The sequence below is a fragment of the Micromonospora marincola genome, assembly GCF_056150385.1.
On the sequence record NZ_JAXCFT010000022.1, the window covers coordinates 1 to 57054 of the forward strand.

General features: G+C 72.8%; 54 protein-coding genes and 3 pseudogenes (1 of these 57 only partly in view). 23 read left to right on the top strand and 34 right to left on the bottom strand.

The annotated features are described in order from the left end of the window. Positions 1 to 92, top strand: a pseudogene (locus tag SM450_RS27920) (C39 family peptidase); the annotation flags it as partial. Positions 93 to 175: 83 nt separating this feature from the next. Here the strand turns inward: SM450_RS27920 and SM450_RS27925 are convergent. After that, positions 176 to 829: a DedA family protein gene (locus tag SM450_RS27925; RefSeq protein ID WP_474622766.1), complete on the bottom strand. Its 654-nt coding sequence runs from the start codon at positions 827 to 829 to the stop codon at positions 176 to 178. Positions 830 to 853: 24 nt separating this feature from the next. After that, a complete protein-coding gene (locus tag SM450_RS27930) occupies positions 854 to 1210 on the bottom strand; it encodes a VOC family protein (RefSeq protein ID WP_474622767.1) in 357 nt (118 codons plus the stop codon). Between the two features lie 156 nt (positions 1211 to 1366). Between SM450_RS27930 and SM450_RS27935 the strand changes: the two genes are divergently transcribed. Continuing rightward, positions 1367 to 4252: an aconitate hydratase gene (locus SM450_RS27935; RefSeq protein WP_474622768.1), complete on the top strand. Its 2886-nt coding sequence runs from the start codon at positions 1367 to 1369 to the stop codon at positions 4250 to 4252. A gap of 43 nt (positions 4253 to 4295) precedes the next feature. Here the strand turns inward: SM450_RS27935 and SM450_RS27940 are convergent, their stop codons facing one another. Further along, positions 4296 to 4610: a hypothetical protein gene (locus tag SM450_RS27940; protein WP_474622769.1), complete on the bottom strand. Its 315-nt coding sequence runs from the start codon at positions 4608 to 4610 to the stop codon at positions 4296 to 4298. A gap of 88 nt (positions 4611 to 4698) precedes the next feature. Here SM450_RS27940 and SM450_RS27945 point away from each other — a divergent pair, with 88 nt between their 5' ends. Next, positions 4699 to 5466 carry a DUF5753 domain-containing protein gene (locus SM450_RS27945; RefSeq protein ID WP_474622770.1) on the top strand — a complete coding sequence of 256 codons (768 nt, stop codon included), beginning with the start codon at positions 4699 to 4701 and terminating at the stop codon, positions 5464 to 5466. Further along, entirely contained in the window at positions 5457 to 5642 is a 186-nt protein-coding gene (locus SM450_RS27950; protein WP_474622771.1) for a DUF397 domain-containing protein, read from the top strand. Before SM450_RS27945 ends, SM450_RS27950 begins: the two co-directional genes overlap by 10 nt. A gap of 44 nt (positions 5643 to 5686) precedes the next feature. Here SM450_RS27950 and SM450_RS27955 read toward each other — a convergent pair whose 3' ends face one another. After that, a complete protein-coding gene (locus tag SM450_RS27955) occupies positions 5687 to 6109 on the bottom strand; it encodes an SRPBCC family protein (RefSeq protein WP_474622772.1) in 423 nt (140 codons plus the stop codon). Between the two features lie 86 nt (positions 6110 to 6195). Between SM450_RS27955 and SM450_RS27960 the strand changes: the two genes are divergently transcribed. Next, positions 6196 to 7938: a DUF6461 domain-containing protein gene (locus SM450_RS27960; protein ID WP_474622773.1), complete on the top strand. Its 1743-nt coding sequence runs from the start codon at positions 6196 to 6198 to the stop codon at positions 7936 to 7938. Between the two features lie 92 nt (positions 7939 to 8030). Further along, on the top strand, positions 8031 to 8810 hold the full coding sequence (locus SM450_RS27965; protein WP_474622774.1) for a hypothetical protein: 780 nt from the start codon (positions 8031 to 8033) through the stop codon (positions 8808 to 8810). Between the two features lie 10 nt (positions 8811 to 8820). On the opposite strand, the gene SM450_RS27970 is transcribed toward SM450_RS27965, so the two are convergent. Further along, positions 8821 to 9552, bottom strand: coding sequence for an SDR family oxidoreductase (locus SM450_RS27970; RefSeq protein ID WP_474622775.1), 732 nt, complete (start codon positions 9550 to 9552; stop codon positions 8821 to 8823). Between the two features lie 95 nt (positions 9553 to 9647). Here SM450_RS27970 and SM450_RS27975 point away from each other — a divergent pair, with 95 nt between their 5' ends. After that, on the top strand, positions 9648 to 10496 hold the full coding sequence (locus SM450_RS27975; protein ID WP_474622776.1) for a LysR family transcriptional regulator: 849 nt from the start codon (positions 9648 to 9650) through the stop codon (positions 10494 to 10496). 4 nt (positions 10497 to 10500) lie between these two features. On the opposite strand, the gene SM450_RS27980 is transcribed toward SM450_RS27975, so the two are convergent. The 8 genes from SM450_RS27980 to SM450_RS28015 form a co-directional block, all read right to left on the bottom strand. Further along, positions 10501 to 10983, bottom strand: a complete 483-nt coding sequence (locus SM450_RS27980) for a GNAT family N-acetyltransferase (RefSeq protein ID WP_474622777.1) — start codon at positions 10981 to 10983, stop codon at positions 10501 to 10503. Between the two features lie 91 nt (positions 10984 to 11074). Beyond that, a complete protein-coding gene (locus tag SM450_RS27985; protein ID WP_282283479.1) occupies positions 11075 to 11683 on the bottom strand; it encodes a GTP-binding protein in 609 nt (202 codons plus the stop codon). Next, positions 11664 to 12053, bottom strand: a complete 390-nt coding sequence (locus tag SM450_RS27990) for a DUF742 domain-containing protein (RefSeq protein ID WP_474622778.1) — start codon at positions 12051 to 12053, stop codon at positions 11664 to 11666. Before SM450_RS27990 ends, SM450_RS27985 begins: the two co-directional genes overlap by 20 nt. Beyond that, positions 12050 to 12475, bottom strand: coding sequence for a roadblock/LC7 domain-containing protein (locus SM450_RS27995; protein WP_281587627.1), 426 nt, complete (start codon positions 12473 to 12475; stop codon positions 12050 to 12052). The genes SM450_RS27990 and SM450_RS27995 overlap by 4 nt, the downstream gene beginning before the upstream one ends. A 66-nt stretch (positions 12476 to 12541) precedes the next feature. Continuing rightward, entirely contained in the window at positions 12542 to 14986 is a 2445-nt protein-coding gene (locus SM450_RS28000) for a sensor histidine kinase (RefSeq protein ID WP_474622779.1), read from the bottom strand. An 80-nt stretch (positions 14987 to 15066) separates the two neighbouring features. Next, positions 15067 to 16620 carry a prenyltransferase/squalene oxidase repeat-containing protein gene (locus SM450_RS28005; RefSeq protein ID WP_474622780.1) on the bottom strand — a complete coding sequence of 518 codons (1554 nt, stop codon included), beginning with the start codon at positions 16618 to 16620 and terminating at the stop codon, positions 15067 to 15069. Beyond that, on the bottom strand, positions 16617 to 17492 hold the full coding sequence (locus SM450_RS28010; protein ID WP_474622781.1) for a terpene synthase family protein: 876 nt from the start codon (positions 17490 to 17492) through the stop codon (positions 16617 to 16619). Before SM450_RS28010 ends, SM450_RS28005 begins: the two co-directional genes overlap by 4 nt. Beyond that, entirely contained in the window at positions 17489 to 18826 is a 1338-nt protein-coding gene (locus SM450_RS28015) for a cytochrome P450 (protein WP_474622841.1), read from the bottom strand. The genes SM450_RS28010 and SM450_RS28015 overlap by 4 nt, the downstream gene beginning before the upstream one ends. A 357-nt stretch (positions 18827 to 19183) precedes the next feature. Between SM450_RS28015 and SM450_RS28020 the strand changes: the two genes are divergently transcribed. Further along, on the top strand, positions 19184 to 19432 hold the full coding sequence (locus SM450_RS28020; protein ID WP_281587623.1) for a DUF2630 family protein: 249 nt from the start codon (positions 19184 to 19186) through the stop codon (positions 19430 to 19432). A 75-nt stretch (positions 19433 to 19507) separates the two neighbouring features. On the opposite strand, the gene SM450_RS28025 is transcribed toward SM450_RS28020, so the two are convergent. The 3 genes from SM450_RS28025 to SM450_RS28035 form a co-directional block, all read right to left on the bottom strand. Beyond that, positions 19508 to 20434, bottom strand: a complete 927-nt coding sequence (locus SM450_RS28025; RefSeq protein WP_474622782.1) for a serine protein kinase RIO — start codon at positions 20432 to 20434, stop codon at positions 19508 to 19510. 163 nt (positions 20435 to 20597) lie between these two features. After that, on the bottom strand, positions 20598 to 21242 hold the full coding sequence (locus SM450_RS28030) for an HAD family hydrolase (protein ID WP_474622783.1): 645 nt from the start codon (positions 21240 to 21242) through the stop codon (positions 20598 to 20600). Between the two features lie 59 nt (positions 21243 to 21301). Continuing rightward, positions 21302 to 22141: a carbon-nitrogen hydrolase family protein gene (locus tag SM450_RS28035; protein WP_474622784.1), complete on the bottom strand. Its 840-nt coding sequence runs from the start codon at positions 22139 to 22141 to the stop codon at positions 21302 to 21304. 67 nt (positions 22142 to 22208) lie between these two features. Between SM450_RS28035 and SM450_RS28040 the strand changes: the two genes are divergently transcribed. The 7 genes from SM450_RS28040 (at position 22209) to SM450_RS28070 (ending at position 28651) form a co-directional block, all read left to right on the top strand. After that, positions 22209 to 22781 (top strand): TetR/AcrR family transcriptional regulator, encoded by a 573-nt coding sequence (locus SM450_RS28040; protein ID WP_474622785.1) that lies wholly within the window; start codon positions 22209 to 22211, stop codon positions 22779 to 22781. Between the two features lie 92 nt (positions 22782 to 22873). After that, a complete protein-coding gene (locus tag SM450_RS28045; protein ID WP_474622786.1) occupies positions 22874 to 23806 on the top strand; it encodes a TIGR04222 domain-containing membrane protein in 933 nt (310 codons plus the stop codon). Further along, on the top strand, positions 23803 to 24621 hold the full coding sequence (locus SM450_RS28050; protein ID WP_474622787.1) for an MbnB/TglH/ChrH family RiPP precursor modification enzyme: 819 nt from the start codon (positions 23803 to 23805) through the stop codon (positions 24619 to 24621). Before SM450_RS28045 ends, SM450_RS28050 begins: the two co-directional genes overlap by 4 nt. Beyond that, positions 24618 to 25064: an SCO6045 C-terminal-like domain-containing protein gene (locus SM450_RS28055; protein ID WP_474622788.1), complete on the top strand. Its 447-nt coding sequence runs from the start codon at positions 24618 to 24620 to the stop codon at positions 25062 to 25064. The genes SM450_RS28050 and SM450_RS28055 overlap by 4 nt, the downstream gene beginning before the upstream one ends. A 32-nt stretch (positions 25065 to 25096) precedes the next feature. Beyond that, entirely contained in the window at positions 25097 to 25858 is a 762-nt protein-coding gene (locus SM450_RS28060) for an SDR family oxidoreductase (RefSeq protein WP_474622789.1), read from the top strand. 40 nt (positions 25859 to 25898) lie between these two features. Beyond that, the gene (gene mug, locus SM450_RS28065) at positions 25899 to 26549 is read left to right on the top strand and encodes a G/U mismatch-specific DNA glycosylase (RefSeq protein WP_474622790.1); all 651 of its coding nucleotides are present in this window, start codon (positions 25899 to 25901) and stop codon (positions 26547 to 26549) included. 1859 nt (positions 26550 to 28408) lie between these two features. Continuing rightward, positions 28409 to 28651, top strand: coding sequence for a hypothetical protein (locus tag SM450_RS28070; RefSeq protein WP_474622791.1), 243 nt, complete (start codon positions 28409 to 28411; stop codon positions 28649 to 28651). Here SM450_RS28070 and SM450_RS28075 read toward each other — a convergent pair. The 3 genes from SM450_RS28075 to SM450_RS28085 form a co-directional block, all read right to left on the bottom strand. After that, a complete protein-coding gene (locus SM450_RS28075) occupies positions 28648 to 30630 on the bottom strand; it encodes an ABC transporter ATP-binding protein (protein WP_474622842.1) in 1983 nt (660 codons plus the stop codon). The genes SM450_RS28070 and SM450_RS28075 overlap by 4 nt on opposite strands. A gap of 115 nt (positions 30631 to 30745) precedes the next feature. Next, positions 30746 to 31513 carry an enoyl-CoA hydratase/isomerase family protein gene (locus SM450_RS28080; RefSeq protein ID WP_474622792.1) on the bottom strand — a complete coding sequence of 256 codons (768 nt, stop codon included), beginning with the start codon at positions 31511 to 31513 and terminating at the stop codon, positions 30746 to 30748. A gap of 46 nt (positions 31514 to 31559) precedes the next feature. Beyond that, positions 31560 to 31787 carry a helix-turn-helix domain-containing protein gene (locus SM450_RS28085; protein WP_007072022.1) on the bottom strand — a complete coding sequence of 76 codons (228 nt, stop codon included), beginning with the start codon at positions 31785 to 31787 and terminating at the stop codon, positions 31560 to 31562. Between the two features lie 212 nt (positions 31788 to 31999). Between SM450_RS28085 and SM450_RS28090 the strand changes: the two genes are divergently transcribed. Continuing rightward, positions 32000 to 32602 carry a cadmium resistance transporter gene (locus SM450_RS28090; RefSeq protein WP_474622793.1) on the top strand — a complete coding sequence of 201 codons (603 nt, stop codon included), beginning with the start codon at positions 32000 to 32002 and terminating at the stop codon, positions 32600 to 32602. A 485-nt stretch (positions 32603 to 33087) separates the two neighbouring features. Here SM450_RS28090 and SM450_RS28095 read toward each other — a convergent pair whose 3' ends face one another. Next, complete coding sequence (locus SM450_RS28095; protein ID WP_474622794.1) at positions 33088 to 34695, bottom strand: ABC-F family ATP-binding cassette domain-containing protein; 1608 nt, start codon at positions 34693 to 34695, stop codon at positions 33088 to 33090. 246 nt (positions 34696 to 34941) lie between these two features. Here SM450_RS28095 and ypfJ point away from each other — a divergent pair, with 246 nt between their 5' ends. Beyond that, positions 34942 to 35856 carry a KPN_02809 family neutral zinc metallopeptidase gene (gene ypfJ / locus SM450_RS28100; RefSeq protein WP_474622795.1) on the top strand — a complete coding sequence of 305 codons (915 nt, stop codon included), beginning with the start codon at positions 34942 to 34944 and terminating at the stop codon, positions 35854 to 35856. A gap of 24 nt (positions 35857 to 35880) precedes the next feature. Here ypfJ and SM450_RS28105 read toward each other — a convergent pair. The 11 genes and pseudogenes from SM450_RS28105 to SM450_RS28155 form a co-directional block, all read right to left on the bottom strand. Continuing rightward, a pseudogene (locus tag SM450_RS28105) lies at positions 35881 to 37032 on the bottom strand (RCC1 domain-containing protein); the annotation flags it as partial. Between the two features lie 165 nt (positions 37033 to 37197). Beyond that, positions 37198 to 37836 carry an acVLRF1 family peptidyl-tRNA hydrolase gene (locus SM450_RS28110; RefSeq protein WP_474622796.1) on the bottom strand — a complete coding sequence of 213 codons (639 nt, stop codon included), beginning with the start codon at positions 37834 to 37836 and terminating at the stop codon, positions 37198 to 37200. An 18-nt stretch (positions 37837 to 37854) separates the two neighbouring features. Then, a complete protein-coding gene (locus SM450_RS28115; protein ID WP_474622797.1) occupies positions 37855 to 38487 on the bottom strand; it encodes a LysE/ArgO family amino acid transporter in 633 nt (210 codons plus the stop codon). A 343-nt stretch (positions 38488 to 38830) separates the two neighbouring features. After that, positions 38831 to 39232: a metal-sulfur cluster assembly factor gene (locus SM450_RS28120; protein WP_474622798.1), complete on the bottom strand. Its 402-nt coding sequence runs from the start codon at positions 39230 to 39232 to the stop codon at positions 38831 to 38833. Positions 39233 to 39303: 71 nt separating this feature from the next. Further along, positions 39304 to 39762 (bottom strand): annotated as a pseudogene (gene sufU, locus SM450_RS28125) (Fe-S cluster assembly sulfur transfer protein SufU); the annotation flags it as partial. Then, the gene (locus SM450_RS28130; RefSeq protein WP_474622799.1) at positions 39762 to 41069 is read right to left on the bottom strand and encodes a cysteine desulfurase; all 1308 of its coding nucleotides are present in this window, start codon (positions 41067 to 41069) and stop codon (positions 39762 to 39764) included. The gene SM450_RS28130 and the pseudogene sufU, both read right to left, overlap by 1 nt. 6 nt (positions 41070 to 41075) lie before the next feature. Continuing rightward, complete coding sequence (gene sufC / locus SM450_RS28135; protein ID WP_474622800.1) at positions 41076 to 41849, bottom strand: Fe-S cluster assembly ATPase SufC; 774 nt, start codon at positions 41847 to 41849, stop codon at positions 41076 to 41078. Beyond that, positions 41849 to 42175, bottom strand: a complete 327-nt coding sequence (locus SM450_RS28140; RefSeq protein ID WP_474622801.1) for a non-heme iron oxygenase ferredoxin subunit — start codon at positions 42173 to 42175, stop codon at positions 41849 to 41851. The genes sufC and SM450_RS28140 overlap by 1 nt, the downstream gene beginning before the upstream one ends. After that, entirely contained in the window at positions 42175 to 43320 is a 1146-nt protein-coding gene (gene sufD / locus SM450_RS28145) for a Fe-S cluster assembly protein SufD (RefSeq protein WP_474622802.1), read from the bottom strand. The genes SM450_RS28140 and sufD overlap by 1 nt, the downstream gene beginning before the upstream one ends. 54 nt (positions 43321 to 43374) lie before the next feature. Beyond that, positions 43375 to 44805, bottom strand: a complete 1431-nt coding sequence (gene sufB / locus SM450_RS28150; RefSeq protein WP_474622803.1) for a Fe-S cluster assembly protein SufB — start codon at positions 44803 to 44805, stop codon at positions 43375 to 43377. Next, positions 44802 to 45539, bottom strand: a complete 738-nt coding sequence (locus SM450_RS28155) for a helix-turn-helix transcriptional regulator (RefSeq protein WP_474622804.1) — start codon at positions 45537 to 45539, stop codon at positions 44802 to 44804. The genes sufB and SM450_RS28155 overlap by 4 nt, the downstream gene beginning before the upstream one ends. Positions 45540 to 45637: 98 nt before the next feature. Here SM450_RS28155 and SM450_RS28160 point away from each other — a divergent pair, with 98 nt between their 5' ends. Both SM450_RS28160 and SM450_RS28165 read left to right on the top strand, forming a co-directional pair. Then, on the top strand, positions 45638 to 46600 hold the full coding sequence (locus SM450_RS28160; RefSeq protein ID WP_474622805.1) for a COX15/CtaA family protein: 963 nt from the start codon (positions 45638 to 45640) through the stop codon (positions 46598 to 46600). A 73-nt stretch (positions 46601 to 46673) separates the two neighbouring features. Beyond that, positions 46674 to 48341, top strand: coding sequence for a right-handed parallel beta-helix repeat-containing protein (locus tag SM450_RS28165; RefSeq protein WP_474622806.1), 1668 nt, complete (start codon positions 46674 to 46676; stop codon positions 48339 to 48341). 195 nt (positions 48342 to 48536) lie between these two features. Here SM450_RS28165 and SM450_RS28170 read toward each other — a convergent pair whose 3' ends face one another. The 3 genes from SM450_RS28170 to SM450_RS28180 form a co-directional block, all read right to left on the bottom strand. After that, positions 48537 to 49454, bottom strand: coding sequence for an ATP-grasp domain-containing protein (locus SM450_RS28170; protein ID WP_474622807.1), 918 nt, complete (start codon positions 49452 to 49454; stop codon positions 48537 to 48539). Positions 49455 to 49467: 13 nt separating this feature from the next. Beyond that, positions 49468 to 49800 (bottom strand): hypothetical protein, encoded by a 333-nt coding sequence (locus SM450_RS28175; protein ID WP_474622808.1) that lies wholly within the window; start codon positions 49798 to 49800, stop codon positions 49468 to 49470. Between the two features lie 218 nt (positions 49801 to 50018). Beyond that, positions 50019 to 50978 carry a heme o synthase gene (locus SM450_RS28180; RefSeq protein ID WP_474622809.1) on the bottom strand — a complete coding sequence of 320 codons (960 nt, stop codon included), beginning with the start codon at positions 50976 to 50978 and terminating at the stop codon, positions 50019 to 50021. A gap of 262 nt (positions 50979 to 51240) precedes the next feature. Between SM450_RS28180 and tkt the strand changes: the two genes are divergently transcribed. From tkt to zwf, 4 genes are all read left to right on the top strand, one after another. Then, the gene (gene tkt, locus SM450_RS28185; RefSeq protein WP_474622810.1) at positions 51241 to 53379 is read left to right on the top strand and encodes a transketolase; all 2139 of its coding nucleotides are present in this window, start codon (positions 51241 to 51243) and stop codon (positions 53377 to 53379) included. 16 nt (positions 53380 to 53395) lie between these two features. Next, complete coding sequence (gene tal, locus SM450_RS28190; protein WP_474622811.1) at positions 53396 to 54574, top strand: transaldolase; 1179 nt, start codon at positions 53396 to 53398, stop codon at positions 54572 to 54574. Between the two features lie 69 nt (positions 54575 to 54643). Next, the gene (locus SM450_RS28195; RefSeq protein WP_474622812.1) at positions 54644 to 55888 is read left to right on the top strand and encodes a glucose-6-phosphate isomerase; all 1245 of its coding nucleotides are present in this window, start codon (positions 54644 to 54646) and stop codon (positions 55886 to 55888) included. 50 nt (positions 55889 to 55938) lie between these two features. After that, on the top strand, positions 55939 to 57054 hold the 5' portion of the coding sequence (gene zwf / locus SM450_RS28200; RefSeq protein ID WP_474622813.1) for a glucose-6-phosphate dehydrogenase. Its footprint extends 399 nt past the window's final position; the window shows 1116 of its 1515 coding nt (coding positions 1–1116); its start codon is at positions 55939 to 55941; the stop codon falls past the right edge of the window.

A 57054-nucleotide genomic window follows, 5' to 3' on the forward strand; every position in this document is an offset into this window, starting at 1 on the left:
CCGACAGCGCCAACCCCAACACCGCCTCCTACCACATCACCATCGACAACCTCGCCAACTGGATCGCCACCCGCGGCTACAGCACCACCTGACACCACCGCTGCGGCCGTGGCTGCAGAGCAAGGGAGCAGCAACGGCGAAAGGGCCCGACCCCATCACGGGGTCGGGCCCTTTGTCAGCGCTCGGTGACGCCGACCGGCTCGGCCTTGTCGGGCTCCTCGACCGGGGGCAGCCGCTTCGCCCGGCGGCGCAGCCACCATGTGCTGACCAGGCCGGCGAGCACGGCGAGCACCAGCCCGGCCCAGGAGATGTCCTTGAGCCAGTGCTCGGCGGCCCGCCCGACGTAGAACAGCAGGTAGGTCGTGCCGAACGCCCAGACCAGGCCGCCGGCCGCGTTCGCCACCAGGAACCTGCGGTACGGCACGTGCAGCGCCCCGGCGAGCGGGCCGGCGAGGATACGCAGCAGTGCGACGAACCGCCCGAAGAAGACCGCCCACACGCCGTGGCGGGCGAAGCTCTGTTCGGCGCGGGCGAGGTGCGCCGGGCCGAGGTGCTTGGGGAAGCGTCGGCCCAGCCGTTCCAGCAGCGGCCGGCCGCCCCGGCGGCCCACGGCGTACCCGATGGAGTCGCCGACGATCGCGCCGGTCGCGGCGGCGGCGGCCACCCACTCGGGCTGGACCACCCCGGTGGCGGCGAGCAGTGCGGAGCTGACCAGCACGATCTCGCCGGGCAGCGGAACGCCCATGCTCTCGACGCCGATCACCCCGGCGACGATCAGGTAGATCACTTCCGGGGGTAGCGCGGAGAGCCAGTGCTGCACGTCGACCACGCACCGACCCTACCCGCGCAGAACTCAACGCGCGGGTGCCAGGAACTCCAGCCGGTTGCCGTGCGGGTCGTGCGTGTGGAACCGCCGCATGCCGGGGATCTCGTCGTCGCCCCAGGTGACGGCGTGGCCGGCGGCGTCGAGCCGGGCGGCCAGGTCGTCCAGGTCGGTGCGGAGCAGCGCCGGGTGGGCCTTGCGGGCGGGACGGAAGTCGTCCTCGACGCCGAGGTGCAGCTCGACGTCGTACCCGGTGAACCAGCAACCGCCGCGGGCGGCGAGGGCCGGGGGTTTGGGTTTCTCGGTGAGGCCGAGCAGACCGACGTAGAAGGAGCGGGAGAGGTCCTCGGAGCCGCGCGGGCAGGCGAGCAGGACGTGGTGGATCATGGTGGCACCTCCTCGTCCCGCAGCGTGGCACGAGGTTGCGCGAATAGCAAGACGGACGTACGGTTTTGTAGATGCCGACGCAGGTAAGTGTCGCCTAAGCACGGCGGCGCCCCCGCCGGTGCGACAAACTGCTCAGGACTACTCACGGTCGCTGGTGTGAAGGAGTACGACGTGGCGAGCCTCGACACCTTCGGTGCGAAGACCCAGCTACGCGTCGGAGACGCGAGCTACGAGATTTTCAGGATCGGCAAGGTGGAGGGCCACGAACGGCTGCCCTACAGCCTCAAGGTCCTGCTGGAGAACCTGCTGCGGACGGAGGACGGCGCGAACATCACCGCCGACCACATCTCGCAGCTCGGCGGCTGGGACCCCACCGCCGACCCGAGCGTGGAGATCCAGTTCACCCCCGCCCGGGTGCTGATGCAGGACTTCACCGGCGTGCCCTGCGTCGTCGACCTGGCGACCATGCGCGAGGCCGTGCGCGACCTCGGCGGCGACGCCACCAAGGTCAACCCGCTCGCGCCGGCCGAGCTGGTCATCGACCACTCGGTCATCGCCGACCTGTTCGGCCGCGAGGACGCCTTCGAGCGCAACGTCGAGCTGGAGTACGAGCGCAACAAGGAGCGCTACCAGTTCCTGCGCTGGGGCCAGAGCGCGTTCAACGAGTTCAAGGTCGTCCCGCCGGGCACCGGCATCGTGCACCAGGTCAACATCGAGTACCTGGCCCGTACGATCATGGAGCGCAACGGCCAGGCGTACCCGGACACCGTCGTCGGCACCGACTCGCACACCACCATGGTCAACGGCCTGGGCGTGCTGGGCTGGGGCGTCGGCGGCATCGAGGCCGAGGCCGCGATGCTCGGCCAGCCGGTCAGCATGCTGATCCCCCGGGTCGTCGGCTTCAAGCTCTCCGGTGAGATGCCGGCCGGCACCACCGCCACCGACCTGGTGCTGACCATCACCGAGATGCTGCGCAAGCACGGCGTGGTCGGCAAGTTCGTCGAGTTCTACGGCCCGGGCGTGAGCGCCGTGCCGCTCGCGAACCGTGCCACCATCGGCAACATGTCGCCGGAGTACGGCTCCACCGTGGCGATCTTCCCGATCGACGGTGAAACCATCCGCTACCTGGAGCTGACCGGGCGCGACCCGCAGCAGGTGGCGCTCGTCGAGGCGTACGCCAAGGAGCAGGGCCTCTGGCACGACCCGGACCACGAGCCGGACTACTCCGAGCGCCTGGAGCTGGACCTCGGCACCATCGAACCGTCCCTGGCCGGCCCGAAGCGCCCGCAGGACCGGGTGCCGCTCGGCAGCGCCAAGACGCTGTTCCGCTCCGCGCTCACCGACTACGTGGCCGCCGACGAGACCGGCGGCGACCCGGGCCGCAAGCCGGGCGTGCCGCAGCAGCAGAAGCCGTTCGGCACCGACGGCCCGGCGGACGAGGCGAGCGCCGAGTCCTTCCCGGCCAGCGACGCCCCGGCCAACGGCGTCAACGACCCGGCGGACGCGCCGCGCGACCTGGAGACCGCCGCCGTGGGCGCGGGCGGCCGGGCCAGCAACCCGGTACGCGTGAGCGGCGCCGACGGCGTCGAGTACGAGCTGGACCACGGCGCCGTGGTGATCGCCGCGATCACCTCCTGCACCAACACCTCGAACCCGCAGGTGATGATCGGCGCGGCGCTGCTGGCCCGCAACGCGGTGGAGAAGGGCCTCAACCGCAAGCCGTGGGTGAAGACCACGCTCGCGCCGGGCTCGAAGGTCGTCATGGACTACTACGACCGCGCCGGCCTCACGCCCTACCTGGAGAAGCTCGGCTTCAACCTGGTCGGCTACGGCTGCACCACCTGCATCGGCAACTCCGGCCCGCTGCCGGAGGAGGTCTCCGCCGCCGTCAACGAGGGCGACCTGGCCGTCGTCTCGGTGCTCTCCGGCAACCGCAACTTCGAGGGCCGGATCAACCCGGACGTCAAGATGAACTACCTGGCGTCCCCGCCGCTCGTGGTCGCGTACGCGCTCGCCGGCACCATGGACATCGACCTGGCCAACGAGCCGATCGGCGAGGACGCGCAGGGCAACCCGGTGTTCCTGCGGGAGATCTGGCCGAACACCGCCGAGATCCAGGACGTCATCGCCTCCGCGATCGGCGCCACCGGCTTCAGCGCCGCGTACGCCGACGTGTTCGCCGGCGACGAGCGCTGGCAGTCGCTACCCACCCCGACCGGAGACACGTTCTCCTGGGCCGGCGACTCGACGTACGTGCGCAAGCCCCCGTACTTCGAGGGCATGCAGCAGCAGCCGACCCCGGTGCGGGACATCGCCGACGCGCGGGTCCTGGCCAAGCTCGGCGACTCGGTGACCACCGACCACATCTCCCCGGCCGGCTCGATCAAGGCGGACTCCCCCGCCGGCACCTACCTGGCCGAGCACGGCGTGGCCCGGCACGAGTTCAACTCGTACGGCTCCCGCCGGGGCAACCACGAGGTGATGATCCGGGGCACGTTCGCCAACATCCGGCTGCGCAACCAGCTCGTCCCGGGTGTCGAGGGCGGCTTCACGGTCAACCACCTGACCGGCGAGCAGTCGTCGATCTACGACGCCTCGATGGCGTACCAGGAGGCGGGTGTTCCGCTTGTCATCCTGGCCGGCAAGGAGTACGGCTCGGGTTCGTCGCGGGACTGGGCGGCCAAGGGCACCATGCTGCTGGGCGTGAAGGCCGTCATCGCCGAGTCGTACGAGCGGATCCACCGCTCGAACCTGATCGGCATGGGCGTCCTGCCGCTCCAGTTCCCGGTGGACACCACCGCGGAGTCGCTGGGCCTGACCGGCACCGAGACGTTCTCGATCAGCGGTGTCACCGCGCTCAACGACGGCGACACCCCGCGCACGGTCAAGGTCACCACCGACACCGGCGTGGAGTTCGACGCCGTGGTCCGCATCGACACTCCCGGTGAGGCGGACTACTACCGGCACGGCGGCATCCGCCCGTCCGTCCTGCGCCGGATTCCCGCGAGCGGCGGCTTGGGGGTTCGGTGGGGGCCCTTTTAACCACCCGTGTGTAAACATGGCCCCCCTCCTAACGTGCGGGCGGTCAGCGGAGGCGGAGGGCTACGGCGCGCGCCTCCGCGTCGGTGAGCGGCATGAACCACAGGAAGCGCCGCACGATCGCGATCGGGTCCGGTCCGCCGGGCTGCCCGCGCAGGTCGCGGATGGCCTGGCGGGTGATCCGGGAGAACTCGGGGATCAGCGTCGCGCGCCGGGCCGCGTCGGTGGGCGTGGCCCGCAGCGTCGGGCACGGCCAGGGCTCGCCGCAACTGTCGCAGCGCCAGGCCGGGCCGCACGCGCGGTGCGCGGGCAACGGCAGCACCACCCGGGGGTACGACGATCTCGGTGTCGGGTCAGTCATGCCTCCACCGTGCCGACCGTGGCCACACAATCACACAGCGTTGTGTAATCTCCTTCGGACGCTTCTTTTGCTCCGGGGAGGAACCGGCATGAACCATGCCTTCGTCACCGCGCTTGCCGGCTCGGGCCACACCGCCGAGACTCTGGCGGAACGGCTCGGTCTGCATCCGAAGACGGTGGCCCGCTGGGCGAACCCGGGGCACATTCCGCAGAGCCGGCACCGCGCGACGGTCGCGAACCTGCTCGGCCTGCCGATGGACGCGCTCTGGCCGGACGTGGGCCGCCGCCGCGAGCCGGTGTGGTTCCGCCCGTGGGTGGACATCGAACGCGAGGCGGTCGCCCTGCGCACGTTCGAGCTGGCCTGGGTGCCGGGCCTGTTGCAGACCGAGGGGTACGCCCGCGCCACGTTCCTCGGCCAGCCGCTCACCTCCGACGAGGTCACCGATCTGGTCGCCGCGCGGCTGGACCGGCAGGGCATCCTCAACCGGCAACGCGGGCCGCTGTTCGTCGCGGTGCTCGACGAGCAGGTGCTGCGTCGCGCCGCCGCCGGCGACCGCGCGCTGATGGCCGCCCAGGTCGCCCACCTTGCGGCCTGCGCCGAGCTGCCGAACGTGCAGCTCCACGTGGTGCCCGCCGACACGCCGACCTATCCCGGGCTGGACGGTCCGTTCGTCATCGCCGAACTGCGCGACGGCACCCGGGTGGCGCATGTGGACAGCCAGGCGCAGGCGCAGATCATCGAGCAGCCCTCGGAGATTGCTACCCTGGAGCGTCGGTGGGAACGCATCCGGGGCGAGGCACTGCCCCGCGCGCGGACCCTGGAACTCCTGAGGGAAGTTGCGGCGGCATGGACCTGAGCGGCGCCCGGTGGTGTAAGAGCACCCGCAGCGGCGGCAACGGCGGCAACTGCGTCGAGGTCGCCGGCAACCTGCCCGGCGTGGTCGGCGTCCGCGACTCGAAGGATCCGGCCGGGCCGGTGCTCGCCTTCACCCCGGCCGCGTGGACCCGGTTCGTGACGCTTACCCGCCGCTGAGCCGGTCACGTCCCGCTCTCCCCTGTCGCGCAGCGCCGCGCGGATCAGGTGGCCCCTGCGCCGCCCGGTTCCGCCGACTCCAGCACGGCCTTGAGCCGGGCCAGGTCACCCTCGACGAGCGCGGTGTCCCGCTCGAACTCCGCGTCGCTCATGGCGGGGCCCCGACGCAGGCTGAACACCACCTCGGCGCCGTCGCCGTCGGCGATGGCGCGCAACGGCACGTACACCGTCTCGCCGGACGGCGTCCGCACCTCGTGGTCGAGCACCCCGTAGTCGTTCGCCGGCGCGAACCTCAGCCAGGCCCGGCCCTCGGGCGTCTCCACGAACCAGTCGCCGCCCTCGCGCGTCACCGAGCCGCCCAGGCCGGGTGCCCAGCGGGGCAGGTTGGCCGGGTCGGACGCGAACGCGTAGACCGTCGCGACCGGACGGTCGATGTGCACGCTGAGGTGCCGGGATTCGGTAGCCACACCGCCGATGATGGCATGGCGGCCGGAACTGTCAGTGGCCGATGCGAGCATGTGCCCGCTGTCGTAAGACCGGACGGGGAGGTCCCATGCGAGCAGACACGTCGGCGTTCGCGGTGAGCGACGCGCTTGCGGCCTTCGCCGCGTCGGCGGCGCCGGTGTTCACGGCCCGGGTGCCCGTCCCGCCGGCGCGGCTGCTGGGGCGCCTGGCCGCGCCGGCCGAGGCGGATCCGCACAGGGCGCACCGCTGGCCGGGCGTGCCGCGCGGCGACGAGCCGGACTGGATGGCCGCGCTGCGCGCGCTCGGTCCGCTGCCGGTGGAGCGCCTGCTCGGCGCGCTCGAGTCGACAGTCGCCGACCACGACTGGGGTGGCGCGCCGGATCTGGTGGGCGACCCGCCCCCGCCGCCGGCGGGCCAGTACGCGTGGCTGACCACCGGCGGCAATGACAGCGCGGCGACGTCCGCCGCGACCGTGCTGCACGCGCTGCGCCCCGGGCTGACCGACCGGGTGACCGCCGCGATGCGGGCCCTGGTCCCGCATCCGGCCGTCGCGCCGCTGCTCGCCGGCACGCCGGCCGGGGCCGATGAGCCGGCGATCGCCGCCGCCCACGGCGCCGCCCATCTCGGCCTCGCCGTGGCGGTCGCCGGTGCCGCGGTGCACCGGGCGGACCCGCCGGTGATCGTGGAGCGCGCCGCCGCCGTCGTGGGCCTGGCCGTCGGCGCTGCAGCGCTCGTGCTGCGCGAGGTGCCACTGCCGCCGGCGTACGCGGCGGCGCTGCTGGAGCGGATCCGAGCGGAATACCTGCTGCCGCGGCACCTGACCAGCACCCTGCACGTCGAGGGGCACCGGTTCGGGCTCGCCGAGCACGGGCTCCCCGACGAGGTCGACTTCACGGGCAACGGGCTGGTCGCCGTGGTCGGCGGTGGCGTGGCGGTGCGCACCGGCGTCGCGACGGGTCACGTGCGCGTGGAGCTTGTCGTGCTGGCCGGTCCACCGGACGAGGTGGAGTCGTGGTGGGAGGACGTCGTCGAGGTCAGTTGGCACGCCGCGGTCGGTGACACGTCCTGGGTGCCGGGCGACGGCAGGTCGTCGCGGCTCACCCCGCCGTGGCCTGGCGACTACCGGGTCCGGGTGCACGCCCGCGGGCGTGACGACAACGACGCCCGGTTGGAGGGCTACAAGCTCGTCGTCTGGTCGGCTCCGACCGTGCCGGAGGTGGTGCACCGGCGCTCCGACCAGCTCGGGCACCGGCTGCGCGGCGAACCCGAGCCGACCCGGCCGCCCGAGCACACGTACCGGTGGATCCGGTCGAGTTCGGTGTCGCAGGCGGCGACCGTCACCGTGGTCACCGGCGCCTCGGTCGAGCAGGTGGTGCGCGCCTTCGGCGCGGATCCGGCCCGCGCGGAGCCGGTCGACGCTCTCCGCCGTGACCTGTCCCTGCGCGGGGCGGCCGACACCTGGGTCGCCGCCGTGCTGGCCGACGACGGCGCGGTAATGGTCGTCGAGGACAACGGCTACCGGGGAGCGGACGCGTCGGTGCTGTGCGCCGCCTCGGTCGGTGGCCGGGCGGCAAGCATGTTCTGGAACGTCAACGCCGTCACCCGGCTCTCCTTCGCCGAGGGTGGCCGGCTGCTCGCCGCGTCCGAGCCGTGGGGGCGCGACGTCTATCCGCCGGAGGTGTCGACAGCCGTCGCCGGCCTCGACTTCGCCGAGGCCGGCGACCGGGTGGAGAAGGGCCTGGTCGCGGTCGAGCGGTTCACCGGTCGCGGTCTGACCGCGGCCGACCTGGCCCGGATCGACACGGGCGACGGCTACCGGATCACACGCTGAGGACGGGCGGTCCCGGTCAGTCGGGTCGGCCGCCGGCACGCCGCCCCCGTCGTGACCGGACGACCAGGCCGACACCGGTAGGGTCAGCCGGCGTGGGACTCGACGCGTTCGTCTACTGCCGGTGCTGGCAGGACGGCCTGGCCACGCCGTGCCCGGTCGGCCCGGTCGGCTATGACGAGGACGGATACCTCGCCCTGTTGCCGGCCGGCGCGTACGACGGGGTGGCCGACAACGCCTTCTACACCTGGATGTCCGAGGATGCCTGCCCGCACCTGGACATGGAGCTGGCCAGCGAGGGCGTGACCAACTGGGCCGGCCTTCGGCTGTTCCAGCAGGCGTTGCGCGCGGCCGGCGAGAACCTCTTCCCGACGCTTACCGCCCACCTGCCGGACCGCAATGGCGGCTGCCTGCCGGCGGCGCGGGCGGCTGACGCCCTGGCCGAGCTGGAGGCGTTCCGGGTGAGTCCGGTCCCGGACGAGGTGGCGCTCGTCGACGACGCGACCGGCCGGGTGCTGATGCAGTACGTCGAGGCCTACCGTGGGGTGTTCACGTTCGGTCCGGGCTGCCAGGCAGGCGTGGACCCGGACGGCTTCTTCGTCGTCGACACCGACGCGGATCCGCCTGTCACGTTGTTCCGCGCCGCCGCGTGCCGCCAGCGGGTGCGGCCCGACGGCCTGGTGGAGTTCGTCGCGGGCGGGGCGCGGGCCGTCGTGGCGATGTCGCCGGTCGCCGAGCACGGGTCGCCGCCGCCCGACCGGCTCGCGGTGCGGACGCGGAGCCGGTCGGCCGACGACTTCGCCTACCTCGTCGAGCCGCTGCGCCGGCTCTGCGCCGCGTCGGTGGCCACCGGCAACCCGGTCATGTGGTGCTGATCCGCGGCGCTCACCACGGCACCACGCCGGCGTCCTCGAAGAAGCCGCCGGTCGGCCCGTCGTCGGGCAGCGTGGCCAGCCGGATCGCGATCGCCGCGCCCTGCTGCGGCGTCCGCACCCCGCGGAAGCCGTTCAGATCGGTCGCGGTGTAACCCGGGCAGCCGGCGTTGACCAAAATGTTCGTGTCGCCGAGCGCCCGGGCGTACTGGATGGTCACCGCGTTGAGCATCGACTTCGACGGCGCGTACGCCACGGACAGCGGCCCGGTCTGGTGCTCGCCGGCGGAGGCGCTCTGCCGGGTGAGGGAGCCGACGCCGCTGGACATGTTGACGATTCGGGGCGCCGCCGAGCGGCGCAGCAACGGCAGCATCGCCTCGGTGACCCGGACGACGCCGATCACGTTGACCTCGACCGCCGTCCGCACTGTCGCCAAGTCCACGTCGCCTGGCTGCTGCGGCATGCCGCCGGTCACCGCCGCGTTGTTGACCAGCACGTCGAGGCCGCCGGCCTGGTCCTCCAGCAGGCGGGCGGCGGCGGTCACGCTCGCGTCGTCGGTCACGTCAAGCGGTACGCCGAAGGCGTCCACGCCGTCCACGCGCAGCTTCGCCACGGCGGCCTCCCGGCGCTGCTCGTCCCGGGCGCCGACGCCCACCCGCCAGCCCAGCGCGCCCAGGCCGGCCGCGATCTCGTACCCGATTCCCTTGTTCGCGCCGGTCACCAGCGCGATCCTGCGTTCGCTCATGCACTCGATCCTGTCCGTGTCGCCGCCGGCGCTCCAACACCATCTGAGTAGGGTGCGATACCCGGCGGGTATCGGTCCGGCGGTACGGTGGTGGGGTGGAGACGCGGGAGCTGCGCTACTTCGTCGCGGTCGCCGAGGAGCTGCACTTCGGCCGCGCCGCGCGCCGCCTCGGCATCGCCCAGCCGCCGCTGTCCCGGGCGATCAGAGCGCTCGAACGGCGGCTCGGGGTGACGTTGCTGGAACGCGACAGCCGGACCGTGGCGCTGACCCCGGCCGGCGCGGTGCTGCTGCGGGAGGGCCGGGCCGCGCTCGACGCGGTGGCCGCCGCCGACCGCCGTACCCGCCGGGCCGCGTCCGTCGCGGGCGGCGGCCCGGGCCTGGTCCTGGCCGCGAAGGCCGGCGCGTCAAGCGAGCTGCTGCCGAAACTGCTCGACGCGTACGCCGCCGAACCCGACGCCGTCGCGGTGGACGTGCTGCTGTGCGGCATCGGCGAGCAGGGACGGCTGCTGCGTGACGGGCGGGCCGACGTGGCGCTGCTGCACCTGCCGTTCGACTCGACGGCCGGGCTGGACACCGAGGAGCTGGTGACGGAGCAGCAGGTGGTGATCCTGCCGGCCACGCACCCGCTGGCCGGGCGGGCGCACCTGCGGACGGCAGACGTCGAGGCGCTGCCCGGCCTGCCGATGCCGCGGTGGCCACGATCGGACGGCACGTATCCGGACGGCCCGGGCCCCGAGGTCCGCGACCACGCCCAGTTGTTCCAGCTCATCGCGCTCGGTCGCGCCACGGCGGTGCTGCCCGAGTCGGCCCGGACGCTCCTGCTCCCCGACCTGGCCGCCGTGCCGGTGCCGGACGCGCCCGCGGTGACCACGGTGATCGCCTGGCCGCCGCACAGCCGGTCCCGGGCCGTCGCCGCCCTGGTCCGGACCGCCACCCGCCTCTGAGGATCTAGGCGGGCAGGTCCTTGCGCATCTGCTGGGTGACCACCCGGTAGCCCGACGTCTCGTACAGCTTGCGCGCCGTTTCGTTGGAGCCGAAGACGTTCAGCTCGAGCGCCTGGGCGCCCTGCTCCCGGGCTGCCCGCTCCCCCGCGGCGAGCAGCGCCCGCCCCAGGCCTCGACCCCGGTGCTCGGCGGCCACCTCGATGTCGTAGAGGAAGGCGCAGCCGGCGAGCCCGCGTGGATGGGTGAGGCCGATCCACAGGCGCCCGACCGGCGAGCCGTCGGCCAGCACGCCGAGCAGGAACAGCATGCCGGGTGTGGCCATGCCCTGCGGCAACAGGACAGCGTTCGCCTCCCGTGCGCGGGCGAGCGCCTCCGCCGGAGTCCAGTTGCCGGCGGCCACGTGCTCCTGCGCGAAGCCGGCGGCGAGTTCTTCCTGCCAGCGATCGAACTCCTCCGGGGACATCGCCCGGACGCTCACCTCAGTCACGCGCTACAGGCTCTCACGATCCGCCCGCCCGCACCGCCCCGAGAAGTGCGGCACGGAGCCGCGCCGGAGGCTGCCGGGACGGCGGACACGCTCAGTCACCGGCGGCCCTCCGGCGTGCCTCGCGCAGCTTCATGGCGTGCTCCAGCAGCGTGATCAGCACCTCCTTGGCCGACTCCCGCCGCCGCGCGTCGCACAGCACCACAGGCACGCCCGGGTCCAGGTCGAGCGCCGCCTGCACCTCGTCGAGCCGGAACTCGCGGGCGCCCTCGAAGCAGTTCACCGCCACCACGAACGGCGTGCCCCGGCCCTCGAAGTAGTCGATCGACGGAAAGCAGTCGGCCAGCCGCCGGGTGTCCGCGAGCACCACCGCGCCGAGCGCGCCGAGCGCCAGCTCGTCCCAGACGAACCAGAACCGATCCTGCCCGGGTGTGCCGAACAGGTAGAGCACCAGGTCGTCGCTGAGGGTGATCCGGCCGAAGTCCATCGCCACGGTGGTGGTCGACTTCTCCTCCACGCCGGACAGGTCGTCGATGCCGATCCCGGTCTCGGTCAGCACCTCTTCGGTACGCAGCGGGCGGGTCTCGCTTACCGCGCCGACCATGGTGGTCTTGCCGACGCCGAAGCCACCGGCGATCAGGATCTTGATCGCGGTGGGCAGCGGAGCCGCACCCGCCGGCCGCTCAGAGCGCCCGTAGTCCATTGATTACCGCCTCGAAAACGTGCTCGTCGGGAAGGCCGGCGGGGGTGGCGCGCGGCTCGCGTACCTGCACCAGACTGCGGGCCGCCAGGTCTCCGAGGAGAACCCGGACGGTGCCCACGGGCAGGTCGAGATGGGCGGCGATCTCGGCCACGGACTGGATCCGCTGGCAGAGGCCGACGATCGCCACGTGCTCCGGGCCGAGCCCGGTCTCCGACCCCACCTCGGTGCGGGTCGAGCTCACCAGGGAGATCAGATCGAACGTGCCGGTCACCGGGCGGGCCCGGCCACCGGTCACCGCGTACGGGCGAACCACCGGACCCGCGTGGTCGTCAACCCACTCCTGCTCCGTGGGCTCCCCGTGGCCGGTCATCGTGCCGCGTTCTCGCCGGCGGGCTGTTCCCGGGTCGGTGAGGCGACGAACCGGCCGACCCGGGTGACAAGCATGGCCATCTCGTACGCGATCAAACCCACGTCCGCGTCCTCCGACGCCAGCACCGCGAGGCAGGCGTTGCGGCCGGCCGCGGTGACGAAGAGGAAGGAGGACTGCATCTCGATGATGGTCTGCTGCACCTGACCACCACCGAACCGCTTGCCCGCGCCACGGGCGAGGCTCTGGATGCCCGCCGCCATCGCCGCCAGGTGCTCGCCGTCGTCCCGGCTCAATCCACGGGACGAGGCCATCAGCAGTCCGTCGGTGGAGAGCGCCACGGCGTGTTCCGCCTGCTTGACCCGGCCGACCAGGTCATCCAGCAGCCACGCAAGATCCGCGCCCGAAGCCGTCTTCTGCGCCACTCGTCGTCCTCTTCTCCCCGGCTGGTGTGCCGTTCTCGTCCCGGATCCGTCGGCGTCGACGCCCGGTCAGGTCGCCTGCTCGTTTGCGTCGGCCGGCCCACCGCCGGCCCCGTGCGCTCCGCCGAGCAACCGCGCCGCGTCGGTGCGGCCGCGGCGGGTTCCGCTCTGGTAGGAGCTCATCATCTGGCGCACCTGCTCCGGCGCGCGTGCCATGTCTCCCGCCCCGTCGTCGTCCGCGCCGGACGGATCCTGCCGCAGTTCCGGGTTAAGACTGGCCTGGCGTACCCGGACCGGCAACCCCACATCTGTCACGGGTGGGGGCTCGTCGGTCGGCGCCGGGGTGGCGCGGGGTTCGACCACGGCCAGCTCCGCGGTCGGCGCGACGGCCGCCGACTGCCGTTTGCGGGTACGCGCCGGCAGCCCGGACGGGGTCAGCCGGGGCGCCGCCGGTTCCGGCTCGGCCTCGGGCGTGCCGGAACCGGCCGGCGTGTCCGTCCCGGCGTCACCGTCCTCGGCCGCCCGGACCGCGACGGTGTCCTCACCCACCCGGACCGCGACGGTGTCCTCGGCGACGGCCGGCGGCTCCGCCGGCTCATCGGCCGGCGACGGCGCGAGGGCGACGGGCTCGCCGGTGTCCGTGGTGATCAGTTCGCGGGGGATCAGCACCACCGCCGTCGTCCCGCCGTACGCCGACTCTCTCAGTTGCACCTTCACGCCGTGCCGTTCGGTGAGCCGGCTGACCACGAACAGGCCGAGTCGGGCGGCGTCGGCCAGGTTCAGCTCGGACCGGTCCACGATGCGGCCGTTGGCGGCGGCCAGCTCGTCACCGCTCATCCCGAGGCCACGGTCCTCGATCTCGATGGCGAAGCCGTTGGCGACGAGTTGGCCGCGAACCTCCACGGTGGTCTGCGGCGGCGAGAAGGAGAGGCCGTTCTCGATCAGCTCGGCCAGCAGGTGGATCACGTCACCGACGGCGCGGCCGGTGAGGGACACCGCGCCCAACGGCCGTACGGTCACCCGGGTGTAGTCCTCGACCTCGGCGACGGCTCCGCGCACCACGTCGACCATGGGCACGTTGCGTCGCCAGGCCCGGCCGGGCGTCGAGCCGGAGAGCACGATCAGATTCTCCGCGTTGCGCCGCATCCGGGTGGCCAGGTGATCGACCCGGAACAGATCCTCCAGCTCCGCGGCGTCGTGCTCGCGGCGCTCCATGGCGTCGAGCAGGGTGAGCTGCCGGTGTACGAGCGCCTGGGTACGCCGGGCCAGGCTGAGGAACACGTCGCGGACGCTGCGGCGCAGCTCGGCCTGCTCCACGGCGGTGCGGACGGCGGTCTCCTGCACCGCGTTGAAGGCCTTGCCGACCTGGCCGATCTCGTCGTCGCCGAACTGCAACGGCGGCGCCTCCCGGGCGACGTCCACCTCCTCGCCGCGACCCAGCCGCTCCACCACGCTCGGGAGCCGCTCCTCGGCCAGCCGCCGGGCCGCCTCACGCAGCCGTTCGAGCTGCCGGACCAGCGCCCGGGCCGTGGTGATCGAGACGATCACGGACGCGACGACGGCGATCAGACCGAGACCGGCGGCGAGCACCAGCCGGACGATGACGCCGATGGCGACCGGGGTGGCCCGGGACACGATGTCCTCACCACCGGCGAGGACCACCCCGCGCAGGTCGGCCATCGCCTGGTCGGCGGCGACCCGCCAGTCTGCGGCGGTGACCGGCGGGCGCACGTCCTCGCCCTTGGCCGCGAGCACCCGGTCCTGGAGCGTACGGAGCTGGTCGAAGGTGTCGCCCTCGGTCATCCGCTGGTAGCGGGCCCGGTCGGTCGGGGCGAGTTCCCGGGCGGTGCGGTCGGCGAGGAACCACTGCGCGCCGACCAGCCGGGCGAACGCGGTCTGCTCGGCGACGGTCAGCCGGTTGGCCGAGACCGCGCCGGTGAGCAGGGCGTCCTGTTGGGACAGCAACTCGCGGGAGCGGTTCAGATCGATAAGCGCGGCGGTGTCCCGGGCGATCTGGTCGTCGTCCAGGCCGCCGAGCGCGTCGAAGACGGCGAAGATGCCGTCGACCGCCTCGTCGTACGCGGCAAGCGTCGCGGTCCGGTCGATGGCCTTGCGGCCGACCTCCTCCCGCACCTCGGCGAGCTGGTCGAGTTCGCCCTTCAGCTCGGTGAGGCGCTGCTCCAACTCGTCGCTGGCCGGGACCGTGGTGCGCCAGTCCCGCACCGACCGCCACAGCCTGCCGGCGACCTCGTCGGTGCGCCCACGCTGGGCCTGCAACTCCGCCAACTGCCCGGGGTCGGACTCGCCCAGATAACGCAGCGAGAGCCGGCGTTCGTTCTGCAACTCCAGCAGCAGCGGATCGCTCGGCTCGAAGACCCGGGCGTTGAGCGCCTGCACGCCGAGCAGGTTGAACCCGTCGCGCACGGTCACCCAGGCGGCGAACGCCCAGAGCGCGACAAGCGACGCCAGCAGGGCGATGATCTTCGTACGGAGATTCGTACTGCGGGAACCCATCACACCGTCCTGGCCCGGTCTTCGGTCGGTCCGACATTCGATCGACTCCGGCGCACGCTAGCAGTCGTCGTGAACTCCGTTCAAGCGATCCTGATCATGGCAGGTAGGGGTTGCGTCGATGTCCAACCGGTGCGTCCCGAGGCGGCAAGCGCCGCCGCGCGCACGATGAGCGTCGGGCGGTAGAGGTCCTTGTCGTGCCAGAGCGCCGGCCCGTCGACGCTCCGGTCCAGCTCGGACAGTCGACCCCGACCCCGCACCAACGCCGCGGCGATCCGGGCGTCGCCCGGCCGGCCGGCACGCGCCAGCGTGAGCACCGCGTACGCGGTCTCCTCGGCGGTGCCGTGCCAGCGGCCCCAGGATCCGTCCGGCCGCTGCGTGTCCAGCAGCCACCGCACGCCCCGCTCCACGGCGGTCCCGGCCGCGCCGTCGGGCGCGTGGTCGGCAAGCGCGAGCAGCACCGCGTACGTGGCGTAGTACGCCGAGGCGTGCCAGCGGTCGTCCCACCGCCCGTCCGGCTCCTGGCGTCGCACCAGCCAATCGGTGACCCGGCGCCGGGCCGCCGTGACACCGGGTCGGCTCGGGTGCTCGCCGAGGGCGTCGAGCACGTGCGCGTTCGTGGTCAGCGACGCCCCGTCCTCCCCCGGCCAGGTGCAGAACTGGCGGCCGGTGTCATACCCGGCGAGCGGGGAGACGCAGAGCGGGCGGCCCAGCCGGGCCAGCGTGTAGAGCACGACCGAGGTGGTGTCGGCGTCGGCCGGCAACCCGGGCGCGGTGGCGGCGCCGGACGCGCCGACGGCCGCCCGCAGCTCGGTCAGCACCGGCGCGGGCACGCGCACCGAGACGCCCGCCCGGACCAGGACGGCGAGCACCCAGGCCCGTTCGAAGACGGTGACCGAACTGGCGCAGGGCACCGGCCCGGGCCGGGCGACGGCGCGCAGATAGTCAAGCGCCGGACCGGGCTCGGGTCGGCCGAGCCAGGCGGCCGTGGCGGCCGGGGAGGCGCCCACCGCCCCGCTCGCCGAGGGGCGCACGCCTGCCGCCCGGTACGCCAGCTCACCAGTCACCTCCAGCGCGTGCGCCAGCTTCTGCGGCACCGGCCGCCCGGCGGTCAGCAGTCCGCGTACCCGGGTCAGCCTGGCCGGGTCGAGACCGGCCGGCAGCGGCAGGCGGGGCCGGTCCGCCCACTCGGTCAGCCCGGGCGGCGGACCCGATGGCCCGGTGAGATGCCTGTCGACGGCCGCGAGCAGCGCCGGCACGATCAGGTCGGTGGCCGGCAGGTCGGGCGGGGCGTCGCCGCGCAGCGCGGCGGCCAGGAACGTCAGACCCCGGTGCGCGGCGGTCGCCATGGCGGCGGCCGGCCCGGCCCGGTGCAGATCGGCCAGCAGGGCCTCGACGGCGCTGAGCGTCGGCACCAGCGCGTAGCCGCCGGGTCCACCCCAGCCGCCGTCCGGGCGCTGCCGGTCGAGCAGCCAGGCCACGCGCGCGCGGTGGCCGGGCAGCCAGGGCGCCAGGGCGGTCAGCCGGCCGGTCTCGTAGACCGACGGCGAGGTCTGCCCGGCCGGGTCGCGGGCGAGCGCGTCGACAAGTCGCTGCGCGGCTCCGGCCCGGGTCGCGGGCTGGACGGTGAGGCTCACCGCACGCCCCAGAAGTCGGTGTGCCGGTAGAACCCGGTGGTGAAGCCGAGCTGCCGGGACAGGAAGTCGGCCTCCCGGGGCGCCGCACCGGCCAGCTTCGCCAGCAGGACGCGGCAGTGGTCGACCTGCTCGGCGAACCGCCGCTCGACCTCCGCCGGGTCGTCCACGAGCAGCAACGCGTTGAGGTCGCCCGACGCCACGTCCCGCCGGTGGGTGCCGAGGTCGTTGACCAGCCGCAGGGCCCGCTGCACCTCGTCGCCGACCTCGATCAGCCGGTCCAGCGCGGCGGCGTCGGTCACCGATCCGGTGTGGATCCAGTGCGCCACGTTGACCACGGTGGCGGCGAGGTTGTCGGCGTTGGCCAGGTAGTCGGCGAGCGTCGGGCGGTCGGCGCGTCGCCACGTCCACTCCCGGGCCATCGCGTCGAGCGTGCGCTCCATCGTGGTGCGCCAGCGTCCGCGCAACGCCTGGTAGCCGGGCGCGGACGCGACGTCGTCGCGCAGCTCGGCGAGGAACCGGCCCAGCGGGTCGTCGGCGCCCGCGCCGTCGAGCACGTCCAGGCAGGTACGGGTGATCCGGTCGACCTCGGCGCGGCTGGTCGCCTGGTGGTCGACAAGCCAGTCGACGGCGAAGCCCCACAGCACCGCGCGGTTGGTGACCGCCAGCTCCTCGGCCGTGTGCCAGGGCGCGCTGAACGCCATGGCCGAGGCGATGCTGCTGAACAGCGTCGCGTCGAACGGGTCGCCGGGGAACAGGTCGGGGTGCGCGGCGGCGGCCCGGCGCAGCCCGCGCTGGCCGTGTGCGGCAAGCGCGCAGATCCGGCCCTGCTCCGCCGCCACCGCGACCGGATCCGACGCCGGTGTGCTTGTCACGCCGCCTCCGCCCGGCCGGCGGCGAGCAGGGTCAGCTCGACCCGTTCGCGTGGGCGCAACGCGGCGGCCAGCCGCAGCCCGGGCACGTCGGTGCGGTGCAGCCGGAAACGGTAGCGGCTGAGCATGGTGGCGAGGATGAGCTGGGCCTCCAGATAGAACAGGTACATGCCGAGGCACTGGTGCGGACCGCCGCCGAACGGGAAGTGGGCGTACCGGTGGCGGGCGCGGACCCGCTCCGGCCGGAACCGCTCCGGGTCGAACTCGTCCGGGCGGTCCCAGAACTGCCCCATCCGCTGGGTGACCAGGGGGCTGACCGCCATGGTGGCGCCGGCCTCGATCGGCACGCCGTCGATGACGTCCTCGGCGACCGCGCGGCGCGGGATGATCCAGCCGATCGGATAGAGCCGCAGCAACTCGTCCAGCACCATCCGGGTGTAGGTGAGCCGGTCGAGGTGCTCGCGGCGTACCGGCCCACCGCCGACCACCTCGTCGATCTCGGCGTAGAGCCGCCCGGCCACCTCGGGGTGCTGGTGCAGGTGGGGCCAGGCCCAGGTGAGCACGTTGATGGTGGTCTCGGTGGTGGCGGCGAACATGGCCACGGTGTCGTTGCGGACCTGCCGCTCGTCGAGTCGCCGGCCGTCGTCGGTGCGGGCCCGCCAGAGCGTGGAGATGATGTCGTCGCCGGAGTCGGCGTCGTCGCGGGTCCGCCGGACGATCGGCACCAGCACGTCGTCGACGACGCGCACCGCGCGGCGGAACGTGCGGTCTCCCGGCATGGGCAGCGACAGCGGCGCGAACGGCACGACGATCCGGGGGATGACCGCGGTGGCGATCCGGTCCTGGGCGTCGATCACGCGCATCGCGTCCGGCACCGAGATCCGGTCGGCGAAGAGCGCCTTCATGATCGCTCGGCTGACGATGCGGGCCTGCTCGACGCCGATGTCGACCGGGCGGCCGGCACGGTACGGCTCGTCCAGCTCGTCGACGGCGTCGGAGATGGCGACGGCCATGCCGTCGATGAGCGCCTCCACCCGGCGGGCGGTGAACATCGGCTGCAACATCCGGCGGCTGGCCGACCAGACCTGACCCTCACCGAGGATGCCCTCGCCGAACAGCCGCTTGACCGGGCGCCAGAACAGCCCGTCGCCGGCGCGCTCGTAGTTGTCCGCCCGGTCCCGCAGCACGTGCTGCACGTGCCGGGGGTGGGTGACCAGGTAGGGCCGGAACGAACCGAGGTTGAGCCGGACCAGGTCGCCGCCGGTGCGGTTGCCGATGTCGATGAGCGCGCCTGCCGGGTCCCGCAGGACGGCGGGCAGGATCCGCCGCAGCGGCACGATGCGCGGCTTCCGGGGTGACGAAGACGGGGACGGGTCGGACGAATCGACCACCTGAACGCTCCCTCGGTATGACTGAGGGTCGTTACCCCGTCTCGACCCGTGATTCTTGCTCGTGAGCATGCCATCCTGAGCCGTGAATCAAAAGGCGGCACAGAGGATATTTCACGTAACAACAATCTCTTTGTCGAGAATGGAGCCGGTGGGATATGCGTCACGCCGCAAGCCTTCCGGCCTGCAAGGAGGGGCCCCCGGTTAACGCATTCGGTAGTGGAGGGGCCCCCTCTTAACACGGGCCGAATGGGCGCGGGAGCGGGAACGCGGGCGGGGGACCGTCGGCTGTGCCAAGCTTCGGGCATGGACGACAAGACCATCCTGAGCCGGATCTCGGAACTCGTCGACGAGGAGCACCGGCTGCGCGCCGGCGCGCAGGAGCACGAGGCCGGCACCGACGACGAGGCACGCGAGCGACTGCGGCACCTGGAAGAGTCCCTGGACCAGTGCTGGGACCTGCTCCGCCGCCGCCGGGCGGCCCGCCAGGCGCACGGCGACCCGGAAGCGCAGGGCGAGCGCCCGGTGCCGGAGGTCGAGCGCTACCTCCAGTGACCCGGCGCCCACGGCACGAGCCGGCCCGTGTCCCCGGGCGGGAGCGGGCGGGCCCGCCCGGGACACGGGGCTCGGTCAGCGGATGCCCGCCTCCCGCAACAGCGTCTCGGTAAGCGCGTCCGGGTCGGTGGCGGCGGCCGGCAGCCCCCGGGCGGTGAACCAGGCGGCGACCACCCGCACGTCCCGGGCCAGGAACTCGCCGCCCTGCGGGTTGGCCACCACATCCACCACCTGCGGCAGGTCGATCATGACGAGCCGGCCGGCGTGCACCAGGAGGTTGTACGGCGACAGGTCGCCGTGGGCGTATCCGGCGCGGGCCAGCACGACCAGCGCCTCGACCATCTGGTTCCAGAGGTCACGCACCTCGGCGTCGGTGGGTCGGACCTGGGCCAGCCGGGGCGCGGCCTCCCCCGCCTCGGCGTCGCCGACGAACTCCAGCATCAACTCGGTGCCGAGCAGTTGTACCGGGTAGGGCACGGCGATCCGCCCGGAGGCGACGCCGATCTCCCAGAGGCGGGACAGCGCGGCGAACTCGGCCGCTGCCCACTGCCCGGCGATCATCTGCCGGCCGAACGCGGTGCGGCCGGCCATCGCCCGCATCTCCCGCGACCGGCGGACCCGGCGGCCTTCCAGGTAACCGGCGTCCCGGTGGAAGAGCCGGTGCTGGGCATCCCGGTAGCGCTTGACCGCAAGCAGGCAGCTCCGGTCGGTGTCCGGCACGGCGCGACGGACCAGGTGGACGTCCGCCTCCTTGCCGGTCTTGAGCACCCCGAGTTCGGTGTCCCGGGCGGCCAGCTCGGTGACCAGCCAGGCGGGGTGCGGCTCGGGGCCGTGGACGGCCTGGTCCCAGGAGGACCAACTGTCCTCCGCGTCGGGCTTGGCGTCCGGGTCGGCGAGGACCGGCTGGGGCCGGCCCCGCTTCAGAAAGTCGGGTTCGTCGTCGTCGAAGCGGCTCTTGCCGCGGCCACGGCGCTGCGGCGCCGGGAAATCGTGATCGCGCACGGGTGAATCTGTCCTTCGGTCGAGGCTGGTGGAGGGTTGTGGAACGACCCTGAGAAAACGGCCATGACCGACCTCCCCTCCTCGACCGGGCGGCGCCCGGGTGCGCCCTCGCGCGGCACCATGGTCGCGGGGCGACCCGGGCGGCGCAACCGATTTTCCCCGCTCAGCCCGCCAGCACGGCGGCCACGGCCGGAATCAGCCCGTCCTCGACCCGGGTCGGCGCGAACCGGGGGTCCGACCAGCGGCGGCCCCGGTGCAACCAGACGCTCGGGAGGCCGACCGCGGTCGCGCCGCCGATGTCCGCCTCCGGGCTGTCGCCGACCACCCACGCGCCACGCAGCGGCATCCGGGCCCGCTGGGCGGCGAGCGCGAAGATCCGCGGGTTGGGTTTGCTGACCCCGGCCTCCTCGGAGATCACCCAGTCGGCGACGTACCGGTCCAGGCCGGTCCGGCGGATCTTGTCGTCCTGCTGACGCGCCGCGCCGTTGGTGACCACGACCGGCACCCAGCCGGCGTCGGCGGCGATCCGCAGCGCGCAGGCCACGAGCGGGTCGAGCCGCATGTGCGAAACCACGCCGTCGCGCAGCTCGTCGACCAGGTCGATGGAGGGGATGCGCAGGCCGTAGCGGTCACGGATGGCGTCGGCCACGTCCCAGCGGTCGGTCAACCCGTCGGCGTCGACGGAGACCAGCCAGTCGAGGTCGACGGTGGGCGCGCCGATGGTGTCCAGGAAGCGTGCTCCCCAGGCGCGGAACGACCCGTCGCGGTCCAGGAGGGTGTTGTCCAGATCAAGCAGGAGCAACGGCACTTGAGCACCCTACGGGAACGGCCGGGACACCGGCAGGGCCGAGGGTCCCGCGTGCACTGTCACGCGACGAGCGTCGCGCGGGCGGCCCCGGCGTCGGGCAGCCGGTCGAGCAGCATGGTGTGTGCCGCGCGGGTGTCCGCCAGGACACCCGGGTCCAACGCCGCCACCAGTACGTCCTCCCCGGTGTCCGCGCCCCGGGCCAGCGGCCGGCCCTCCGGGTCGTAGACCGCCGCGCCACCGTTGAACCGCCAGGGATCCGCGCCGCCGACCGCGTTGGCGAAGACCACGAACATGGTGTTGTCAAGCGCGCGGGCCGCGTAGTAGAGGTCACGGCGGTGGGCCGAGCCGGCCAGGTAGCCGCTGGGGCACAGATATCCGTGCGCGCCGTCGGCCGCGGCGGCCCGGCCGTGCTCGGGAAAGCAGCCGTCGTAGCAGATGCCGAGGCCGAGCCGCCACTCGTCGACCACGAGGGTGGCGCCGCGCCGGCCGGCGTCGAACAGCTCGCGCTCGCCGCTCCAGAGCTGCTGCTTGTCGTACGCCGCGGTGACCGCGCCGGCCGGGTCGACAACGAGCGACGAGATGGTGCGCCGCCGGTCGGGGTGGCGGACCGCCGCGCCGATCACGACGGCCGCCCCGGCGTCCCGGGCAGCGGCGCGCAGCGGGTCCAGCCGCGGGTCGTCGACCCGCCCGTCGGGGTCGGCGGCCACGTCCGTCCCCGGGTCCGCGCCGAGCGTCGGCGGATGGTACGCCGGCAGGAACAGCTCGGGCAGCACGACGACGCGGGCACCGGCGGCCCGGTGGACCAGGCGGGCGGCGGCGCGGGCGTTGCCGGGGACGTCCCCGGGCACCGGTTCGGCCTGGACGGCGGCGACGGTGAGCGGTCGGGTGGGGAGGGACACGACCGGGATCGTAGCGAACCGTACGTACGGTTTGCGCCGGCCCCCTGCCACCTGGGACGATCGTGCCGTGCCCAGAGTAAGTCAGGACCAGCTCGACGCGCGCCGGCAGGAGATTCTCGCCGCGGCGCGGGCGTGTTTCGCCCGACACGGCTACGAGGGCGCCACCGTGCGGCGGTTGGAGGAGGCCACCGGCCTCTCCCGGGGCGCGATCTTCCACCACTTCCGGGACAAGGACTCGCTCTTCCTCGCCGTCGCCGAGGACGACGCCGCCGCCATGGTGGAGACCGTGGCCCGTAACGGCCTGGTGCAGGTGATGCGCGACCTGCTGGCCCGGGCCGTCTCCCCGGACACCACCGGCTGGCTCGGCAGCCAGCTCGAGGTCTCCCGCCGCCTGCGCACCGACCCGGCGTTCGCCAAGCGCTGGTCCGAGCGGTCGGCGGCGATCGCCGAGGCGACCCGGGAGCGGCTGCTCCGCCAGCGGGAAGCAGGCGTGCTCCGCGACGACGTGCCGATCGACGTGCTGGCCCAGTTCCTGGAGCTGGCCTACGACGGGCTGGTGCTGCACCTGGCGATGGGCCGCCCCGCCGGCGACCTGAGCCGCGTGCTCGACCTGGTCGAGGAGGCCGTCCGCCGGCACTGAGTCTCGGTGCGGTAACTGCGCCGCCCGCGGGGATCGACGCTGGCGCACCTGCTCCACAATGAGCCGCGACCCCCTCGCGACAGGAGCACACCATGACCGTCCTCGCGGCCGACACCTGGGGCGTCCCCGGCCCCGTCTTCCTGCGCTGGTATCTCGTCGCGGCCGTCGTCCTGGTCGTCGGCACGGCGGTGTACCGGTTCCGCGCCCTGGCCGGCACCGCCGTGACCGATCACGGCGCGCTCGGGCCGCAGCAGGTCGCGTACCTCAACGGGGGCGACCAACTCGCGGTCTGGACCTCCCTCGGCGGCCTGCGCCGGGCCGGCGCGGTCGGGGTGCACCCGGACCGGCGGTTGGCCCCCGGCGGGCCGCTGCCGGCCGGGATGACCCCGCTCGACCAGGCCGTCCACCACGCCGCCGGCCGCGGGCTGCGCTCCCGCGAGCTGGCCCGCGACGAGTGGGTCCGGCGCGCCCTCGACGAGCTGCGCGACGGCCTGGTCCGCCGCGGCCTGGCCCTGGACCAGGAGCGCCGCCGGTCGCTGCGGCGCGGCGCCATGCTTGTCGGTTTCCTGCTGGCGCTCGGCGTCGTGCGCGCCTTCGTCGGGCTGACCAACGGCCGCCCGGCCGGCTGGCTGCTGCTCACCCTGTTCCCGCTGTTCGCCGCGTTCCTGCTGCTCAACCGCGTGCCCTGGCGCACCCGGGCGGCCACCGCCGCGCTGCGCGACCTGCGCCGCCGGCACGCCTGGCTGCGCCCCTCCGCCGCACCGGCGTACGCCACCTACGGCCCGTCGGACGCGGCCCTGGGCGTGGCGCTGTTCGGCACCGCCACGCTCTGGACCATGGACCCGGGCTTCGCGGAGCAGGCCGAGATCCAGCGCCAGGCGATGGGATCCACCGGCAGCTCCGGCACCTCGTGCGGCGGCGGCAGCTCCTCCTCCTGCGGCGGCTCCTCCTCCTCCTCCTGCGGCGGCGGCAGCTCCTGCGGTGGGGGTGGCGGGTGCGGGGGCGGCGGCGGGTGCGGCGGATGAGCGGCCCGTCCGGCGTCGGCATCGGCTGGCGTCCCGAGATCGCCGGTTTCGTGGCCGGCCTGCCGGGGCTGCGGTTCGTCGAGGTGGTCGCGGAGACGGTCGCCCCGGCCGGGCCGCCGCCCGAGGGCCTGGCCGAGCTGCGCGAGCGCGGCGTCACAGTCGTACCCCACGGGGTGCGGCTCTCGCTCGGCGGCGCGGAACCTGTCGACCCGGCCCGGGTGGCGCACCTGGCCGGGGTCGCGACGGCGCTGGCGGCGCCGCTGGTGAGCGAGCACATCGCGTTCGTGCGGGCCGGCGGGCTGGAGGCCGGCCACCTGCTGCCGCTGCCGCGCAGCCGGGAGGCGGTGGCCGCGGTGGTGGCGAACGTGCGGCGGGCCCAGGCGGAGTTGCCGGTGCCGCTGGCGCTGGAACCGATCGCCGCGCTCTTCGACTGGCCCGACGACGAGCTGGACGAGGCGGACTTCCTCACCGAGATCCTCGACGCCACCGGGGCGCTGCTGCTGCTCGACGTGGCGAACGTGCACGCCAACGCGCGCAACCGGGGTGGCGACGCCGCCGCGTTGCTGGACCGGCTGCCGTTGGAGCGGATCGCCTACGTCCACGTGGCCGGCGGCGCCGAGGCCGGCGGCTTCTACCACGACACGCACACCGACCCGGTGCCCGCCGAGGTGCTCGACCTGATCCGCCAACTGTGCGACAGGCGCCGGCCGCCGGCGCTGCTGCTGGAACGCGACGGCCACTACCCGCCCGCCGCCGAGCTGCGCGGCGAGCTGGACGCGCTGGCCGCCGCCTCCGGCCACCCGGTGATCACGTGAGCGGCGACCTGGCGGCCCGGCAGGCCGAGCTGGTAGCCGCGCTTGTGGCCGCCGGGCCGCTGCCGCCCGGCTTCGCCCCGGCGCCGGTCGAGGCCGCCCGCCGGGCACTGCTGCGTAAACGGGCCGGCGACGTGGCCCGGCACTGGCCGCTGCTCGCCGCCGGCCTCGGCGCCGACTGGCCGGCGGTCTTCACCGGCTGGGCGGCCGGCCGCCCCACGAACGGTTCGCTGCGCGACGGCTGGGACCTGGCCCGCGAACTGCGCGACGCGGGCACGCTGCCGCCGCTCGGCGCGGAGGAGCTGGCCGGGCGCGAGGCCGCGAGCCGCTACGACGGCCGCGCCGCGCCCCGGCCCCGCCGCCTCCCGGCGCTCGCCCGCACCGGCGGCGCCGTCGCGGTTCAGCTCGCCGGCCGGGTACGCCTGCTGCGGCCCGCCCCGCGCTGACAGGTCCCGCCCGATGCGGCAGGATCGGGCGCATGGATCTCGGACTCGCCGACCGGGTGTACGTGCTGACCGGCGCGTCCGCCGGCCTCGGCTTCGCCACCGCCCAGCAGCTCGTCGCGGACGGCGCCCGGGTGGTGCTCTCCGCCCGGGCGCCGGAACGGGTGGCCGCCGCGATCGAGGCGCTCGGCGACCCGACGCGGGCCATCGGGCTGGCCGCCGACCTGGCCGACCCCGGCACCCCGGAACGCCTGGTCGCGGCGGCCCGCGAACACTTCGGCCGGCTCGACGGCGCGCTGGTCTCGGTCGGCGGGCCACCCCGGGGCACCGCCGCCGAGGTCACCGACGAGCAGTGGCGGGAGTCGTTCGAGACGGTCTTCCTGGGCAGCGTCCGGGTCGCCCGCACGGTGGCCGGCGCGCTCACCGACGGCGGCGCGATCGGCCTGGTGCTCTCCACCTCGGTGCGCGGGCCGCTGACCGGGCTCGGCATCTCCAACGGCCTGCGACCGGGCCTGGCCGGCGTGGCGAAGGACATGGCCGACGAGTACGGTCCGCGCGGCGTACGGGTGCTGAGCCTGCTGCCCGGACGCATCATGACCGACCGCAACCGGGAGTTGCTGGCCGCCTCCGGCGACGCCGACCGGGCCCGCGCCGAGGCGGAGGCGGCGATCCCGCTGGGCCGCTTCGGCGAACCGGCCGAGTTCGGCCGGGTGGCCGCGTTCCTGCTCTCCCCCGCCGCCGGCTACGTCACCGGGGTGACCGTGCCGGTCGACGGCGGCGCGGTGCGCGGGCTGTGACCGGGCTCCGGGCGACCTCGCAGCTCGCGGCGGCGTTCCGGTGAACGACCGACGCCGCCCCGGGGGCGGGCGGCCAGAGCCCGCGCCCGGCCCCGGCACGCCGGCCCGCCGCCACCCCCGGCCCAGCCGGGAACAGCTCGCCGCGGCGGCCGACCGGCTGCTGCCCGACGTGCTCGCGCCCGGGCTGGACGTGCTCTTCGTCGGGATCAACCCGGGCCTGTGGTCGGCGGCCACCGGCTGGCACTTCGCCCGCCCGGGCAACCGGTTCTGGCCGGCGCTGCACAAGGGCGGCTTCACCCCACGGCTCCTGCACCCCAGCGAGCAGGACGAACTGCCGGCGCTGGGGCTGGGCATCACGAACATGGTGGCCCGGGCCAGCGCCCGCGCCGACGAGCTGACCGCGCGGGAGCTGGTCGACGGCGCCCGCATGCTGACCGGGAAGGTCGAGCGCCACCGGCCGCGCTGGGTGGCGGTGGTCGGGGTGACCGCGTACCGGATCGGGTTCGCCAGGCCGAAGGCCGGCTTCGGGCCGCAACCGGAGCCGCTCGGCCCGGCCCGGCTCTGGGTGCTGCCCAACCCGAGCGGCCTCAACGCCCACTTCACGCCGGAGACCCTCGGAGCGGCCTTCGGCGAGCTGCGCGCGGCGGTCAGCGGCGATGACGCACCGCGACGGCGGGGCCGCACGACGTAGAGCCGCCCTGCGATAATCGCGGCCATGCATGGACTGGCCACGGGCGGGCTGCCGGATGTCATCGAGCGCGGCATCGCCAGCGGCTCCGCCCAGTTCGTGCTGGCCATCATCGGGACGCTCATCGCGCTCGTCACGTTGCTTGTCACGCGGTGGTTCCCCCGGACCCCGGCCCGATCGCCCGACGACCTCGCCGACGACCTCGCGCGGGCCATGCGGAAACGGGGTGGCCAGGAGATCATCGAGCGGGACCTGACGGCGCCGATCCCGATCACGTGGCGCCGTGCCTCCGCGCCGATCGGCGCCCCGGCGCGAGCCGCGCTGACCGGCCCCTTCGAGCCACTTCCCGGTGCGGAGCGCGTCACCGAACAAGACCTGGTCAAGGGTACGCACAAGGACCTCTACGCGCTCTACGCCGGCCTGCCCTCCGGTCGACTGGTCATCGCCGGGCCGCCCGGCGCCGGCAAGAGCACCGCGGCCGTCCTCCTGTTCCGGGACGCGCTTGAGGCACGCGGGCGGGCCAGCCCGGAGCACCGGGCCCACATGCCGGTGCCGGTGCTGGTCAGCCTGCGCGGCTGGGACGCCGCCACCACGTCGCTCGCGCACTGGATCACCGGCCGGATCGCCGAGATTCCCGGCTTCGCCAAGGACGCGGCAAAACTCGTCGAGGGCCACCGGGTCTCCGTGATCGTCGACGGGCTGGACGAGATCGGCGAGGGGCTGCGTCCCGTCGTCCTGCGGGAGCTGAGCCGGCAGGCCGACTTCCGGCTGGTGCTGCTCAGCCGGATCGACGAGCTGACCGCGGCCATCAGGCGATATCCACTGATCGGAGCGGCGGGGATCCAGCTCCGGCCCGTCGGCGAGGACACCGCCGCCCACTACCTCCTGAGCCGGCTCTCCTCCCCGCCGCCGCCCGCCTGGGAGAAGGTGGTCGACCGACTCAGGCTCGGGCCGACCGGTCCGCTCGCCGGCCCCCTCCAGAACCCGTTCATGCTCACCCTGCTCCGCGACGCGTACGACCCACTCGATCCGGTTGACGAACTCCTGGACCGTCGCCGGTTCAAGAAGGCCCGGCAGGTCGAGCACCATCTGCTCGACCGCGCGCTGGCCGCGGCGTACGCCGCCGGCCCGGGAGGACCGCCACCGCGGTACTCTCTTCGCACCGCCCGACAGACGCTCGGTTTCCTCGCCCACCACCTCAGCCGCACCGGCGGCCTCAAGTGGTGGGACCTGCCGCCGACGGGCCCCGCACGCCCCGGCGTGGGCACGCTGTCCGCCCTGGCGGTCTGGTATTCGGTAGCCCTTCCGATCGGCCTGCTCTTCGGCCTGTCGTACCGGCTCGGGGACGGACGTGAGATCACCAGCGGGCTGCCGATCGGGCTGATCATGGGGCTCGCGTCGGCGTTCGTCTCGATCCGGGGACGGGAACCGACGCGACGACGGGTGCCGCGGCGCTGGTGGCAGACCGTGTTCGCACCCCGCAGTATCCTGACCTCCCTCCCGCTCGGGCTCGCGCTGGTCCTGCCGCTCACGCTGATCGGCTCGGCCCTGCCCGGCGTCGGCGGTTGGATCGTCACCGGGCTGGCCGCCTGGCTGACGATCGAGTTCGGCGGCTTGCTGTTCACCACGGCGCAGCCCGACGACTACGCGCTCGATCCCCGACGGTCGTGGCGGGACGACGCGGTCGCAAGTGCGATGCTTGCCGCCACCGGGGGGACGGGCGCGTTCGTCGTGGGCATCGGCTTCGGCATGCACTACCACGCGGACCTGCCCGAGGCACTGGCGATCGGCGTGCTGGGGGCCTCGCCAACGCCCTCTGGCTCTGGTCGTTCTCCACCACCTGGCGGGCCTGGTGCCGCCAGGTGGAGCTGGCCGTCCGCTTCCGGACACCCCTGCGGATGCGCCGCTTCCTGGAGGACGCGCGAGAGCGACAGATCCTCCGCACCGCGGGACCGGTCTACCAGTTCCGGCATGCGCTGCTCCAGGAACACCTCGCCGAGACGTGGGCCGAGGCCCACCGATCGGTGCCGCGCCAGCAGACACCGTCGCCCGGCCGAGGACCGGCCCGGCGTGTCACCACCGCCCCGGCGCGGGACGCCTCCTAGTTCGCCGACGCCGGCGGCATGGCCTCCTGCGCGACGTACGTACCCAGGGGCACCGTGGTCACGATCGGCTCGGGCTGCTCCGGCTCGGCGTACGGGGCCGGGGAGTCGGCGACCGCGAACTGGGTGCGGTAGAGCTCGGCGTAGAGGCCGCCGACCGCCACCAGCTCCTCGTGCCGACCACGCTCGACTATCCGCCCCTCGTCGAGGACGAGGATCTGGTCGGCGTCGCGCACGGTGGAGAGCCGGTGCGCGATCACAAGCGCGGTACGCCCGGTCAGCGCCACCGACAGCGCCCGCTGCACCGCCGCCTCGCTCTCCGAGTCGAGGTGCGCGGTGGCCTCGTCGAGGATCACGAGGGACGGGGCCTTGAGCAGCAGCCGGGCGATGGCGATCCGCTGTTTCTCGCCCCCGGAGAAGCGGTAGCCGCGCTCGCCGACAGTGGTGTCGAGCCCGTCGGGCAGGGCCCGGACCAGGTCGGCGACCTGCGCGCCGGCAAGCGCCGCCCAGATCTCGTCGTCGGTCGCGTCGGGTTTGGCGTAGCGGAGGTTCTCCCGGATCGTCTCGTGGAACAGGTGCGAGTCCTGGGTGACCACGCCGATCTCGTCGCGCAGCGACGCGAGCGTCGCCTCCCGGACGTCGACGCCGCCGACAAGCACCTGCCCCTCGCTGACGTCGTAGATCCGGGAGATCAGCATGGACAGCGTCGACTTGCCGGCGCCGGACGGCCCGACCAGGGCGACCATCTGCCCGGGCTCGACGGCGAACGAGACGCCCTTGAGCACCGGCTCGTTGACCGTCCGGTCGAGCGCGGCGACCTCCTCCAGCGAGGCCAGCGACACCTCGGCGGCGCTCGGGTAGCGGAAGCGCACGTCACGGAACTCGACCCGGCCGTTGCGCGGCGGGACCGGCACCGCGTCGGGCTTCTCCGCGATGCCGGGGCGCAGGTCGAGCACCTCGAAGACACGGTCGAAGGAGACCAACGCGCTCATCACGTCGACCCGGACGTTGGAGAGCGCGGTGAGCGGGCCGTAGAGGCGGGTGAGCAGCAGGGCCAGCTTGACGACCGTGCCCGCGCTCACCGCGCCGGCGACGGCGAGCCAGCCGCCCAGCCCGTAGGTAAGCGCCTGGGCCAGCGAGGCGACAAGCAGCATCGCCACGAAGAAGGTGCGGGAGTACATGGCGGACTGGATGCCGATGTCGCGCACCCGCTCGGCCCGGCCGGCGAACCGCGTGGCCTCCACCTCGGGCGCGCCGAACAACTTGACAAGCAGAGCGCCCGAGACGTTGAACCGCTCGGTCATGGTGGCGTTCATCTTGGCGTCGAGGTCGTAGGACTCCCGGGTGATCTCCGCCAGCCGCCGGCCGACCCGGCGGGCCGGAATGATGAAGATCGGCAGCAGCACCAGCGCCAGCACGGTGATCTGCCAGGACAGCACGAGCATCGCCGCGGCGGTGAGCACGAGCTGGATGACGTTGCTGACCACCCCGGACAACGTCGAGGTGAACGCCCGCTGGGCGCCGAGCACGTCGTTGTTGAGCCGGCTCACGAGCGCGCCGGTCTGGGTGCGGGTGAAGAACTGCAGCGGCATCCGCTGGACGTGGTCGTAGACCCGGGTGCGCAGGTCGAGGATGATGCCCTCGCCGATGCGGGCGGAATACCACCGCTGGGCCAGCGAGAAGAGCGCGTCGGCCACGGCCAGCACGGCGATGACCAGGGCGAGCCGGACCACGGTGTCGCGGGCGTCGGAGCCGCCGCCGGCGATGGCGTCGATGACGTCACCGGCGAGCAGCGGGGTGGCCACGCCGATCACCGCGGCCACGATGACGGTGATCAGGAAGACGACGATGTCGCGCCGGTAGGGCTGGGCGAACGCGACGATCCGCCGGGCGGTGCCGCGCTTGAGTTGGTGGGCGGAGACCTCGTCGCGGTTGCGCAGCGACCGGAGCATGCTCCAGCCGCCCATGCCGCCGCCGGCCATGTGGTTGGACACTCGTCACCTCCGGGTCGTCGGGCAACGGAGAACCGTCGGAGTCCATTCTCCCGACGCCTGTGACAACCTCGCGAGTAACCCGGATCTTCCCGAGCGGTCCTTACTATTCGCCGCGGCCGGCCAGGTCGCGGATCCGCCGGGTCTGCGCCTCCCGCTCGGCCCGCTGCTGCTCGGCGTGCGACCGCCCGACCGCGCCGGCGAGCAGCGCCTTGATTTCCACGATCGCGTCCCGGTTGTTCGCCAGCAGCCCGGCGGACAGGTCGCGCACCGCGCCGTCCAGCTCGTCGTTCGGCACCACCAGGGTGGCCAGGCCGATCCGGTCCGCCTCGGCGGCGTCCATCCGGCGGCCGGTGGCGCAGATCTCCAGCGCCCGGGAGTAGCCGACCAGCTCGACAAGTCGGCGCGTGCCGGCCAGGTCGGGAACCAGGCCGAGGGTCACCTCGGCCATCGAGAGCCTGGCGTCGGCGGCGAGCACGCGCAGGTCACAGGCGAGGGCGAGTTGGAAACCGGCGCCGATGGCATGGCCCTGCACGGCGGCGATCGAGATGACGTCCGGCCGGTGCAGCCAGGTGAAGCCGCCCTGGTAACCGGCGATCCGGTCGGCACACTCGCTCTCGGGGAGCGTGGCCAGCTCGGCGAAGGAGCCCGGCCCGGAGGCGCCGGCGACCGAAAGGTCCAGGCCGGCGGAGAAGGAACGCCCCTCGCCGCGTACGACGACGACCCGGACGTCACCGGGCAGGTCCCGGGAGAATTCGCTCATGGCACGCCACATGGCCGGGGTCTGGGCGTTGAGCACGTCGGGCCGGCACAACGTCACCGTCGCAACCGGCCCGTCGCAGTCGAGTCGAACTCCGGTCGTCTCGGCGGTCACCGGACCACCCGGAGCGCGACGCTGATGGACGACGCTGGGGGGCGGGTCACGCCTTCTTGCGGCGCCGGGCGCCGCCGCGCTGCCGCAGCTGCACCCCGGACTCGGTGAGCACCCGGTGGATGAACCCGTAGGAACGGCCGGTCGAGGCCGCCAGCGCACGGATGCTCTCACCCCCGGTGTACCGCTTTACCAGGTCTTTGGCGAGCGTCTGACGCTCGGCCCCGACGATCCGGCGACCCTTCTCAGTGCTGGTGGCTGTGCCGGTGGCTGCCATGCTGATTCCTCACGTCCCAGACTGTGCGGTTCGGATACGGTCCCACCTATTAGACCGCCTCGGACGATCATGCGCCAGATATCAACTATTCGCCAACCGACACGCTACGTATTGTCAGCTTCCCGATAGAGTGATCCTTTCGATCGTCCGATCCGTACCGCGTGTCGGATGCAGGGGCGAGGGTCGGCACGGACCGGCCGTACCCTGCTCCGGTGACCGACCTGATCACCGCCGCGGCCGGCGCCGCCGGCGTGTTCGCCGCCACCAACCTCGACGACGTCGTCGTGCTCACCGTGCTGTTCGTGGCGGCCCGACGCAGTGGCCGGCCTCGACCCTGGCAGATCGTCGCCGGCCAGTACGCGGGCATCGGCGCGCTCGTCGCCGTCGCGGTGGTGGCCGCCGCCGGACTGCTTGTGGTGCCCGACCCGTGGCCCGGTCTGCTCGGGCTGCTGCCGATCGCGCTCGGCGTGCGCGCGCTGCTCGCCCGCGCCGACGAGGACGAGCCGCCGGCGGTGGTCGGCAGCCTGCTCGGCGTCGCCGGGGTCACCGTGGCCAACGGCGCCGACAACATCGCGGTCTACGTGCCGGTCTTCCGTGCCCTCACCCCGCTCACCGGCCTGCTCTGGCTGCTGGTCTTCGCCCTGCTGGTGGCCGCCTGGTGCGGCGTCGCCGCCGCGCTCGGCAGCCACCCCCGGGTGGTGGCCCTGGTCGGCCACGCCGGACACTGGCTGGTGCCGGCCATCTTCATCGCCATCGGCGCGACGATCCTGCTCACCTCCGGCGTCCTCCCGCACCTACTGGGAGCTGTCGGGTGAGCCGATCGGCACACTCGACACCGGTAGCCGCGGGTGGGTGAGCACTCTCCCCGCCTGTACGCCTTCCAACCCGGGCCCGGCCCGGCCTTCGGGCTCGAAGATCTGTGAGTGGGGCTGCCCAGGGGCTCATCACGTCGGCGGCGACAAGCGACCCCTGCGCCGCCAGCCAGCCGGGCCGGGCCGAGATGGACGCCGGAGACCACGTACGTGATCCGCCACCGGCCACCCGCCACCGCACTGCTCCCATACGGCGGACAACCCTCTCGCATCCCGGAAACCAGAGAGATCTTGGAAGGAAAATGCCCCTCCGGGGGCCACTGCCCTCCAAGATCGACGAACGACCAGCCCAACCCGCCCTTCAGGAAGGGCAAGTCGGTGATCATGAGGTTGACGGCGGTGTGGATCTCGTACGGTGCCGCCAACTTCATGATCGACGCCGGAGGGCGGGGCGGGGGACGGGGTGGGGTGGGGTGGGGTGGGGTGGGTCAGGCCAGCTCTACCAGTTCCAGGAGGTCGTCGGACCAGGCGTCCTCGTCGCCGTCGGGCAGCAGGATGGCGCGGTCCGGCTTGAGCGCGGTGACCGCGCCCGGGTCGTGGGTGACAAGCACGATCGCGCCCGGGTAGCGGGCGATCGCGTCCAGCACCTGCTCCCGGCTGACCGGGTCGAGGTTGTTCGTCGGCTCGTCCAGCAGCAGCACGTTGGCGCCCGAGCAGACCAGGGTGGCCAACGCCAGCCGGGTCTTCTCACCGCCGGAGAGCACCCCGGCCGGCTTGTCCACGTCATCCCCGGAGAACAGGAACGCGCCGAGGATCTTGCGCAGGTCGGTGTCGGTCTGGTCCGAGGCGGCGCTGCGCATGTGCTCCAGGATCGTCCGCTCCACGTCGAGCGTCTCGTGCTCCTGGGCGTAGTAGCCGAGCCGCAGGCCGTGCCCGGGACGCACCTCGCCGGTGTCCGGCTCCAGCAGCCCGCCGAGCATCCGCAGCAGGGTGGTCTTGCCGGCGCCGTTGAGGCCGAGGATGGCGACCCGGGAGCCACGGTCCACCGCGACGTTGACGTCGGTGAAGATCTCCAGCGACCCGTACGACTTGGACAGGCCGGCGGCGGTGAGCGGCGTCTTGCCGCACGGCGCCGGGTTGGGGAAGCGCACCTTGGCCACCTTGTCGGACACCCGGACCTCGTCCAGGCCGGAGAGCAGCCGCTCGGCGCGCCGGGCCATGTTCTGCGCGGCGACGGTCTTGGTGGCCTTGGCCCGCATCTTGTCCGCCTGCGCCATCAACGCGCCGGCCTTCTTCTCGGCGTTGGCCCGTTCCCGGCGGCGGCGTCGCTCGTCGGTCTCCCGCGCCTCCAGGTACGCCTTCCAGCCGAGGTTGTAGTTGTCGACCACGGACCGGGTGGCGTCCAGGAACCACACCTTGTTGACCACGGACTCCAGCAGCGACCCGTCGTGGGAGATCACGATCAGGCCGCCCTTGTGGTTGGCGAGGAAGCCACGCAGCCAGGTGATCGAGTCGGCGTCGAGGTGGTTGGTGGGCTCGTCGAGCAGCAGGATGCCGCCGCCGTTCTCGCCCGCGTCACGGAACAGGATCCGGGCCAGCTCGATGCGCCGGCGCTGGCCGCCGGAGAGGGTGCCGATGGTCTGTGCCAGGGCCCGGTCGGGCAGACCCAGGTTGGCGCAGATCCGGGCCGCCTCGGCCTCGGCCGCGTAGCCGCCGAGCGAGGCGAACTGGTCTTCGAGCGCGCCGTAGCGGCGGACCAGCCGCTCGTCGTCGGCGCCCTCGGCGAGCTTGTTCTCCAGCTCCGTCATCTGCGCCATGAGCACGTCCAGGCCGCGGGCGGAGAGCACCCGGTCCCGGCCGGTGACCTCCAGATCGCCGGTACGCGGGTCCTGCGGCAGGTAGCCGATGGCGCTGCGCCTGTCGATCTGACCGGCGTACGGCTGGCCCTCCCCGGCGAGCACCTTGAGGGTGGTGGTCTTGCCGGCGCCGTTGCGCCCGACCAGGCCGATCCGGTCTCCCGGCTGCACCCGCAGGGTGGTGTCGGACAGCAGGATCCGGGAACCGGCGCGCAGTTCCAGGCCGGTGGCAGTGATCATCTCGGAAGACTCGCTCTCGGGGTCCGGAAGGGCTGACTCAGGGCACGCGAAAGCGCCGGCGGATCGTCATCTCCGTCGGCGCGGGGCCGTTCAGCCTTCGCAGCGCAGCACGGAACAAGTGTACCGGGCGCGTCGCACCCACCCGGCCGGATTACCGGGCAAGATCATCGGGTACCGAATCCGCCGTCCGGACCCGGTCCGGTACCGCAACCATCACACACGGACACATCGGTGATCGGGGTCAACATGGAGCTGAATGAGAACGCGCGGGTCGACACCAGCCAGGTGGACGACCGGCGAGGGTCCGGCGGCGGGGGCGGGATGGGCATCCCGATCCCGGGCGGCGGCGGCCGGGGCGGGATCGTGGGCATCATCATCGCCGTGGTCGTCGCCCTCGTGGGCGGCGGCTTCGGCCTCAACGCGGCCACCAACGGTGGCGGTTCCGACCAGGGCGACAACGCCTCGCTTGAGCAGAAGTGCTCCGCACAGGACGCGCTGGAGCAGCTCGACTGCCGCAACACGCTCTACGTCAACTCCATCCAGGCCTACTGGCGCACAGCCATGCCTGAGGTGTTCGGCGAGCAGTACAAGCCGTCCAAGACGGTGTTCTTCAGCCAGAACGTCAACACCGGCTGCGGCGCGGCCGACTCGGGGGTCGGCCCGTTCTACTGCCCGGCCGACGACCTGGTCTACATCGACCTCACGTTCTACCGCCTGCTCGCCGACCAGCTCGGCGCCGAGGGCGAGTTCGCCCAGCCGTACGTCCTGGCCCACGAGTACGGCCACCACGTGCAGGACCTGCTCGGCACCGAGGCGCAGATGCGCCGGCAGCAGCAGCGCGACCCGCAGAACGCCAACGCGCTCTCGGTGAAGCTGGAGTTGCAGGCCGACTGCTATGCCGGCGCCTGGGCCAAGAACGCCACCGGCACCGCCGACGACCAGGGCCAGAAGATCTTCAAGAGCATCACCGACCAGGACATCAAGCAGGCCGTCGACACCGCCGAGAAGATCGGTGACGACGCCATCCAGCAGCGCTCCGGCCGGCCGGTGAACCCGGACGAGTTCACCCACGGCACGTCCGAGCAGCGTCGGCAGTGGTTCACCAAGGGCTTCTCCACGGGCGATCCGAAGGCGTGCGACACCTTCGGCGGCGGCCAGTAGGCGCGACCTGCTCCCCGCCAACGGGCCGTCGCCCAACTGGCCCCCGCTGTTGTCGCCCCAGCACCACAGGCCGCCGTCGGTGCGGATCGCGCAGGCGTGGTCGGTGACGGCGAGGCCGCCGGTCCACGTGGTGGCGGTGCCGACACGGGTCGGCGCGGACCGGTGGGTGGTGGTGCCGTCGCCCACCTGGCCCATCGAGTTCTTGCCCCAGCACCACAGGCTGCCGTCGGTGCGCGACGCGCACGACGTGTCGCCGCTCGCGGCCACCCGGCTCCACGTGGTGGTCGTGCCGATCTGGACCGGCGCGGTCTGGTAGCTGCCGCTCACGCCGAGCTGCCCGTACCCGTTCTCGCCCCAGCACCACAGGCTGCCGGACCGGATCCCGCAGGTGTGGACGTAGCCGGCGGTGACGCCGGTCCAGGTGTTCGCGGTGCCGATCTGCGCCGGCGTCGGCTGGGCGCTCAGGGTGCCGATACCGACCTGCCCGTCCGAGCTGAGACCCCAGCACCACAGCGTGCCGTCGGTACGGAGCCCGCAGGTGTGCGCGTAGCCGGTCGAGACGCTCGCCCAGTTGGTCGCGGTGCCGACCTGTAGCGGGGTGGTCGCCACGTAGGGCGAGGCACCGACACCCAACTGGGTGGTCCGGTTGAAGCCCCAGCACCACAGCGTGCCGTCGGTGCGTACGGCGCACGTGTGCGCCGGGCCGGCGCTGACGCTTGCCCACGTGGTGGCGGTGCCGACCTGCACCGGAGTGCTCTGACTCGTGGTCGTGCCGTCACCGAGCTGACCCCGGAAGTTCGAGCCCCAGCACCACAGCGTGCCGTCCGTCCGGACCGCGCAGGTGTGCCCGGTGCCCGCGTCGACAGCGGTCCAGGTGGCGGTGCCCACCCGCACCGGAGTGTTCTGGTTCGTGGTGGTCCCGTCGCCGAGCTGACCACCGTAGTTCGAGCCCCAGCACCACAGGCCCCCGTCGGTCACGATCGCGCACGTGTGCGCGCCGCCCGCGGTGACGCTGCTGACCGACTGGGCCGCGAGCGCGGAGGCGGGATTGACGCTCGCGGCAGCCGTGCCGGCCGTGAGCATGACGCTTCCGGCGCACATCGCCACCGCGGCGGCGAGGAGCCTCGTCGCACGGCGCCACCGGGTCCGCAGCCGGCCGTCCTGTTGTCCGCTCATGAAAATGTTCTCTCCCAACGATGTCGGTGCTCGGATGGCGGAGGCGAAGCTGCCCCGGCGGGTCGCCCGGAGACCCACCACTTCGTGACACCGACCTTAGGCATCGTTCTTATTCAATGCACTGTCGGCTCGTTGGATTGACCGCCTTGATGCGATCTTTCCCGTTCAGCGGACCAGGATGTGGACCACCCGGGCGGCGGCGACGGCGGCCACGAGCACCGCGTGCCGAGGCTCGGGCACGTCGAGCAGGCGCTCCGCGCGCAACGCCACGAGCGGGGCCAGCCGCCGGTCGGCAAGCACCGTGTCGACCGCCCGCCGGTCACCGCCGCAGACAAGCGCCGCGAGCGTGCCCGCGGCCGGCAACAGCAGGCGTACGGCGAGGTCGGCCGCGTCGCCGAGCGCCGCCCTCGCCTGGTTGTCGCGCCGCCTGGCGAACCGCTGCTGGGACCAGCCGCCCGCGGCGGTGCGACCCTGCACGTATCTGGTGTCCACCTTGGAGACCACCAGCTCGGTGCCGTCCGCGACGCCGACCGCCACCGCGCCCTTGCGGGCCAGCAGCAGGCCGAGCCGGCGGGGAGCCGCGGCGACGCCGACGAATCCGGGCAGGTCCGCCGCCGGGCGGGCACCGGGCGGGGAGTGCAACTCGGCGGTGGCGCCGTCCGGGGCGGTCAGCAGCAGCCCGTACCCCAGGGCGGTGATGGTGGGCGGGCCGTGCCGGTCGGCGAAGCCCTCGACCCAGCGGGTGACGCGGGCCGGATCGACCTCGACCCACCGGCCACCCCCGGCTGCGGGACGGCTGCTCATGGCACGACGGTACGCGGTTCAGCCGGACAGCAGGGTGACGGCCGCGAGACCGGCGATCAGGGCGCTTGACACCAGCCCGGTGACAAGCCGCCCACGCGGTCCGGCCAGCACCCGGCCGACCACCGAGCCACCGCCGGCCACAAGCAGTTGCCAACTCGCCGAGGCCACGAACGCGCCCGTCACGAACGACGCGGCGGTGACCGGATCCGGGTCGGCGGCATCCCGGCGGCCGAGCACCAGCGCGGCGAAGTAGAGCACCGTCGCCGGGTTGAGCAGGGTCAACCCGAGCAGCGCCGCGTACGCCCGGGCGGGGGTGTGCAGGCCGCGACCGGCCGGCGCCTCGGCGACCTGCCGGGCCCGCCGGCCGGACCAGGCGCGCCACAGGCCGTGCGCGGCGATGCCGAGCAGGACCAGCGCGGCGACCACCCGCAGCGGCCCGGCGACCGGGGCGAGCACCCGGGCCAGCCCGGCGCCGCCAAGCGCGGCGACCGTGGCGTAGAGCCCGTCGGCGGTGGCCACGGCGAGCGCGGCGGCTGCGCCGACCCGGAACCCGTTGCGCGCGCTGAGCCCGAGGATGAGGATCGCGATCGCGCCGACCGGGATCGCGACGCCGTAGCCGGCGACCAGGCCGGCGAGGAACGCGCCGGTCACGACGACAGGCGACGGGTCGGGGCGGCCGTCGGCAGGGCACCCTGTCGGCGCGCGGAAAGGAGGCCCGCACGGACCTGGGTCTGCTTCGGGTACGCCTTGATCATCCGCTCATCCTGCGACCCACCCCGCTCCCCCGCCACCAATTTCCGCCCCACCCCACCCGCCCACGCCGCCCTCACCCCACCCGCCACGAGCCGCTGATTCACGGAAAGAGTGGCTTCCGGCGCGCGGATAGGCACTCTTTCCGTGAATCAGCGCGCATCCCGAGGGGTGGGGGTGGGGGACACGTCGGGCGCGGCACCCCATTACGGGGTGCCGCGCCCGGGTGGTGACCCGATACGGGTCAGACGTTGAAGCCGAGCGAGCGGAGCTGGTCGCGGCCCTCGTCGGTGATCTTGTCGGGGCCCCACGGCGGCAACCAGACCCAGTTGATCCGGATGTCGTTGACCAGGCCGCCGCCCGGGCCGGTGGTCAGCGCCTGCCGGGCCTGGTCCTCGATCACGTCGGTAAGCGGGCAGGCCGCCGAGGTAAGCGTCATGTCCAGGGTGGCGACGTTCTCGTCGTCCACGTGCACGCCGTACACCAGGCCCAGGTCGACCACGTTGATGCCCAGCTCGGGGTCGACGACGTCCTTCATCGCCTCCTCGATGTCGCCGAGGGCGGCCTTACCGCCGCCCGGCGTCACCGGGCTGTCGGTCGCCACCGCGCCGGTCTCCGGCGTCGTGGTGATCTCGTCGTCGCTCATGCCGCCCCCTCGCTTCGCTCGGCGCCGGCATGGGACGCCGCCGCGCTGTATTGGTGATTCGCCTTCGACTCGGGGCTCACGCCCACCCCGGCGCGTGCCGCGGCGTCCTTGAACGCCATCCACGACAGCAGCGCGCACTTGACCCGGGCCGGGTAGCGCGCGACACCCGCGAACGCCACCCCGTCCCCGAGCACGTCCTCGTCCGGCGTGACCTGGCCACGCCCGGACATCAACTCGACGAACGCCTCGTGCACCGCGGCGGCGTCGCCCGCCGCCCGGCCGCGCAGCAACTCGTGCAGGATGCTCGCCGACGCCTGGCTGATCGAGCAGCCCATCCCGTCGTACGAGATGTCGGTGAACACCGTGCCGTCGGTCGCCACCCGCACGGTGATCTCGTCGCCGCAGGTCGGGTTGACGTGGTGCGCCTCGCCGACCCGGGCCGCCGGATCCGCCGCGTCCCGCAGGCCACGGCCGTGCGGGTGCTTGTAGTGATCCAGGATGATCTCCTGGTAGAGAGATTCGAGTTGCATCAGTCGAACACCTTCCGCACCCGCTCCAGGCCCGCCACAAGCGCGTCGATCTCCGCCGTGGTGTTGTAGAGGTAGAACGACGCCCGCGTCATGGCCGGCACGCCGAAGCGGGCACACACCGGCTTGGCGCAGTGGTGCCCGACCCGCACCTGCACGCCGAGCGAGTCGAGCACCTGCCCGACGTCGTGCGGGTGCACGTCACCGAGGGCGAACGAGATCGTCCCACCGCGCCCGACCGGCACGGACGGGCCGAAGATCCGCAGCCCGGGCACGGTGGCGAGGGCATCGAGCGCGTACGCCGTCAGCTCCTTCTCGTGCCACTGGATCGCCGGCATGCCGACGCCGGTCAGGTAGTCCACCGCCGCGCCGAGCGCGACCGCCTCGGCGATCGGCGGCGTGCCCGCCTCGAACCGGGCCGGCGGCGCGGCGAACGTCGACCGCGCCATCGTCACCGTCTCGATCATCGAGCCGCCGCCCATCACCGGGGGCATCGCGGCGAGCAGCTCGCCCCGGCCCCAGAGCACGCCGATGCCGGTCGGGCCGCACATCTTGTGCCCGGTGAAGACGATGAAGTCGGCGTCCAGGTCGACCACGTCGATCGGCAGGTGCGGCACCGACTGGGAGCAGTCGAGCAGCAGCAGCGCACCGACCTGGCGGACCCGCTCGGTGATCCGCGCGGTGGCGTTCACCGTGCCGAGGATGTTCGACACGTGCACCAGGGAGACGATCTTCGTCCGTTCGGTGACCAGTTCGTCCAGGCCCGACTCATCCAGCCGGCCGCCGTCGGTGACCGGGAACCAGCGCAGCGTCGCGCCGGTGCGCTCCGCCAGCAACTGCCACGGGACGATGTTCGAGTGGTGCTCCATCTCGGAGATCACGATCTCGTCGCCAGGGCCGAGCCGGAACCGGTCGTCGCCGCCCGCGCCCAGGGAGGCGTTGGAGAACGCGTACGCCACCAGGTTGATCGCCTCGGTGGAGTTCTTGGTGAACACCACCTCGTCCACACTCGGCGCGTTGAGGAACGCGGCGATCGTCGCCCGCGCGCCCTCGTACGCCTCGGTCGCCTCGGTGCCGAGCGTGTGCACCGAGCGCGACACGTTGGCGTTGTGCATCGCATAGTGCTCGGCGAGCACGTCGAGCACCTGCCGCGGCTTGTGCGAGGTGTTGGCGCTGTCCAGGTAGACAAGCGGGTGGCCGTTGACCTCCCGGTCCAGGATCGGGAAGTCGGCCCGCACCGCCGCCACGTCGAAACGCGGCACGTCGTCGTACTGCGGCATGCCCGCCGGGATCGCGATGGAGGAGGCCATGTCAGGTCAGGCCCGCGCCGCGCCGGCCCCGGCGACGTACCGCTCGTAGCCCTCTTCCTCGAGCTTGTCGGCCAGCTCGCGACCGCCCTGCTCGACGATCCGGCCGGCGACGAAGACGTGCACGTGGTCCGGCTTGATGTAGCGCAGGATCCGGGTGTAGTGGGTGATCAGCAGCATTCCGGTGTCGCCGGTGTCACGGACCCGGTTCACGCCCTCGCTCACCACGCGCAGCGCGTCCACGTCGAGGCCGGAGTCGGTCTCGTCGAGGATGGCGATCTTCGGCTTGAGCAGCTCAAGCTGCACGATCTCGTGCCGCTTCTTCTCCCCGCCGGAGAAGCCCTCGTTGACGTTGCGCTGGGCGAACGCCGGGTCCATCTGGAGCTTCTCCATGGCGCCGCGCAGCTCGCCGGCCCAGGTACGCAGCTTCGGCGCCTCGCCGTCCAGGGCGGTCTTCGCCGTACGCAGGAAGTTGGCCACCGACACGCCGGGGACCTCGACCGGGTACTGCATGGCCAGGAAGAGGCCGGCGCGGGCCCCCTCGTCGACGGACATGGAGAGCACGTCCTCCCCGTCGAGGGTCACCTCGCCGCCGGTGATCTCGTACTTGGGGTGGCCGGCGATCGAGTAGGCGAGCGTCGACTTGCCGGAGCCGTTCGGGCCCATGATCGCGTGGGTCTCGCCGGAGCGCACGGTCAGGTCGACCCCGTGCAGGATCGGCTTGAGCTCACCCTCGGGCAGCTTGACCGACACCTTCAGGTCGCGGATCTCCAGGGTGCTCATCAGCGGGTCACTCCATTGCTCGGCGTCAGACTGACAAAGATGTCGCCGTCGCGAACTTCGACGGGATAGACGGGTACGGGTTCGGTCGCGGGCAGCCCGGTGGGCTCACCGGTACGCATGTCGAAACGGGATCCGTGCAGCCAGCATTCCAGCGTGCAACCCTCGACCTCGCCCTCGGAGAGCGCCACGGCGGCGTGCGAGCACTCGTCGTGCACGGCGTAGAACGCGTCGTCCTCGCCGTGCACGACGGCGATCTGCACGCCGTCCACGTCGGCGCTGATCACGGCGCCCTTCGGCACGTCCTCGGTCGAACAGATCCTGATCATCAGGCGCCGGCCTTCGTGAGACGGGCCTCGATCGCGTCGCCGAGCCGCTCGCGCAGGTCCTCGACCGGGATCTTGTTGATCAGCTCGGCGAAGAAACCGCGCACCACCAGGCGCCGCGCCTCGCCCTCCGGGATGCCCCGGGCCATCAGGTAGAACAGTTGCTCGTCGTCGAACCGGCCGGTCGCGCTGGCGTGCCCGGCGCCGGCGATCTCGCCGGTCTCGATCTCCAGGTTGGGCACCGAGTCGGCCCGGGCACCGTCGCTGAGCAGCAGGTTCCGGTTGATCTCGTACGTGTCGGTGCCTGTCGCCTCGGCCCGGATCAGCACGTCGCCGACCCAGACGGTGTGCGCCTCGTCGCCCTGGAGCGCGCCCCGGTAGCCGACGTTGCTGCGGCAGTCCGGCACCGAGTGGTCGACAAGCTGCCGGTGCTCCAGGTGCTGGCCGGAGTCGGCGAAGTAGAGGCCGTACAGCTCGGCCTCGCCGCCACGCTCACCGTATTCCACTGTGGTGTGCTGCCGGACCAGGTCGCCGCCGAGGGTCACCTGCACGTGGACGATCCTGGCGTCGCGACCCAGCCGCACCTTCAGGTGCTGCGCCTGGACCGCGTCGTCGGCCCAGTCGGCGACCGTGACCAGGGTCAGCTTCGCCCCGTCCGCCACGGTCACCTCGACGTTGTCGGCGAGCGTCGCCGAGCCGACGTGCTCAAGCACCACTGTCACCTCGGCGAACCGGCCCACCTCGACGAACGTGTGGCCGAACGCGAGCGCCCCGGCGTCCTCGCCGACCGCCCGCAGGCGCACCGGCGCGTCCACGACGGCGTCGCGGGCGACCGCCACCAGCAACGCGCCCTCGGCCGCGCCGTAGGCGAGCGCGCTGACCCGGTCGAACGGGGTGAGCACGCTGCCCATCCGCGGGTCGTCCCGGCCGATCCGGTCGACGGTGACGCCCTCGGGCAGGTCGCCGTACTCGTGCCGGACCGTGCCGCGCGGCGAGCCGGAGCCGTCACCCGTCAGGCCGCGGAGGCGCTTGAGCGGGGTGAAGCGCCACTCCTCCTCCAGGCCGGTCAGGGCCGGGAAGTCGGCGACGTCGTACGAGCGGAGCGCCTGCGACTTGGTCGTGGGCGGCGCGGAAGCCTGGGTAGTCATCTCTTCCTTGGTCTGTTCAGCGACGGCGGTGTCAGTGGGTGCGGGAGGCCGCGGTCAGCCGACCGCGCCTTCCATCTGCAGCTCGATCAGGCGGTTGAGCTCCAGCGCGTATTCCATCGGAAGCTCCTTGGCGATCGGCTCGATGAAGCCGCGCACGATCATCGCCATCGCCTCGTCCTCGCTCAGGCCCCGGCTCATCAGGTAGAAGAGCTGGTCGTCACTGATCTTGGAGACGGTCGCCTCGTGCCCCATCGACACGTCGTCCTCACGGATGTCGACGTACGGGTAGGTGTCGGAGCGGGAGATGGTGTCGACGAGCAGCGCGTCGCACTTGACCGTGCTGCGGCTGCTGTGCGAACCCTCAAGCACCTGCACCAGGCCGCGGTAGGAGGTCCGGCCACCGCCCCGGGCGATCGACTTCGACACGATGGTCGAGGACGTGTGCGGCGCCGCGTGCACCATCTTGGCGCCGGCGTCCTGGTGCTGGCCCTCACCGGCCATGGCCACCGAGAGCACCTCGCCCTTGGCGTGCTCGCCGGTCATGTAGACCGCCGGGTACTTCATGGTGACCTTGGAGCCGATGTTGCCGTCGACCCACTCCATGGTCGCGCCCTCGTGGCACACGGCGCGCTTGGTGACCAGGTTGTAGACGTTGTTCGACCAGTTCTGGATGGTCGTGTAGCGGCAGCGCGCGTTCTTCTTGACCACGATCTCCACGACCGCGCTGTGCAGCGAGTCGGAGGAGTAGAGCGGCGCGGTGCAGCCCTCGACGTAGTGCACGTACGCGCCCTCGTCGACGATGATCAGCGTCCGCTCGAACTGGCCCATGTTCTCGGTGTTGATCCGGAAGTATGCCTGCAACGGGATCTCCACGTGCACGCCCTTCGGCACGTAGATGAACGAGCCGCCGGACCAGACGGAGGTGTTCAACGCGGCGAACTTGTTGTCGCCGACCGGGATGACCGTGCCGAAGTATTCCTTGAAGATGTCCTCGTGCTCGCGCAGCGCGGTGTCGGTGTCGAGGAAGACGACGCCCTGCTCCTCAAGGTCCTCACGGATCTTGTGGTAGACGACCTCGGACTCGTACTGCGCCGCGACGCCGGCGACCAGCCGCTGCTTCTCCGCCTCCGGGATGCCCAGCCGGTCGTAGGTGTTCTTGATGTCCTCGGGCAGGTCCTCCCAACTGGTGGCCTGCTTCTCGGTGGACCGCACGAAGTACTTGATGTTGTCGAAGTCGATCCCGGTGAGGTCCGCGCCCCAGGCCGGCATCGGCTTGCGGCCGAACAGCCGCAGGCCCTTCAGGCGCAGGTCGAGCATCCAGGCCGGCTCGTTCTTCTTGGCCGAGATGTCCCGCACCACCGCCTCGTTGATACCGCGCTGGGCGGACGAGCCGGCGACATCGGGGTCGGCCCAGCCGTACTCGTAACGACCGAGGGCGGCGAGCTGCTCCTCCTGGGTCAGGGGCTGGACGATCTGCTCGGTCATCTATCTGTCCTCACAGTGGTGACGGTGGAACCGGACTGGGCGGGAATGTGCGTGGTGCACACGCCGTCGCCGTGCGCGATGGTGGCCAGGCGCTGCACGTGGGTGCCGACCAGACGGGAGATAACCGCGGTCTCGGCCTCGCACAGCTGGGGAAACTCGGCGGCCACGTGCGCCACCGGGCAGTGGTGCTGGCAGAGCTGACCGCCGGAGGCGATCGTGGACGCGTTGGCAGCGTAGCCCTCGGCGGTAAGCGCACCGGCGAGCGCCTCGGCCCGCGCGAGCGGGGCGTCGCCGGCGTCCTCCATGGCGGACCGGCAGCGCGCCTCAAGCGCGGCCACCTGGTCGGCCGCGAACTCCGCGACCGCCTCGTGGCCGCCGGTGCGGGCGATCCACCGGAGCGCGGCGGTGGCCATGTTGTCGTAGTGGTGGGTGCCGCAGCGCACCCGGGCCGCCTCGGTCAGCACGAAGACCTTGGCCGGACGCCCACGCCCCCGGCTGCCCCGCACCACCTGCTCGCGGGCGACCACGTCACCGTCGGCGAGCATCGCGTCGAGGTGCCGGCGGATCGCCGCCGGGCTGAGGCCGAGCGCCGAGCCGAGCTGCGCGGCGGTGGTCGCGCCCCGCTCCAGCAGCAACTGGGTGACCCGGTCCCGGGTCGGCAGGTCGGCAGGCGCCGTCGCACCGGCGACCGTGCTGGTCACCGACCCTTCGGACAGCGCTGCCACGTTTTTCACAACGACAACGTTACGTAATTCGCGCGGGCCCCGCAAACCCGGGGTCCGGTGATCCCGACCACCGGAGCGGCGGAGTCACCCGATCGGGCACCACTACGATGCGTAGGATTCGCGGGGTGAAGCGTTCCGTCCGGTTCCCGGTCTCCCCCACGCTGCTGCGTCGGCTCGCGTACACCTCGATCATCGCGAACGTGGCGATCGTGGTCACCGGCGGGGGCGTCCGGCTCACCGCGTCCGGCCTCGGCTGCCCCACCTGGCCCCGGTGCACCGACGAGTCCTACACCACCACGTCCGAGATGGGCGTGCACGGCGTGATCGAGTTCGGCAACCGGCTGTTGACGTTCGCGGTGGGCATCATCGCGCTCGCCGTGGTGCTTGCCGTGCTGGCCCAGCGCCCGCGCCGACGGGGACTGCTGCCGCTGGCCGTGGGCGTGCTGCTCGGCATCCCGGCCCAGGCGGTCGTCGGCGGGATCACCGTGCTCACCAACCTCAACCCGTGGGTGGTCGGGCTGCACTTCCTCGCCTCGATGGCGGTGATCGCCGCCGCGTACGCGCTGTGGCGGCGCACCGGCGAGCCGGGCGGGCCGGTGACCCCGACCGTGCCGGCGCCGCTGCGTACCCTCGCCTGGATCACCGCCGTGGTCACCGCGGCCGTGCTCGTGGTCGGCACCTGGGTGACCGGCAGCGGCCCGCACGCCGGCGACCACGGCGCGGCCCGCAACGGCCTGGACCCGGAGGCCATCTCCCAGGTCCACGCGGACGGCGTCTTCCTGCTGATCGGCCTCTCGGTGGCGCTGTTCTTCGCGTTCCGCGCGGTCGGCGCGCAGCGTGCCGCCCGGGCCGCCGGGGTGCTGCTCGCGGTCGAGTCGGGCCAGGGTCTGATCGGCTTCGTGCAGTACTTCACGCACCTGCCCGCGGTGCTTGTCGCCGCACACATGCTCGGCTCCTGCCTGGTGCTGCTGGCCACGCTGGGCGTGCTCTGGAGCACGCGGGAGCGCCTTCCGGCCACGCCGGCGGCCCCGGCCGCGCCCGCCGCCGAGCCGGTGGGCGCCACCGCCTGAGCCGGGCGTTACCGCGCGGCGGGAGCGGGAATACGGCCCGGACGACGGACCGTACGCCCGAGGGGAGCCGCCGGTGTCGCGCAAGGGACTCGCCACGACCGCACCGCAGCGACTGACCCCGGTGGCCGGCGCGCCCCTGTGGTGCGACGCCCGTGAGCACGGCCTCACCGGGGACGGGGTGACGAACGACCAGCCGGCGCTTGCCGCGCTCGTGGACCGCCTCGGCGCGGGGTACGACGCCGACGGCCGGGCCCGGGTCATCCACTGCCCGCCCGGCCTCTACTCGATCCGCGACGCCGGCACGATCTGGCGCAGCGGCGTCTCCCTGATCGGCGCCGGCCCGGCGGCGACCCGGTTCCTGCTCAGCAACGAGGGCAACCGCGCCGACCCGGTGCCGCTGGCCTACTGGACCACAGTGCAGCACGGCGCGGACCGGGACCGGCACATCACCGACTGCACGTTCGCTGACTTCGAGATCGACGGCTCCGGGGTGGCCCAGACCGCCTACGACTACCTGGCCAAGGGCCTGGGCCTGCAATACGTCGTGCGCGGCGTGTTCCGCAACCTCTACATCCACCACACCGGCGCCACCGGCCTCGGCTGCGACTTCCTCCAGGACACCCTGATCGACGGCGTGGTCGCGGTGGGCTGCGGCCGGCTGGACAACGGCCAGCAGATGGGCGGCGCCGGGATCGGGGTGGGCGTGGGCGGCTGGGGTGACGTGGAACGCCTCACCATCACCAACTGCACCACGATCGGCAACGGCACCAACGGGATCTTCCTGGAGTTGCAGAAGGACTACTGGACCCCGCCGCGCGGCATCCGCATCATCGGCTGCCACAGCCAGGCCAACCGGTTCGGCATCTCGGACTGGGGCGCGGACGGGCTGATCGTCTCCGGCTGCACCATGACCAACAACCTGGAGGCCGGCTTCGACGTCTCGGCCAACGGCACCGCCGGCATCGCCGGGCGCGGCGGCCTCCTCACCGGCTGCGTCATCGACTGCAACGTCGGGGACGGGATCAGCATGGGCGACACCCCCGGTCCGTACGCCGTGCAGGGCAACCGGATCAGCCGCAACGGCGGGTACGGCTACCACGAGCACGACCTGGGCCACGGCTACCGGGGCACGGCCGCGGACGTGGTGATCCAGGACAACGACATCCGCGAGAACGCGCTCGACGGGATCCGGATCGACCGGCCGATGCTCGACGCGTCGATCGTCGGCAACCGGATCCGGGACAACGGGCGCCGCTCCGCGCCGACCCACCGCGGCTCGGGCGACGCGGTGCGCTACGGCACCCGCGAAGTCACCGACGGCGCGGCGGACTGGCCAGCCGGCGGGCACCGGGGGAAGGTCGTCCGGGCCGGCACCCGGAACGCGGTGGTCGCCGACAACACCGGCGACCGGCTTTCCCTGGCCGAGGTACGCCCCGACGGCGCCACCGCCTGGAACGAGGCCACGCCGGGCCCGGGCACCGCGTACGAGCTGCTCGACGGGCCGGCGGTGTGCGCCGGGATCACGATCGCCGCCCCGTTCGACTCGGCCACCGTGCGGGGCAACCGGATCTGGCACCGGGACGCCGACACCCAGGCGTACGGGATCTGGGTCACCGAGGCGGGAAGCTGCGTCTCCTGCGCGGTCGAGGACAACGACCTCGCCGGGTCGGCGGACGCGCTGCGGCTGGACACGCCGCCGATCGGCGGTCGCTGGGAACGCAACCACATCGACCGGGACTGAGGCTCCCGCTCAGCGGCCCAGGCCCCGTCAGCCGGCCTCGCTTCTCACCGCCAGCCAGTCCGGTGATCATGAAGTTGACGGCACCGTTGATCTCCGTTGATGCCGTCAACTTCATGATCACTCGCTCGACTTCCGGAGGTGCGGCGATCACTCATCGCGCCTGGTGGTGGCGCGCCTCGGCCCCGGGCGGAGCGGTCAGGAGCGGCGGGGCAGGTGGGCGAGGATCGCGTCGGCGAGGCGGTCGGGGGCGCCGTCGGCGTAGCCGACGAACAGGCTCGGCTCGGTCAGCTCCAGCTCGACAAGCACCGGCGTGCCGTCCGGGCCGGGGATCAGGTCGACCCGGGCGTAGAGCAGCCGGTCGGCGCCGCCCGGCACGGCGGCGAGCACCCTCTCCGCGACCGCCCGCTGGTCCGGGGTGGCGGTGCGGGCCTCGATGCGCTCCTCCTTGTAGAGCGCGGCCTCGCCCAGGTCCGGGCCGGTGAGCATCGGCCCCTTGCGGATCGCGTGGCTGAACGCCAGGCCGTCGGGGCCGGCCAGGAAGAGCAGCGCGGTCTCGCCGGCGGTGTCCACCGCGTCGAGGTACGGCTGGACCATGGTGACCCGCCCGGCGTCGCCGAGCCGCCGCAGGTGCGCCCACGCCAGCTCACGGTGCTCCGGCGCGGCCATGTCGTAGCGACCGGTGTCCTGGCTGCCGGCGCTCACCGCGGGCTTGAGCACGTACTCGCCGCCGGCCGGCGGCGTCCACCTCTCCCCCGGGCCAACCCACACGGTCGGCACGGTGGGCACCCCGGCGGCCGAGAGCGCGGCGAGGTAGCGCTTGTCGGTGTTCCAGGCGATCACGTCGGCCGGATTGACAAGGGTCGGGACGGTGCGCGCCCAGGCGACGAACTCGTCCCGGCGCAGCGCGTAGTCCCAGGGCGAGCGGAGGACGACGAGATCGTGACCGGCCCAGTCCACGGTCGGGTCGTCCCAGACCGCGATCTCGGCGGTGACGCCGCGGGCGGCGAGCGGACCGAGCACGCGCCGGTCGTCCGGGTCGAGGTCGGGCAGGGCGGCGCAGGTGACGAGAGCGACCCGGGGTTTCCCCCGGGTCGACTGGTGGTGGTTGGTCATGCGGTTATATGTGTCAACGGGCCATGGTGCGCCGGGCCATCGACCGCCACAGGTCGTTGCTCGGACGCATCTGGTCCATCAGTTCACGCTCCCAAGCGTTTTCGATGTCGACTCCGGCCGTGGTGCAGGCCTGCCGCGCGATGTCGGTGCCGTCGGCGAACTGGTCGGCCCATGCCCCGTCGGAACCCACGAGGACGATCCGTGCACCGCGCTTGCCGACGTACTCGATGACCGCCTTGGCGCCACCGTGCCCGGCGGCGAACGACTTGATGCCCGCGACCAGACCGTTGATGGCCTGCTCGGGGGTCTGATCAGTCGTCAGCGTCGTATCGGAACCATCTGCCATGACGCGAAGCCTAAGCAGACTTCCACCCGGATGTGCGAGAACCGTGAACTGAATGTGATACCAATTACCCGTCGGTTTAAGCGGAACCACGGGCAATTAGCCTGCATTTATCCGTTAAGTTTGGGCGAAACGGACGACCAATATCGTCATGCTCTGTCCGGGTTGATCCCCCGCGAGATTCGCCGAGAAAAATTCCGATGAACCGCGCTCGGTGCGGGTCAGAGCAGCGCGTCGAGGGCGACGGCGGCGAAGAGGATGGTCAGGTAGGTGGTGGACCAGTGGAACAGCCGCATCGGCTTGACCGCCTCGCCACGGGCCGCGCGCCGGCACAGCTTGTGCGCCTCGACCACGAAGACGCCGCCGACGACGAGCGCCGTCACCCCGTAGAGCGGGCTCATCCCGAGCGGCCAGATCGCAAGCGAGGAGAGCAGCGTCAGCCAGGCGAACGCGATGATCTCCGCGTTGACCCGCCGGACGGAGGCGACCACCGGCAGCATCGGGATGCCGGCCCGCGCGTAGTCGTCCTTGTACTTGATGGCCAGCGCGTAGAAGTGCGGCATCTGCCAGAAGAACACCACCGCGAACAGGCCCCAGGCCGCCGGCGCCAGGCCGCCGGTCACCGCGGCCCAGCCGATCAGCACCGGCGCGGCCCCGCAGACACCGCCCCAGAACGTGTTCGCGGCCGTGGTCCGCTTCAACCAGAGCGTGTAGACCAGGTCGTAGTAGGCGATCGCGGCAAGCGTCAACCCGGCCGCCAGCCAGTTGGTGGTGGCCGCCATCAGCGCCACCGACACCACCGCCAGGACCAGCCCGAAGACAAGCGCGCTGCGGGGCGACACGGTGTGCGCGGGCAGCGGCCGGCGCTTGGTGCGCCGCATCAACTGGTCGATGTCGCGGTCGATGTAGCAGTTGAGCACGCTTGCCGCGCCGGCGGCGAGCGAGCCGCCGACAAGCACCACGGCCACCAGCCACAGCGACGGCATACCGCCGTCCGCGAGCATCATCGCCGGCACGGTGGTGACCAGCAGCAGCTCCACGATCCGCGGCTTGGTGAGCGCCACGTACGCGGCCACCACGGCCCGCACGTCCCGCCGGCCGGTCGCCGGCGCCGCCGTCACCGCGCCCACCGGCGACGTCCCGGCAGGATTGCTGACCGGGCGCTCGGTGATCATGCTCACGGATTGCCACCTTCCGGCATCGGCAAGGGAGGTCTTACGGCCCGGACCCGAACCGGGTCCACACACCGAGCCACACACTACGCGTCGTCGTTTTGGCTGCCCCGCGGACCCGGCAACGGTGCGGGCCGTCACACCGGTGGTTGAACGCCCGGCCGGGCGGGACACGTAGAAGTCAGCATGCCGAGATCCCCGGGCGGACGTTTAGCGTCGCTCGATAGGGTCATCACTGAGGGTTCCGCCCATCTGCCGAGGAGCACACAACGTGGCTGCGAAACGACCCGAGCTTCCCGCTCTCAACTGGTCCGACCTCGACCGCAGGGCCGTCGACACGGTCCGCGTGCTGGCCATGGACGCCGTGGAGAAATCCGGCAACGGCCACCCGGGTACGGCGATGAGCCTCGCCCCGGCGGCGTACCTGCTCTTCAACCGGGTCATGCGGCACAACCCGACCGACCCGAACTGGCCCGGCCGGGACCGGTTCGTGCTGTCCGCCGGGCACTCCAGCCTGACGCTCTACATCCAGCTCTTCCTCTCCGGCTATCCGCTGGCCCTGGACGACCTCAAGGCGCTGCGCCAGTGGGGCTCGCTCACCCCGGGCCACCCGGAGCACGGCCACACCCCGGGGGTGGAGACCACCACCGGCCCGCTCGGTCAGGGTCTGGGCAACGCGGTGGGCTTCGCCATGGCGGCGCGGCGCGAGCGGGGCCTGTTCGACCCCGAGCCGGACCGCGACGACTCGCCGTTCCGGCACGACATCTGGTGCATCGCCTCCGACGGTGACATCGAGGAGGGCATCACCCACGAGGTCAGCGCGCTCGCCGGCCACCAGCAGCTCGGCAACCTCTGCGTGATCTACGACGACAACGAGATCTCGATCGAGGACGACACCCGGATCGCCAAGAGCGAGGACGTGGCGGCCCGCTACGCGGCGTACGGCTGGCACGTGCAGACCGTCGACTGGCGCACCGGCGACGCCGACCAGGGCGACTACCACGAGGACGTCGAGGCGCTCTACCAGGCGCTGCTGGCCGCCAAGGCGGAGACCGGCAAGCCCTCGTTCATCGCGCTGCGCACCATCATCGGCTGGCCCGCGCCGAACAAGCAGAACACCGGCAAGATCCACGGCTCGGCGCTCGGCGCGGACGAGGTCAAGGCCACCAAGGAGATTCTCGGCTTCGACCCGCAGCGCACCTTCGAGGTCGACGAGGAGGTGCTCAAGCACGCCCGCCAGGTGGTCGAGCGGGGCGCGCAGGAGCAGGCCGAGTGGACCACCCGGTTCGACGCCTGGGCGCAGGCCAACCCGGAGCGCAAGGCGCTGTGGGAGCGGATGGCGACCCGTACCCTGCCGACCGGCTGGACCGACGCGCTGCCCACCTTCCCGGCGGACGCCAAGGGCGTCGCCACCCGGGCCGCCTCCGGCAAGGTCCTGGAGGCGCTCGCCCCGGTGCTGCCGGAGCTGTGGGGCGGCTCGGCCGACCTGGCCGAGAGCAACAACACCACCATGAAGGGCGAGCCGTCGTTCGTCCCGGCCGGGCACGCCACCAAGGACTTCCCGGGCGACGAGTACGGCCGCACGCTGCACTTCGGCATCCGCGAGCACGGCATGGGGTCGATCCTCAACGGCATCGCGCTGCACGGCGGCACCCGCCCCTACGGCGGCACGTTCCTGGTGTTCAGCGACTACATGCGCCCGTCGGTGCGGCTCGCCGCGCTGATGAAGCTGCCGGTGACCTACGTCTGGACGCACGACTCGATCGGTCTCGGCGAGGACGGCCCGACCCACCAGCCGATCGAGCACCTGAGCGCGCTGCGGGCCATCCCCGGCCTGGACGTGGTCCGCCCGGCCGACGCCAACGAGACGGCGTGGGCGTGGCGGCAGGCGCTTGAGCACACCGACCGGCCGACCGCGCTGGCGCTCAGCCGGCAGGCGCTCCCGACGGTGGACCGCTCCGAGTTCGGCTCGGCGGAGGGCACCGCCAAGGGCGGGTACGTGCTGGCCGAGGCGTCGAACGGCAAGCCGCAGGTGATCATCGTCGGCACCGGTTCGGAGGTGCAGCTCTGCCTCACGGCCCGGGAGCGGCTGGAGGCCGACGGCACCCCCACCCGGGTGGTGTCCATGCCGTGCCAGGAATGGTTCTTCGCGCAGGACGAGGCGTACCGGGAGTCGGTGCTGCCGCGCGGGGTAAAGGCACGGGTGAGCGTGGAGGCGGGCATCGCGATGTCCTGGCGGGGGATCGTCGGTGACAGCGGCGAGTGCGTGAGCATCGAGCACTACGGCGCGAGCGCGCCCTACACCGTGCTCTTCGAGCAGTTCGGGTTCACCCCCGACCGGATCGTGGCCGCCGCGCACGCGGCGCTGACCCGGGTGGGCGACATCACCGGTTTCACGACCGGCAACTGAGGGGAGCGTGGACGGCATGACGGACAGGCTGAGCGAGCTCCAGAACGCCGGGGTGGCGATCTGGCTCGACGATCTCTCCCGGGTACGACTGACCTCCGGCGGGCTGGACAAACTCCGCCGGGAGAGCCACGTGGCCGGGGTGACCACCAATCCGACGATCTTCGCGAAGGCGCTGAGCGACGCCGACGAGTACGACTGGCAACTGCGTGACCTCGCCACCCGCGACGTGGACGTCGAGGAGGCGGTGCGCATGCTCACCACGTACGACGTGCGGTGGGCGTGCGACGTGATGCGCCCCTCGTACGACGCCAGCGCCGGGGTGGACGGCCGGGTGTCGATCGAGGTGGACCCGCGATCCGCGCACGACGCGGACAAGACCACCGCCGAGGCCAAGGCGCTGTGGTGGCTCGTCGACCGGCCGAACCTCTTCATCAAGATCCCGGCGACCGAGGAGGGCCTGCCGGCGATCACGAGGACGCTCGCGGAGGGGATCAGCGTGAACGTCACGCTGATCTTCGGGCTGGACCGCTACTCGCAGGTGATGGAGGCGTTCCTGGCCGGCCTGGAGCAGGCCCGGGCCAACGGGCACGACCTGTCGAAGATCGGCTCGGTCGCCTCGTTCTTCGTCTCCCGGGTCGACAGCGAGGTGGACAAGCGGCTGGAGAAGATCGGCTCCGACCAGGCCAAGTCGCTGCGCGGCAAGGCCGCGGTCGCGAACGCCCGGCTGGCGTACGAGCGGTACGCCGAGGTGTTCTCGTCGGCACGCTGGCAGAAGCTGGCCGACGCCGGCGCCCACCCGCAGCGGCCGTTGTGGGCCTCCACGTCGACGAAGAACCCGGACTACCGGGACGTCATCTACGTCGAGGAGCTGATCGCCCCCGGCACGGTCAACACCATGCCGGAGCCGGTCGTCCACGCCTACGCCGACCACGGCGAGACCCGGGCCGACACGGTCACCGGCGCGTACGACGACGCGCGGAAGGTCTTCGCGGACCTGGAGTCGGTAGGCGTGGACCTGGTTGACGTGATCGCCACCCTGGAGCGGGAGGGCGTGGAGAAGTTCGAGGCGAGCTGGCTGGAGCTGCTGGAGGGAGTCAAGAAGTCCCTCGCCGACGCGGCCAAGGGCGCCGACAGCCCGCACCGGGCCGCCGAAGGGAACGCGCAGAACGCCCAGCAGGCCGGCGGGAACGCGTGACAGATGGCGTCCGACGCGTCCCGGGGCGCCGCCCCGGGGCGCGTCCCGCCGTACCGTGGAACCGGTGAGGTGAGTGACCTGAGCGACCTGGTGGCCGGTCCGGCGGACATCGCCGCCGGCCTGGCCGTGCACGGCGCGGACGCGGTGGACCGGTCCGCGCGCGCCACCCTGGACCGCACCACCGACGCCCACCTGCGGGCCTACCGGCAGGTGTGGCGCGATGCGGGGCCGGAGGCCGCCCGGCACGTCGTGGTGGTCACCCGGCCCGGCTCGGAGCTGGAGGCGCTCGCCGACGAGTGGGGCGCGGTGGTGCTTCCGGCCGATCCGGAGGTGGCCGGGCAGTGGGCCCCGCTCACCGCGTTCGGCCTGGTCCCGGCGGCGCTCGCCGGCGCCCCGGTCACCGAGCTGCTGGACGAGGCCGCGGCGCTTGCCGGCGCGCTGGACCGGGGCCGGGACAATCCCGGCCTGGCGCTCGGCGCGGCGCTCGGCGCGGCGCCCGACGGCGGACGGGCCACCGTGGCGCTGGTGCCCGACGGCACCGGCCTCGACGGGCTGCGCCACTGGGCCGCCGCGCTGCTCGCCGCGGCGACCGGCGGGCGGGTCCTGCCGGTCGCGACGGAGTCCCCGGACGCGCCCGGCGCCACCGGCCCGGGGGTGCTGACGGTCGGCCTCGGCGGCGCGCTCGGCCCGGGTGTGGCGCCCGGCCCGGCCGCCGACGTGGCGGTCAACGGCCCGCTCGGCGCGCAGTTCCTCACCTGGCAGTACGCCGCCGCCACCGCCGCGGTGACGCTGCGGGTCGACCCGTTCGCGGAGCCCGCCGGCGCCACGTGCGACGACGAGCCGGCGCCGGCGGGCCCGTCGCCCTCGTCGGTCGAGGGCGCGATCGAGGTGTACGCCCCGGCGGGCGCCCCCGCCGACCTGGCCGGCGCGCTGCGCTGGCTCACCGACGGGCTGGGCCCCGACGAGCACCTCGCGGTGACCGCGTGGCTCGACCGGCGGGCCGACGCGGCGGTGGCCGGGCTGCGCCCGGTGCTGGCGCGGCGCACCGGGCGGCCGGTGACCGTCGGGTGGGGCCCCCGCCGCCCGGCCCACACCGACGGGCGCGCCCGGCACCTCCAGATCACCGGTGCGGTCACCGATGATCTTCCGGTGCCCGGTCGCCCGTACACCTTCGCCGAGCTACAGGCGGCCCAGGCCGCCGCGGACCGGCGGGCCCTGGCCCGCCGGGAGCGACCGGTGCTGCGACTGCACCTGACCGAGCGGGCGACCGGCGTCGCCCAGCTGCTGGATACGGCCGGACGGACACGTACGTGACGATCAACGACCTGGAATCAGCGGACCGAGATGCAGGAGGAGGTGGCCCGGTGAACCCGTTACGTGATTCCCAGGACCGGCGGCTGCCGCGTATCCCTGAGCCGTGCGCCCTGGTGATCTTCGGGGTCACCGGCGACCTGGCCCGGAAGAAGCTGTTGCCGGCGGTCTACGACCTGGCGAACCGGGGGCTGCTGCCGCCCGGCTTCGCGGTCCTGGGCTTCGCCCGCCGCGACTGGGGCGACGGCGACTTCGAGTCGCTTGCCCACGAGGCGGCCAAGAAGCACGCCCGCACCCCGTGGCGCGAGGAGGTCTGGGCCCGGCTGGTCGGCAACATCAAGTTCGTCGGTGGCTCGTTCGACGACGACGACGCCTTCGACCGGCTCGCCACCACGCTCGACGAGCTGCGCGACTCGCACGGCATCCACGGCAACGCCGCGTTCTACTTCTCCATCCCCCCGGCCGCCTTCCCGGTGGTGCTCAAGCAGCTCGCCCGCACCGGCATGGCGGACAACGAGAAGTCCGGCGGCTGGCGGCGGGTGGTCGTGGAGAAGCCGTTCGGCAACGACCTGCCCTCGGCCAAGGCGCTCAACGACCTGGTCGACGACGTCTTCACCCGCCAGGACGTCTTCCGGATCGACCACTACCTGGGCAAGGAGACGGTCCAGAACATCCTGGCCCTGCGGTTCGCCAACAACCTGTTCGAGCCGCTGTGGAACTCCAAGTACGTCGACTCGGTGCAGATCACCATGGCCGAGGACGTCGGCATCGGCACCCGGGCCGCGTTCTACGACTCGGTCGGCACCGCCCGGGACGTGCTCCAGAACCACCTGCTCCAACTGCTCGCCCTGGTCGCGATGGAGGAGCCGACAAGCTTCGACGCCGACGAGATCCGGGCCGAGAAGCTCAAGGTGCTCAAGGCCATCGCCGTGCCGCGGGACATCGCCGCGGACACGGTGCGCGGGCAGTACCTGCCCGGCTGGGTGGGCGGCGAGCGCGCCAAGGGCTACCTGGAGGAGGACGACGTCCCGGAGGACTCCACCACCGAGACGTACGTGGCGGTGAAGCTGGCCATCCAGAACCGGCGCTGGGCCGGGGTGCCGTTCTACATCCGGGCCGGCAAGCGGTTGCCCCGGCGGGTCACCGAGGTGGCCATCATGTTCAAGAAG

Coding starts and splice junctions, on each gene's coding strand:
- SM450_RS27930 (WP_474622767.1), bottom strand. CDS start 1,210: ATGATCCACCACGTCCTGCTCGCCTGCCCGCGCGGCTCCGAGGACCTC.
- SM450_RS27940 (WP_474622769.1), bottom strand. CDS start 4,610: ATGACTGACCCGACACCGAGATCGTCGTACCCCCGGGTGGTGCTGCCG.
- SM450_RS27945 (WP_474622770.1), top strand. CDS start 4,699: ATGAACCATGCCTTCGTCACCGCGCTTGCCGGCTCGGGCCACACCGCC.
- SM450_RS27950 (WP_474622771.1), top strand. CDS start 5,457: ATGGACCTGAGCGGCGCCCGGTGGTGTAAGAGCACCCGCAGCGGCGGC.
- SM450_RS27960 (WP_474622773.1), top strand. CDS start 6,196: ATGCGAGCAGACACGTCGGCGTTCGCGGTGAGCGACGCGCTTGCGGCC.
- SM450_RS27970 (WP_474622775.1), bottom strand. CDS start 9,552: ATGAGCGAACGCAGGATCGCGCTGGTGACCGGCGCGAACAAGGGAATC.
- SM450_RS27985 (WP_282283479.1), bottom strand. CDS start 11,683: ATGGACTACGGGCGCTCTGAGCGGCCGGCGGGTGCGGCTCCGCTGCCC.
- SM450_RS27990 (WP_474622778.1), bottom strand. CDS start 12,053: ATGACCGGCCACGGGGAGCCCACGGAGCAGGAGTGGGTTGACGACCAC.
- SM450_RS28000 (WP_474622779.1), bottom strand. CDS start 14,986: ATGGGTTCCCGCAGTACGAATCTCCGTACGAAGATCATCGCCCTGCTG.
- SM450_RS28020 (WP_281587623.1), top strand. CDS start 19,184: ATGGACGACAAGACCATCCTGAGCCGGATCTCGGAACTCGTCGACGAG.
- SM450_RS28045 (WP_474622786.1), top strand. CDS start 22,874: ATGACCGTCCTCGCGGCCGACACCTGGGGCGTCCCCGGCCCCGTCTTC.
- SM450_RS28050 (WP_474622787.1), top strand. CDS start 23,803: ATGAGCGGCCCGTCCGGCGTCGGCATCGGCTGGCGTCCCGAGATCGCC.
- SM450_RS28060 (WP_474622789.1), top strand. CDS start 25,097: ATGGATCTCGGACTCGCCGACCGGGTGTACGTGCTGACCGGCGCGTCC.
- SM450_RS28075 (WP_474622842.1), bottom strand. CDS start 30,630: ATGGCCGGCGGCGGCATGGGCGGCTGGAGCATGCTCCGGTCGCTGCGC.
- SM450_RS28085 (WP_007072022.1), bottom strand. CDS start 31,787: ATGGCAGCCACCGGCACAGCCACCAGCACTGAGAAGGGTCGCCGGATC.
- SM450_RS28095 (WP_474622794.1), bottom strand. CDS start 34,695: ATGATCACTGCCACCGGCCTGGAACTGCGCGCCGGTTCCCGGATCCTG.
- ypfJ (WP_474622795.1), top strand. CDS start 34,942: ATGGAGCTGAATGAGAACGCGCGGGTCGACACCAGCCAGGTGGACGAC.
- SM450_RS28110 (WP_474622796.1), bottom strand. CDS start 37,836: ATGAGCAGCCGTCCCGCAGCCGGGGGTGGCCGGTGGGTCGAGGTCGAT.
- SM450_RS28120 (WP_474622798.1), bottom strand. CDS start 39,232: ATGAGCGACGACGAGATCACCACGACGCCGGAGACCGGCGCGGTGGCG.
- SM450_RS28130 (WP_474622799.1), bottom strand. CDS start 41,069: ATGGCCTCCTCCATCGCGATCCCGGCGGGCATGCCGCAGTACGACGAC.
- sufC (WP_474622800.1), bottom strand. CDS start 41,849: ATGAGCACCCTGGAGATCCGCGACCTGAAGGTGTCGGTCAAGCTGCCC.
- SM450_RS28140 (WP_474622801.1), bottom strand. CDS start 42,175: ATGATCAGGATCTGTTCGACCGAGGACGTGCCGAAGGGCGCCGTGATC.
- sufD (WP_474622802.1), bottom strand. CDS start 43,320: ATGACTACCCAGGCTTCCGCGCCGCCCACGACCAAGTCGCAGGCGCTC.
- sufB (WP_474622803.1), bottom strand. CDS start 44,805: ATGACCGAGCAGATCGTCCAGCCCCTGACCCAGGAGGAGCAGCTCGCC.
- SM450_RS28160 (WP_474622805.1), top strand. CDS start 45,638: ATGCGTAGGATTCGCGGGGTGAAGCGTTCCGTCCGGTTCCCGGTCTCC.
- SM450_RS28170 (WP_474622807.1), bottom strand. CDS start 49,454: ATGACCAACCACCACCAGTCGACCCGGGGGAAACCCCGGGTCGCTCTC.
- SM450_RS28175 (WP_474622808.1), bottom strand. CDS start 49,800: ATGGCAGATGGTTCCGATACGACGCTGACGACTGATCAGACCCCCGAG.
- tal (WP_474622811.1), top strand. CDS start 53,396: ATGACGGACAGGCTGAGCGAGCTCCAGAACGCCGGGGTGGCGATCTGG.